This is a genomic window from Streptomyces sp. 5-10 (genome assembly GCF_014712245.1).
Classification (GTDB): Bacteria; Actinomycetota; Actinomycetes; order Streptomycetales; family Streptomycetaceae; genus Streptomyces; species Streptomyces violaceusniger.
In genome coordinates, this window is the sequence record NZ_JACVYG010000074.1 from 1 (window position 1) to 42,577 (window position 42,577).

Genomic DNA, 42,577 nt, shown 5'->3' on the forward strand with positions numbered 1-42,577 from the left:
CCACTGAGAACATCGGACTCATTCATCTAGTCGGCAGCACGGAAGGACGGCAGGTTGTAGGGGTTGTTTCGTTCGATCCAACCCTTTCCGTCCGCCGCGATTCCTTCCAGGAGGCGGAAGGTGTGGATGAAACCAGCCGAATCGAGGTCGATCTCGGCGATTTCCTGGGCGTTCTCGTCCGGCGCGATTTGATGGGTGTCGGCGTCTTTTACGCGAATGTTCCTGGCTGGCCCGTTGGTGAGGATGAGCTCCAGGTCGTAGCCGACCTCGCTGCGTTCCGTGACCTGTACGGAGGACAACGCGTCGAACCGGTAGTTGCTTCGCTGCTCCATCCCACGTTTTGCGTCGGCGAAATCGAATTCCTTGCTTATCTCGCGAACGCCATCCTGTGTGACCAAGAAGAGACGGAAGCTGTAGCGCGAGTATCGCCAAGGACCGCCCTTCACACGCGCTCGCTTGTAGGGGCGTGCCGGCGTCATCAGGATGGTGTGGGTGATCAGGTCGCGCCAAGTGAGCTGGTAGTGGCGAAGTGCTTCGTCGACGAGCAGCGTCTTGTCGCAGGTGAGCCAGGTCTCCATTTCCAGCTCGCTGGGTCGCATGGTGTCCAGGAACGACTTCCAGTTCTGGTACGCGACTTGTCGCGCGGTCAGCCGCTCTTGATATTCCTGGGTTTCCTTGGCCACCCGGTGCTCTTCACCCCGGGCTTCCAGCCACGAGGACGCCGCCGCGCGTCCGGACCAGACCGAACCGACTACGGCCAGAATGGCCAGCAGCACTTGCGACGCGCCGGCTCCTGAGGCCACTGTTCCGAGCAGGGCCAGAGTCGTGATGCTGAGAGTGATGAGGGCGACCACGCACAGCACCTGCGCCACCGCCGGCGTCTGGCCCTGGTGGCGGTGATCGAACAGAGTACCTTTGTTGTGACGGTCTCGGGCATCCTCAGCGAGATAGCGGATCAGCCAGTCGACCCGGTCCACGCTGATTCGGCTCTCGCGGTAGAGGAGCGCGATCTCGGCGACGAGGCTGTTGCGGATGTGGACGGTATGGTTGAGCCATATGTACGGGGCGAATCCGTGGGGCACGCGAGTACTGAAGTAGTGGTCGAACGAATGACGGACGCGGTTGGTGAACCCGTCCCCGGCAGTGGCGGGATCGCCCGTCTGCGGAATGTGGAGCAAGCGGTTCTTGGCCTTCAGCTGATGTGCGTGGTACCACCATTGGTGGCCGAAGTGAGCTGCGGTCAGGCCTGCACCGAGCGCCACCAGTAACTCGATGATCGCCTCAGCCGGATCCGCGACCAAAGCCAGGATCCAGAGGAATGCGGTGACGACGACGAACAGACCGGCGCGGACCGGGAGGGCTGCCCTTGCGGCAGCGGCGGTGCTCGGGCGGGGCGGCAGGGCCCGTGCCCCGATCGGGTCGGGTTCGAAATAGGCCCAGACCCGTTGGGCCCGGTCGTTGCCGAAGCGAGCTTTCTCGGCCCGCTCGCGGTTCTCGGCCCACAGGCTGTCCTTCAGCCCTCCGGTGAGTACGAGGTCGAAGTGGTGGAGGATCCCGTCACGCTGGCGAGGTGACAGGGCTAGCAACCGCTCCAGTACGCGTCCTGTTTGGTCATCCGCAGTGCTGAGCATCGCCAGCAGTTCGAAAGCGACGCGCAGAGCGTCTTTCCACTGTCCCTCGGCGTAGGCCCGTACGCGCCCGGAGGCATGGCGCAGCTGCTGGAGTTCTTCGGTGCTGAGGTCGTGGTAGGCGCGTGCGCTGAGCATGGCGAGTACCCAGTGGAAACGGACCTCCGCGTTGTCGTGTCCGTGAGCGATCGCGTCACTGATCATGTCGCGAGCACGGCTGGGGACGCCGTCCTCCAGGAACCGCACACCGACCTTGTACTTTTCCTGAGGTGAGGCATCCGGATGGAGGATGGAAACGTTGGCGTTGTGTACGACCCCGCCCTGGACTCCGACGATGGAGTCGTATGCGGAATTGTGCGTGACGCTGCTGCCGTTGTTCATGACAGGTCACCCGCCGCAACAACCAGTGGTGCCAGCCTGGCCACCAGCTCGGGAAGCTCTGCGAGCAGGCCGCGTAACCTCTTGAGTGCCATGGTCGCTCTCTTGGAGGATTCGGGAGTGTTTTCACTTGCCGCCCGGCGGGCAAAGTCCAGCTCGGCCAGTGCCTCTTGGTAGGTGTCGTCGTCGAGGACGCTCTCGGCGTGGTGACGCTTCAGGTGCTCACGGAAACCGTCCAGTTCCGCGACCAGGTCCGCCGGACTGGTCACCTTCGGGGCCGCGTTCAAGTAGACGCTGCTCTCCTTGACCGAGCTGGCCATGATGCCAACGGTGCTGTTATGGGCGGTGTTGCTGACGTGCTCTTTGAGTTTGTCGGCCGTATGGGCCTTGTCTGCCTGGGACATTGCTATCTGCGCCTGCTCTCCCACCAGTTCCACGGCCAGCCGTGTGGCGAATGCCGCCGCGTTCGCCGCGGCTCGTGGTTGCCAGTTACGGTCCTTCGCGCTGCTCTTCGTACCGTCCGCTCGGTCGCTGATTCCCCGGATGATGGCCACCGGTGCTCCGCTGAGATGACCGGCCTGCGCCACACCGGCGGCCTCCATCTCGATCGCGAGCGCGTCGTTGTAGTGCTGCCGGATCCAGCGCGCCTCGGCCGAGATCTTCGAGTTCTGTACGACCTCGCCGGCGGCGATCGCGCCGAAGCGCACCTGCGGCGGGCGCCCATGACCGGTCGTGTCGTCGGCCCAGTCGTTCACGCGAGCCAGATGCGAGCCGAGCTGGCTGATACCGTGCGCCGCCTCCCACACCCGGGGGCGGGCCTTGAGCCCGTCGTCCTCGCTGGTTCCGCCGTGGTAGGCGTACACGTGTGTCGCCATCACCACGTCGCCCAGCCGGGCGGTGCCCCACAGGGCACCGGCGACGCCGACGAACAACACGGCCACCGGCGAAAACTCCTGGATCGCACGCTCAGCGATCACCGCGGCGGAATGATTCCCTTTGTTCGTCAGACCCAGCGCTACACGGCATGAAGTGCCCTGCACGGTTCCCACCTCGAACCGCGTCCCACGCTCATGACGGTGCACCTGTGGACCGGCCAGTTTCCGGCGCACGGCCTGGTACTCGAGATTGAGGGCGGTGAGAATCACCACCAGGTCTTTCGACATCTATTCCCCTTCCTCTCCCGTGTCCTCTTCCCTCGTGGACGGCACAGGTCGGATCAGTGGCGGGAACAACACCGTCTTCGGCCCGGCCCGGTACAGCCGCGCGGGCCGTCCTCCCGTGGTCCTACGTCCCTGGTCGGCGGGGATGATGAATCCCTTTACGGCCTGGACTTTTCGGTAGAAATTACGGGTGTCGAGTTCGGTTCCCCAAACCGCCTCGTACACCTGCTGCAACTCGACGATGGTGAAGACTTCTCCGCAGAATGCCGTGGCCAGCGCCGAGAATTCGAGCTTGGTACGTGCGCGCTCGATTCCGTCCGTCACAATCCGGCGGTGATCGAAGGCCAGTTCCACCTCACCGGACAGGACGGCTTCCGCAGGAACCCACGCAGCATCCACGGCATCCGTTCCCGCGACCGGTTCGGGGAGTCCCGGCGCGATCGCCAAGTGGGCCACGGAGACTACTCGTCCCCGTGGATCACGGCCTGCGTCCCCGTAGATGGCCAACTGTTCAAGGTGCACCAACTCAGCGACCAGAGCGGTTTCCTCACGCAACTCACGGTGGGCCGCGTCCAGGATCTCCTCACCAGCGTGATTGAGGAATCCGCCAGGCAGAGCCAGCATGCCCTGAAAAGGATCTTCGCCCCGCTCCACGAGCAGGACACACAGTCGCCCCTCGCGCAGCGTCAGGATCACAAGATCGACCGTCAATAGCACAGGCGTGGGTGACCACACGTCAGCTTGCATGTGGCTCACGGTACTTCGGTTCCTGTCATTTTGACAAGAAGGGCGCGAGACCGCTGGTGCTGTGTAAAGGCGGCGGTCCGAGCGGTCAACTCGTCGTCCGCTCCGCAGCCAGGCGTGGGCCGATCGTGGCCTGCTGGTTCGGTGTTGCCTCGAAGCAGTTCTGGAACGGGTACTTGCGTTCCAGGACCAAACGTCGGGGCCGGTAGTCCCCTGTGTAGAGCCGGACGCACGAGGGGATGACCGACCGGTGACGAGATAGTTCGGGCCTCGGTCGTGGCGTGCGCGTTCGATGGCATCGAGGCGGGCGAAGGGCAGCTCGCCCATGAGCTGTCGCCACTGGGCGAGCTCATGGACGGCCTACAGGTCGTGTTCGGCCGGGTCGAGCCGGATGCGGCGCGGTGCGCGTTGCGTGCGGTTGGCCGATGGCGAGGGCGGTGGCGTGGTCTCGGCCGGGTGAGGGCCGCGCAGGAGTACGAAGGCCAGTCCTTCGGCGTCGTGGCGTTCGGTGGCGGACCAGCCGGCTCGCAGGTGGGCGAGTTCGTCCTCGTCGAGCGCGATGCCGCGCCGCTCGGCCGGGGTGTCGGCGGCGAGGGGCGTGATGACCACGATGGCCGCGCCAGGTCGCAGGCGGCTGCCGAGGGCCCGCATGGTTCGGTCGCGGTGTTTCAGGAAGGGATACACGAACCGGAGGGTGATCACGTCGTAGCCGTCGGCGTGCAGTGGTGCCCAGTCCTCGAGCTCGATGTCCAGGCACAGCCACCGGGCGGCATGCCCGTGCTGGGCGGTTGCCTCGGCGAGGGCGTTGTCGGACCAGTCGACGGCGTCGACGTGGTAGCCGAGCGAGGACAGATGGGCTGCGAGTTCTCCGACCCCGCACCCGACATCGAGGGCCTTGCCGTTGACCGGGGCGGGAAGGTGCGTGGCGAGCAGTGAGCGCTCGCGGTCGCTGAGTTGGCGATAGCGGCGGCCATCGGCGTAGCCGGTGTTCCATTCGTCCTGTGTGGTGAACACGAGGGGCACGTCCTTCCCGGAGGCGACGGGGCAACGGCAGTAGCGCAGTCGTGTGTGGCGGGACCGGGGTGTCCGGTGCCGTGGTGGACGGGATCCTCTCCGTGCGGTTCCCGGGACTTCCCGTGCGCGGGTCAGGTGGGCGTGCCGGCCGGTGGGCCGATGACGGTGGTGAGCTGGAGCTTGGTCTCGTCCTGGCTGCCGGGCACGGCGGTCATGATGACGATCTTGAGCTCGGAGTCGCCGTCGGTCAGCACGTCGCAGTCCACCGTGACCGGGCCCACCGACGGGTGGTCGATCGTCTTGTGGTCCTCGCGGTGTGCGGCCACCTCTCCGGCCGCCCATAGTTCGGCGAACCTCTTGTTGCCCGCGTTCAGTTCACGGATCAGCGTGGCCAAGCGGCTGTCCTGGGGGAAGCGGCCGGTGGCGCGGCGGAGGTCGGAGACGACGGCGGCGTCGGTGGCGGCGCGGTCCGCCTCGGTCACCGGCCACAGCGCGAGGCGGGCGGGGCCGGCGTCCACCGGGAACCTGTCGCGGGCGAAGTTGCGCAGCCGCGGCGGCGAGGCGGAGGGGTCGCCCAGCAGGGCGGCCCACCCGTGGTTCCACCACACCAGTTGCCAGTCCGCCGCGAACACGGCAACGGCCACGTCCCCGAGCCGGGCGAGCACCCGCCGCACGCCGGGTGGGAGGTGGTCGGAGATGGCGCCGTCCACCGGCGGTGCGAGCTGGGCCAGGCGGTACAGGTGGTCCCGCTCGGGGGTGGACAGCCGCAGGGCGCGTGCCAGGGACGCCACCACCGAGGCCGAGGGTGTCGTGGCCCGCCCCTGTTCCAGGCGCACGATGTAGTCGACCGACACCCCGGCCAGGTCGGCCAGTTCTTCGCGCCGCAGCCCGGCCGCCCGGCGCCCGCGGGCCACCGGCAGCCCGGCGGCCGACGGGGGCAGCCGGTCCCGCCAGGTGCGGATCATCGCGCCCAGTCCGGTTCCGGGTGTCGTCGGCATGCACCCATCCTCCCGCATCCCCGGTCGGGTGGGTGGGCGCGAAGGTGGTAGTGGTCTTCCTACCGTCGAAGCGTCCCTGGCCCGCCTCCGCCGTCGGGACCAGCATCGAACGCATGACGATCACCTTCATCACCGGAGCCAACAAGGGGCTCGGCCGCGAGACCGCCCGCCGCCTGATCGAGTGTGGCCACACCGTGCTCATCGGAGCCCGCGACCGTGAGCGGGGCGAGGAGGCCGCCGCCGCGCTCGGCGCCCGCTACGTCCCCATCGACGTGACCGACGACGCGTCCGTGGCCGACGCGGCCGCGAACGTCGCCGAACACGAGGGCAGGATCGACGTCCTGATCAACAACGCCGGTGTGCACGGCCCCGTCGGCGATCCCGGCGACCTCACCGCCGCCGACGCCCTCGCCGTCCTCGACGTCAACGTCATCGGCGTCGTCCGCACCACCACCGCGTTCTTGCCGCTGCTGCGCCGCTCGGACGACCCCGCGATCGTCAACGTCAGCAGCGGTATGGGCTCCCTCGCCCTCACCCACGACCCCGACCGGCCCGAGTCGCGCGTCGTCGTGCCGCTGTACACCTCCTCGAAGGCGGCGCTGACGATGTTGACCACGCAGTACGCCAAGGGACTCAAGGGCATCCGCGTCAACGCCGCCGACCCCGGCTACACCGCGACCGACCTCAACGGTCACAGCGGCCCCCAAACCGTCACCGAGGGCACGGACGCGATCGTCGCCCTCGCCACCGAGCGGCCCGGGGCCGGCACCGGGCGCTTCGTCTCCCGGCATGGCGAGATCGCCTGGTCCTGAGGCGGGCTGAAGCGTGGCGTGAGGTGTTTCACGGAGGGGCGTGATGTGCCGGGGGGCTGGGTAAGCGCGCCGCGATCATCGCTTGAGGTGCCGAGGCGATCGGTACACATAGGGCGAAAAGCAGTGCCGGACAAGGAGGCGACATGTCGTCGAAGCGACGTCGTAAGAAGAAGGCCCGCCGTAAGAACGGGGCCAATCACGGTAGCCGCCCCCAGTCCTGACCTGGGGCTTCTGCCGAGTGACGGCGATGGGCTCCCCGAGCGCGTGGCGCCACCGCGCCCGGGCACGGGGAGTCCCGTCAGCCGGCCTACGCGGGGTTCGAGGTGTCCGGGCGGCCTCCGGCGCGGTCCCACTGGGCCTCGTCCCACTCCACGTATTCGAGCTGGGCGCCGCCGGGCAGCCTGGCGGTCAGGTTTCTGCCGGTGGGGACCGCCTGCGGGCCGCGCACTATCTGGGCTCCTGACTGGGTGAGGCGTACCTGGCACTCGTCCAGATCGTCCACGATCAGCGTGGCCGACGTCGCCCTGTACGGCTCCAGTGTCCGCTCCTCTCCCGCCACCACCAGAACCCGGCCGACGGTGGCCAGCTCCAGGCCGTTCGGCATGGTGAAGCGGGTGGTGATCGGTTCGCCGGTGACGGCGGTGAGCGGTGCCAGCGCCGTGTCCAGGTCCGTGGCGTAGACGCGTGCGTAGGTGCGGAAGATGCGCATGCTCAGCAGCAAGGTGTGATCCGCCGCGGCTATTCCGCCCTGTGGCGGTGGCTCTCGCAGAGGGCTGTCTGGACGGCGGCCTTCATGTCGGCGTCCTGGGCGTCCGTGCCGCCCGGGTTGACGTTCACCATGACCGTCGCCTGCCTGCCGTCCACCGTGGCGCCGCCCACCGTTCCGTATCCGGGGATGTCGCCGCCGTGGCCCCAGTAGAGGCCGCCGCCGCAGGGCAGTGGCCTGCTCTCCAGGCCGAGGCCGTACGCCCGGCCGTCGGGGTTGCCGGTCGGGCGGGTCGTCATCATCTGCCGCAGTTGCGCCGGGCGCAGCAGCTCGCCGCGTACGAGCGCGTCCAGGAAGCGGTTGAGGTCGGTGCCGCTGGAGATCATGCCGCCGGCCGGGCCCGCGACCGTGGGGTTGATCGCGGTGATGTCCAGCAGCGGGGCGTTCTCGCCCGGCCGCGCGTACCCGCGCGGGTGCGGTCCGGGGATCGTCGGGTCGTCGCCCGGTACGTACGTCTCGCGCAGCCCGAGTGGCGCGATGACGCGCCGGCGGATCTCCTCGCCGTACGTGTGGCCGGTGACCCTTTCGATGAGCAGGCCGGCCAGCAGGTAGTTGGTGTTGGAGTAGCGCCAGCCGGTGCCGGGTTCGAAGGTCGGGGGATGGGCGAGCGCGAGGTTCACGAGGTCGCGGGTGTCGTGGTGGGCGAGCGGATCCTTGAGGACTTCCTGTGGGGTGAGGTAGTCGAGGATGTCGGGCACGCCGCTGGTGTGCTGGAGCAGCTGACGGACGGTGATCACCCGCCCGTCGTTCCCGTGGCCGCGGATGACGCCCGGCAGATAGCGCTCCACCGGCGCGTCGAGGGCGACGCGACGCTCTCCCACCAGCTGGAGCACGACCGTCGCCACGAACGGCTTGGTCATGCTGCCGATGCGGAACCGGCTGTCGCGGCGCATCGGCGCGTGGCTCTTCACGTTCGCGACGCCGCTGGTCAGCACCGCGCCGCCGCGCCGGTTCCGCACCTCCAGAAGGGCTCCGGGCGCGCCGTCGACCGTGGTCAGCCGGTGCAGGATGTCGCGCAGAGGAGTGTGGTCGGTGGCGGTGGTCGATTCCGTGGCGGTGTTCCGCCGTGGTGTGTCGTGGTGCGTCGGCGTCACCGCCGCGGCACCCTGTGGCGTCACCGCCGCGACACCCGCCGCCACCGCCAGTGTGAGTCCGCCACTCAGCACACGCCTGCGCTTGACCACGTTCATGCGATTCCCCCTCGAAGCCCCATTGCGTTCGAAGGGTCACGCTAGGGACCGCCGCGTTCGGGGGCGATCCGGCCAGCCACCCCCATCGCCCTGGGGACAGCCCCACCCCTCCCCGGTCAGAGCAGTTCGAGCAGCGCGTCGGTGAATTCCTCGGTGGTGGCCGTGCCGCCCAGGTCCGGGGTGCGGACGGGGGTCTTCGCCAGGACGGTCGCGATGGCGTCGGTGACGCGGGTGGCCGCCTCGGGGTGGCCGAGGTGGTCGAGCATCATGGCGGCGGACCAGATCGCGCCGAGCGGGTTGGCGATACCGCGTCCGGCGATGTCGGGGGCGGAGCCGTGGACGGGCTCGAACATGGACGGGAAGTCGCGCTCGGGGTTGAGGTTGGCCGCGGGGGCGATGCCGATGCTGCCTGCGACCGCGGCGGCGAGGTCGCTGAGGATGTCGCCGAAGAGGTTGGAGGCCACCACGACGTCGAAGCGCCGCGGGTCGAGGACGAACTTGGCCGCGAGGGCGTCGATGTGCTCCTGGTCCCAGGCCACCTCCGGGTGCGCGGCGGCGCGTTCGGCCACCAGCTCGTCCCAGAAGGGCATGGTGTGGATGATGCCGTTGGACTTGGTGGCCGAGGTGAGGTGGCCGCCGCGCCGCTCGGCGAGGGAGAAGGCGTAGTCCAGGACGCGGGTGACGCCCTTGCGGGTGAACACCGCTTCCTGGACGGCCATTTCCTCCGGCAGCCCCCGCCCGAGGCGGCCGCCGATCTCGCCGTACTCGCCCTCGACGTTCTCCCGGACGACGACGAGGTCGACATCGCCGGGGCCCGCGTCGCGCAGCGGGCTGGGCACGCCCTCGAAGACGCGGATGGGGCGCAGATTGACGTACTGCTGGAAGCCCCGGCGGATCGGGATGAGCAGCCCCCACAGCGAGACATGGTCCGGAACGCCGGGGTAGCCGACGGCGCCGAGCAGGATCGCGTCATGGCCGCGCAACTGGTCCAGACCGTCGTCGGGCATCATCGCGCCGAGGCTGGCATAGCGCTCGCAGGACCAGTCGTACGTCTCGTAGGTGAAGCCGAGGCCGTGCCGGGCGGCGACGGAGTCCAGGACCCGGCGGGCGGCCGGGATGACCTCGTTGCCGATGCCGTCGCCGGGGATCAGGGCGATGCGGTGGGTGGTGGTCGTGCGGCGGTTCGTCATGGAGGGGATTGCAGCAGGGGAGCGACTTCCGCGTCCAAGACGCAGATGGCATCGCTCTTATAGGCCGGCCCTATGAGATTCCACGGCGGTGCTGACGAACGCCTCCGCCGCCGGTGTCAGCGGGGCCCGCCTGCTGACCAGGGCGATCCGCAGACCGGTGCTCGGCTCCAGGTCCAGCACCAGGGCCCCGGCCCGCTCCGCGAGGCCGCGCCAGGCGTCGGCCACCACGGCCAGGCCGACGCCCCGCAGCACCAGCGGCAGGATCGACACCCGGTGCTCGGTCTCGACCACGACGGTCAGCGCGACGCCCTCGGCCACCAGGTCGTCGACGTAGCGGCGCATCCCGGTGCCCTTCTGGCCCACGATCAGCCGGTGTCCGGACAGCTGCTCATGGCGCACCGGCACCCCGGGGCGGAACGGCCCGTCCGGCGGGGTCAGCAGCACGAAGCGCTGCTCGGACAGCGGGTAGGTGCGCACATCGCCCCGCGGTACGGGGTCGGGGGAGGCCAGCAGCCCCAGCTCGCACACGCCGGTGCGCACCATCTCCGTCACATCGCGCGGGGTGAACGCGGCCTGCACGCGTACGGACACCGCGGGGTGGGCCCGGGCGAAGCGGTCGATCAGCCCGGTCAGCGGCTCGACGGCCTGGGAGGGCGGGGCCGCGATGTCCACCCGCCCGGTGCGCAGCCCGTGCACCGACTCCACACTGGCCCGCGCGAGCCGGAGGCTGCGCACCGCCTCCCGCGCCGGTCCGATCAGCGCCGTGCCCGCGTCGGTGAGGACCGCCCGGCGGCCGATGCGGTGGAAGAGGTCGCTGCCCAGGTCGCGCTCCAGGGCGCGGATGGCCTGGGACAGGGACGGCTGGGACAGGTACAGCGCGGAGGCGGCCCGGTTGAACCCGCCGTGGTCCACCACGGCCAGGAAGTACTCCAGCTGCCGCACATCCACCGGGCCGCCTCCCGCGCCTCGCCACTTTCGCCACCCTCGGCACCTTCAGCAAGCACCCTCGGCGCCCTCACCCTTCCATAGGTGTTGCTTATAAGGATTGTCGTCATCGGGTCTTGGACGCGCACCGCCGGCGGGTGCTGGGATCGGGCCATGAGCGATCAGCTGCTGGGCGACTTCGACCGCCGCACCATCCACGTCGAGGGTGTGGGAATCAACGTGCGCACCGCCGGGGACGGGCCGCCGGTCCTCCTCCTGCACGGCTATCCGCAGACCCATGTGATCTGGCACCACATCGCCCCGGCGCTCGCCGCCACCCACCGCGTGGTCCTGGCCGATCTGCGCGGCTACGGCGACAGCCACAAGCCGGTGTCCGACGCCGAGCACACCCCGTACTCCAAGCGGGCCATGGCGCGCGACCAGCTGCTGGTGATGCGGGAGCTGGGCTTCGACCGGTTCGCGGTGGTCGGCCACGACCGGGGCGGCCGGGTCGCCCACCGGATGGCCCTCGACCATCCGGGGGCGGTCTCCGCGCTCGCGGTCCTGGACATCGTGCCCACGCGGTACGTCTTCCAGCACGCCGACAAGGACTTCGGTCTCGGCTACTTCCACTGGTTCTTCCTGGCGGCGGACCACGGCATCCCGGAGCACCTCATCGGCCAGGACCCCGCGTTCTGGATCCGCACCCGGATGGGGGCGCGCCACCGGGGCGGAACCCCGTTCGACGAGGCGGCCCAGGCCGAGTACATCCGCTGCTTCTCGGATCCCGCGGCCATCCACGCCAGCTGCGAGGACTACCGCGCCGCCGCCTCGATCGACCTGGTCCACGACGACGCGGACGCCGCCGCGGGCCGCCGGGTCACCGCGCCGCTGCTGGCCCTGTGGGGCGCGCACGGTTTCGTCGGCCGCCACTACGACGTACCGGAGGTCTGGCGCGGCTACGCGGACGACGTGCGCGGGCAGGCGCTGCCGTGCGACCACTACCTCCCCGAGGAGGCGCCGGACGAGACGCTGCGCCATCTGCGGGCGTTCCTCGGGGAGCACGGGAGCGCCTGACCGGGGACTCCTGACCGGGGACTCCTGACCGGGGACTTACGGCGCCGCCTGGAGGTTCTCCCGCTGTGCGGCCGTCTCCTCGACCGGTTCGGCGGCCCCGCGCGTCTCCCGCGCCAGTGCCACCGTGACCACGGTGAGCGCGCTCATCAGGGCGATGAAGACGACCACACCCATGACGCTGTGGTCGAACCAGAGCAGCAGGGCGGACGCGAGCATGGGCGCGAGGCCGCCGGTGAGCACGGTGCCGATGTTGTTGGCGATGCCGACCGCGCTGAACCGGACCGTGGTGTCGAAGAGTTCGGCGAAGAACGCGGGCTGGGAGCCGAGGACGGCGGACTGGCCGATGCCCAGGGTGAGGAAGAGCGCGAGCCAGATGGCCCAGGTGTGGCCGCCGTCGATCACCGTGAAGAACGGCCACGCGGCGGCCAGCAGCACCAGGGCCCCGCCGATCGAGACCGGGCGCCGCCCGACGCGGTCGGAGAGCGCGCCGAAGGCCGGAACCGTCACCAGCTTCACGGCCGCGACCAGCGAGATGCCGCTGAGGAGCGCGGCGGTCGGCAGCCCGCGGTCCTCGGCGTAGGTGACCGAGAAGGTGCCGAAGACGTAGTAGCCCGCGTTCTCGGCGGCGCCCGCGCCGATCACGATGAACATCTCCTTGGGGTAGCGGCGCCAGGCGGCGACGCAGCGGCTCTCGGCGATCCGCTGCCGCAGCGGGCGGCCGGATTTCGCGGCGAGGCCGGACGTCGCGGCGACCGAACCCTCCCGCCGCACCTGCTGGAATTCGGCGGTCTCCGGCAGCGAGCGGCGCACCCAGAGGCCGAAGAAGGTCAGGCCGGCGCTGAGCAGGAAGGGAATCCGCCAGCCCCAGGAGAGGAAGGCGTCCTCGGACAGCAGCCCGGTGGTGAGCGCGAAGGCGCCGGTGGACAGGAGGGTGCCGGTGCCGGTGCCGATCGCGGGCAGCGAGGTGAGCAGTCCGCGCCACTTGGGCGGTGCGTTCTCGAAGAGGATGATCAGCGCTCCGGTCTTCTCGCCGCCCGCGGCGAAGCCCTGGACGAAGCGCAGCAGTGTCAGCAGCACCGGTGCGGCGACGCCGATCTGCGCATGCGTCGGCAGCAGTCCGATGGCCGTGGTGGCGAGCCCCATCATCAGCAGGGTGGCCACCAGCACGCCCTTACGGCCCTTGGTGTCGCCCCGCTCCCCGAAGTAGGCGCCGCCCAGGGGCCGGGCGAGGAAGCCGATGGCGAAGGTGCCGTAGGCGAGGACCGCGCCGACCAGCGGATCGCTGTCCGGAAAGTAGATCTTGTTGAAGACGAGGGCGGCCGCGGTTCCGTAGAGGGCGAAGTCGTACCACTCCACCGTGGTGCCGAAGACGGCGGCGAGGGCGACCTTGGGCTGGAAGACCGGCCTTCTGGTGGCGGAACTGCCGGTGTGCGTCATTTGGGGGACTCCCTTGTCACCGTGGTTCGAGTACCACTGTGCGGTTCGCTTGTGCCACTTGGTGGTTCGGTGATGTTATGGAGGCACACACCCCGTGGCAAGGGGTCACGCCCCGATTCGCGCTGGAGGTCATCCGTTGAGCACGCCCGCCCCCGCCGCCCCGCCACCCCTGCTCGACGGCATCCGGGTCCTGGATCTGACCAATGTCCTCGCCGGGCCCTTCGCCGGGTATCAGCTGGCCCTCCACGGCGCCGACGTCCTCAAGGTCGAGATGCCGGGGGCCGGGGACCTGGCCCGCCAGCTGGGCGCCGACCGGCAGCTGAGCGAGGAGCTGCTGGGCGCGTCGTTCCTGGCCCAGAACGCCGGGAAGCGCTCGCTGACCCTGAACCTCAAGGAGGAGGAGGGGCGTGCGGCCCTGCTGCGCGCGGTGCGGGAGTCCGACGTCCTCCTCGAGAACTTCCGCCCCGGGGTGATGGACCGGCTGGGCGTCGGCCGGGAGGTCCTGATGCGGGAGAACCCGCGGCTGATCTACTGCGCCGTCTCCGGCTTCGGCCAGACCGGACCGCTGCGCGCCCGGCCCGCCTACGACCAGATCGTGCAGGGCCTCTCCGGGATGATGAGCGTGACCGGCACCCCCGAGGTCAGCCCGCTGCGCGCCGGTTTCCCGGTCGCCGACACCCTGGGCGGCATGGCCGCCGCCTTCGCCGTGGCGGCGGCCCTGGTGCGCCGGGAGCGCACCGGAGGCGGCGCCTACCTGGACGTCTCCATGCTGGAGGCCGCGCTCACCGCGATGGGCTGGGTGACCTCCAACTACCTGATCACCGGGCGCCCGCCGCGGCCCATGGGCAATGAGAACTTCACCGCCGCGCCGTCGGGGACCTTCCGCACGGCGGACGGATACCTCAACATCGCGGCCAACCGCCAGCGGCAGTTCGCCACCCTGTGCCGGCTCATCGGCCGGGCGGAGCTGCTGGAGGACGAGCGGTTCACGCATCCCGCGGACCGCAAGGCCCACCGCGAGGAACTGCGCGCCGAGATCGAGAAGGGGCTCGCCGAGCGGACCGCCGCGGAGTGGGAGGAAGTCCTCGCCGACGCCGGGGTGCCGGCGGCACGCGTGCTGTCCGTACCCGACGCGCTGGGCCTGGAGCAGCTCGCGGAGCGGGACTTCGTCCGCACGCTGCCCTTCCCGGACGGGCGGACGCGCGAACTGCGCGTCCTGGGCAGCCCGTTCCGGGTCGACGGCGCCCCGGCGGCCGCCACCGCCCCGCCACCGCTGCTGGGCCAGCACACCGACCAGGTCCTGGTCGAACTCGGCTACACCCCGAAGGAGATCGACGCGATGAAGGAGCGTGGCGCGATATGACCCGCCGGACCGGAGAGCCACAGGCCACGACGGTTCCACAGGACGTGATGACTCCACAGGACGTCACCGACTGGTGGGCCACCGCCGTCAGCCGCATCCGCCCCGGCGAGATCCTGCTGCGCGGCTACCCGGTCGAGCAGCTGATCGGCCAGGTGTCCTTCGCCGAGACCATCTGGCTGCTGTTGCGCGGCGATCTGCCCACCCGGACCCAGGGGCGGCTGCTGGAGGCCGCGCTCGTCGCCGCCGTCGACCACGGGCCCCAGGCCCCGTCGATCGCCGCCGCCCGGATGGCGGCCACCTGCGGAGTGGGGCTGAACAACGCGGTGGCCACCGGGGTGAACCTGCTGGGGGACGTCCACGGCGGGGCCGGTCAGCAGTGCATGGGCGTCCTGGCCGAGCTGGAGGAGGCCGTGGCCGAGGGGGCGGACGTCGACGACGCCGCGAAGAACCTGGTGGCGGAGTACCGCGCCGCGGGCGCCCATGTGCCCGGATTCGGCCACCGCTTCCATCCGTACGACCCGCGCCGCACCCCGCTGCTCGACCTGGTGGGCGCGGCGGTGGCGGACGGTGCGGCGCCGGGCTGGGCGCTGCGCGCCGGGACGGCGCTGGAGCGGGCGCTGGCGGAGGGCCGCGGCCGTCCCGTGCCGATGAACATCGACGGCGCCACCGCCATCGTCTACAGCGAACTCGGCTTTCCGCCCGAGCTCGGGCGCGGGCTGTTCGTGCTCTCCCGCAGCGTGGGCATCCTCTCCCACGCCTGGGAGGAGAAGTCCGGCGGGGCCAGGATCAAGGGTCCGCTTCCCCGGCGGCTGCTGCCCTCGTACGAGGGCCCGGCGCCCCGGGACCTCAACCGGCCGGAGAGCGGCGGGAACGGCGCCGGGAGCGCCTGAACGTCGGCGACGTCGGCGACGTCAGCCGCTCCCGCCGAGGAACCCCAGCTCCGACAGCCGCTTCGCGGCCTCGGCCAGCGCCGGGCGGAAGGACTCGACGCGCTCCTCGGTGAAGCGGCTGGTGGGCCCGCCGAGCCCCACCGCGGCGACGACCTGCCCGGCCGCGTCGGTGACGGGGGCGGCCACGGCGGACACCCCGTCCGCGCGCTCACCGTGGCTGACCGCGAAGCCCCGCTCCGCGGCGAGGCGCGCCCGTTCCGCCAGGACGGAGGCGAAGTCGGGGCCGCGCCCGGCCGCCGCGGCCACCCGGCTCAGCGTCCGGGCCGAGCCGCCGATGAGCAGGACGTGCCCGGAGGCACCGGCCCACAGGGGCATCTCCTCGCCGATGCGCACCACATGGCGCAGCTGCTGGGTGCCCTCGTGCTGGGCCACACACACCCGGGAGCCGCCCTGACGGATGTAGATCCGGGCGGATTCGCCACCCGACCGGACCGAGAGGACGCGCAGACACTCCACCGCCTCCGGGGGCAGCCGCCAGGCGTCCTGGGCGAGCGCCGCCCAGCGCAGCAGACCCGCCCCGGGGGTGAGCCGGCCGTCCCCACGGCTCCACAGCAGCCCGCGCTGCTCCAGCGTGGCCACCAGCCGGACCACGGTGGACTTGGCCAGTCCGGTGGCGTCCGTCAACTCCCGTACGCTGCGGGAGCGGTGGGACTCGTCGAACAGGGCGAGCAGATCCAGCGCGCGCAGGACGCTGCGTACTCCCTCGCCGCCCTCTCCGGCCGCCGTCCCCATTGCCCGTCCTCCTCGCCGCACCCCGCACAAGCCGCCTATCGGTGCGACCGTACCACCAGGCGGTCCAGCGGGCCGGAGTGGCCGCGCGGGTACGCGGGTACGCGGCTACGCCGGTATGACGGTGACCAGGTCGGCGGGCATCCGGCCCCGGAGATCATCCCACTCGCCCTCGCTGATGTGGCGCTGCAGGGCCGCCAGGACGGTGTGCACCAGCTGTTCGGTGTCGCCCTGGATCGCGTACGGGAAGTCGTGCCGGATCCGCTGGAAGAACTCCTCGCTGTGCATCTTCACGGGCGTCTCCGCCGGTCGCCACCCCTCGTAGTAGATGCCGCGCACCAGCATCGGCAGCTGTGCGCCGAACTGGACGGCCTCGTCCACCGTCAGCCGGTCCCGCAGCTGGTGCAGCACCGCGCGCAGGGCGGCGTAGGACTGTTTACGGCGCTCCTTGGGCCAGCCGTACGCGTCCTCGATCTCCTTGAGGAGCCGGTTGGTCTTGTCGACGGTCGTGTCGAACGCGGGAAAGCCTGTCGCAACCATCGTGTTCGTCCTTTCGGTGCCCGCGGCGGCCGCCCGGCGGGGCACGGGCCGCCGCGGGAGTGGAAGAGCCTCAGAAACCTCCTGGTTGTTGCGGCTGTTGCGGCTGTTGCGGCTGTTGCTGCTGGGGCTGCTGCTGCCGCTGGCTCTCGCCCTGGATGGACTCGGTGATCTCTATGTGGCGGGGCTTGGCGGTCTCCGCCTTGGGCACGGTGATCGTGAGGATGCCCTCGGACATGGCCGCCGTGACGCCCTCGGTGTTCACCTCGCTCGGGAGCAGCAGCCGGTACTCGAAACGGCCGGTGCGGCGCCCGCCGCGGCGCAGGACGCCCCTGCGCTCCCGTTCCTTGATCTCCCCGGTGACGGTCAGCTCCTGGCCGTTGACCTCGATGTCGATCTCCTCGCGCCGGACGCCGGGGAGTTCGAGCTCGACGTGGTACGCCTCGTCCGCCTCGGTCACATCGGCGGCGGGCGTCCACGTCGCGACGCCGGGCATCGCCGCCCCGCCGACCGTGGATTCGAGCAGACCGCCCATCTGGTTGAGCAGGTCGTCGAACTCCGCCAGCGGATTGCGCGCCCAGACCCGGGGGCGTTCCAGCGCGCTTTGGCGCTGCTGTTGGTGTCGTCGTGCGGGTGTGCTCATCACCCTTCACCTCCTGTCATGGGGAGCGGATGCGCTTGGGTGCCCGATCGCCGCCGGCGCGGCGGACCGGCCGGACGCCGCCGTGCCGGGAGGGGGGCCGGTCCTCGCCCGACATCAGGCCATGGCCTCGTGGGCGTAGCACCACCGCCAGGTCTCGCCCGGTTCCATGGGCTCGACGATGGGGTGTTCCTCGGCGTACGCGTGGGCACGGGCGTGCTTGAGCGGCGAGGAGTCGCAGCACCCCACGTGTCCGCAGGTCAGGCAGAGCCGCAGATGGACCCAGGGGGACCCCAGGCGCAGGCACTCCTCGCACCCCTCGGGGCTGCGCGGGGTGACCGGGCGCACCATCGACAGGTGCGGATCGGGCTCGATGGCCATGGCGTTCACCCTTTCTCGTTTCCAGGATGAGCAGGGACGGGACGGCCCGCACCTCGAACCGCGGGGCGGTCCGCGGGGTGCGGCCGATGGCCGGGCGGGACGGTCCGGAGCCGCATCGCGCTCACGCGGCCTTCCCGAGTCCGGCGTTCTCCGGCCGGCGTTCGTAGCTGACCGCCAACTCGCCGTGCCGGCCGTCCACCTTGACGGTGGCGCCCTCCTCGACGTCGCCGCGCAGCAGGGCGCGCCCGATGAGGGTCTCCACCTCATGGGAGATGTAGCGGCGCAGCGGGCGGGCCCCGTACACCGGGTCATAGCCCTCGTGGGCGATCACCTCGCGTCCGGCCGGGGTCAGCTCGACGGCGATCAGGCGCTCGGCCAGCCGCTTGCGCAACTCGTCGAACTGGAGCTCCACGATCCGTTCGATCTGCGGCTCGCCGAGCGGCTTGAACAGCACGATGTCATCGACCCGGTTGAGGAACTCGGGGCGGAAGTGGCCGCGCAGCTCGCTCAGCACCAGGCCCCGGGCGTCCGGCTTGAGCTCGCCCGCGGAGGTCACGCCGTCGAGCAGGTGCACCGAGCCGATGTTGGAGGTCATGATGATCACGGTGTTGCGGAAGTCCACCAGCCGCCCCTGGGCGTCGGTGATCCGGCCGTCGTCCAGGACCTGGAGCAGGGTGTTGAAGACATCGGTGTGCGCCTTCTCGATCTCGTCGAAGAGCACGACCGAGTACGGCTTGCGCCGCACCGCCTCGGTGAGCTGACCGCCCTCCTCGTAGCCGACGTACCCCGGCGGGGCGCCGACCAGCCGGCTGACCGTGTGCCGCTCCTGGTACTCGCTCATGTCCAGGCGGACCATGTTCTCCTCGGTGTCGAAGAGCGCGGCGGCCAGCGCCTTGGCCAGCTCGGTCTTCCCGACGCCGGTGGGGCCGAGGAAGATGAACGAGCCGATCGGGCGGCGCGGGTCCCGGATGCCCGAGCGGGCCCGGATGATGGCGTCGGAGACCAGCTTGACCGCCTCGTCCTGGCCGATGACCCGCTCCTGGAGGATCTGGTCCAGGCGCAGCAGCTTCTCCCGCTCGCCCTCCTTCAGGCGGGAGACCGGGATCCCGGTCCAGGCCGAGACGATGTCGGCGATCTCCTCCTCGGTGACCACCTCGCGCAGCAGCCGGTGCGTGCCCTGCCTGGCGGCCAGCTGCTCCTCCTCGGCGGCCAGCTTGCGCTGAAGCTCCCGGAGCCTGCCGTAGCGCAGTTCGGCGGCGCGGTTCAGGTCGTAGGCGCGCTCGGCCTCCTCGGCCTCGCGGCGCACCTCCTCCAGCTCCCTGCGCAGGTCCTGCACCCGGCGGATGGACTGCCGCTCGGCCTCCCACTGGGCGTGCTTGGCGTCGGCCTCGGCGCGCAGATCGGCCAGCTCCCGGCGCAGCTCCTCCAGCCGCTGGCGGCTGGCCGGGTCGGTCTCCTTGGAGAGCGCGGCCTCCTCGATCTCCAGCCGGGTGACCCGGCGGGTGATCTCGTCCAGTTCGGCGGGCATGGAGTCGATCTCGGTACGCAGCCGGGCGCATGCCTCGTCCACCAGGTCGATGGCCTTGTCCGGCAGGAACCGGTCGCTGATGTAGCGGTGGCTGAGGGTGGCGGCGGAGACCAGCGCGGTGTCCTGGATCTTGACGCCGTGGAAGACCTCAAGACGCTCCCGCAGGCCGCGCAGGATCGAGACGGTGTCCTCCACGCTCGGCTCGTCCACCAGCACCATCTGGAAGCGGCGCTCCAGCGCGGCGTCCTTCTCGATCTGCTTGCGGTACTCGTCCAGGGTGGTCGCGCCGATCATGTGCAGCTCGCCGCGGGCCAGCATCGGCTTGAGCATGTTCCCGGCGTCCATGGCGCCCTCCGCGGCCCCCGCCCCGACGACGGTGTGCAGCTCGTCGACGAACAGCAGGATCCGCCCCTGGGCGGAGGTGACCTCGTTGAGTACGGCCTTGAGCCGCTCCTCGAACTCCCCGCGGTACTTCGCCCCGGCCACCAGCGAGCCCATGTCCAGGGCGAAGACGGTCTTCTCGCGCAGCCCCTCGGGGACGTCGCCGCGGACGATGCGCTGGGCCAGGCCCTCCACGATGGCGGTCTTGCCGACGCCGGGGTCGCCGATGAGCACGGGGTTGTTCTTCGTCCTGCGGCTGAGGATCTGCGTCACCCGGCGGATCTCGGCGTCCCGGCCGATCACCGGGTCCAGCTTGCCCGAGCGGGCCTGAAGGACCAGGTCCCGGCCGTACTTCTCCAGCGCCTCGTACGCCACCTCGGGGTTGGCGGAGGTGACCCGCTGGCTGCCGCGCACCTGGGTGAGGGCGCCCAGGAACGCCTCCTTGGTGACGCCGTGCTCCTTGAGCACCCGCCCCGCCGCGGTGGCGGACCCCTCCTCGGCGAGCGCGAGCACCAGGTGCTCCACCGATACGTACTCGTCCTTCAGGCGCTTCGCCTCCCGCTCGGCGGTGTCCAGCACCTGGGCCAGCCGCTGGGTGGCGAAGACCTGCCCCGGTGCGGCCCCGGGGCCGGTGACCCTGGGCTTGCGGGCCACCTGCGCCTCCAGCAGGGTGCGCACCGCTTCGGGGTCGGCGCCCAGCCGGCCGATCAGCCGGGGCGCCAGCCCGTCGGGCTGCTCGAGGAGGGCCAGCAGCAGATGCTCGCCGTCCACCTCGGTGTGGCCGTAACGCTGGGCCTTGGTCTGGGCGTCCTGGAGGGCTTCCCTCGACTTTTCGGTGAGGCGGTTCATGTCCATGGCGGTTCTTCACTCCTCGCGCCGCCGCGGCGCAGCGCGGCTTCGAGCCGGTTGATGCGGTCGAGCAGGTCGAGCACCAGACCGATGGAGGCGTAGTTGAGGCAGAGGCCGGTGTGCAGCCGCTCGACGCGGGCCAGCGCCGCCGGGGCGTCGAGGGCGAACACCAGCCGCCCGGCGGCGTCGCGCTCGGCGTCGATCAGGCCGAGGGCGACGAAGCGCCGGATCAGGTCGGGGTGGAGCCCGGTGCGGTCGGCCACGGTCTCCAGGGAGAGCCTGCGCGCGGGCACCAGCTCGTAGTGGTGGGACGTCACGGGCGGGTGGCGGGTGGCCGTGACGGTCCCGGGTGTGTGCGTGCTCATCGCTCCCTCCGGGGGTCGAAGGAGGAGGTACGGCCCAGCTCCTCGAACAGCTCCCGCTCCCGGGGGCCGAGGTGGGGCGGCACCATGACGCGGATCTCGGCGTACAGATCGCCGTCGGGGCCGCGCGGGTTCGGCATGCCCTCGCCGCGCAGCCGCAGCCGGCGGCCGCCGGAGGAGCCGGGCGGGACGGTCACCTTGGCTGTACCGCCGGGTGTGGGTACGGGGACCGTCGCGCCGAGCGCGGCCTCCCAGGGGGACACCGGGAGCGTCACATGGATGTCCCGGCCGTCCAGCCGGAACCGCGGATGGGGCTGGATCCGCACCCGTAGGTACAGATCCCCGGCCGGTGCGTCACCGGTGCCCCGGCCGCCCTGGCCGGGCAGCCGGATGCGCTGCCCGTCGATGACGCCCGGCGGGACGTTCACCTCGAAGGTGCGCTGCCCCGTGGGCCCGGCCAGGGTGACGCCGCGGCGCCCGCCGTGGAAGGCGTCCTCGACGGTGAGCGGCAGCTCCGCCTCCTGGTCGGCCCCGGGGATGGTGACGCGGCCCGCGCCGCCGGGGCCCGGCCCCGCGCCGCCGCCGAAGAACGCGCCGAACAGGTCCTCGAAGTCCACCCCGCCGCCCGCGACGTCGTCGCCGAAGCCACGGGTGAACCGCACCCGGCCGCCGTCGCCGGCCGTCGTCCAGCCGCGGAAGCCACCGCCGCCGCCTCCGGCACCGGCGCCGACGCGCTCCTCCCAGTCCTCGGGGATCTTGCGGAAGTCCTCGCCGAACCGGTCGTAGCGGGCCCGGGTCCTCGGGTCGGAGAGCACGCTGTAGGCGTCGTTGAGCTCCTTGAACCGCTCCTCGGCGGTCGGGTCCTTGTTCACATCGGGGTGATGGCGGCGGGCCTGGGTGCGGAACGCCTGCTGGATCTCGTCCTGGCTCGCGCCCCGTGACACCCCCAGCACCTCGTAGTAGTCGCGTGCCATGGCCTTCTCACTCCCGCTTCGCCACGGCCACGGCCACCGGCCGGAGTTGGCGGCCGGGCTCCCCGTAGCCGGGGCGCAGCACCTGGACCACGGTGCCCGGTTCGGCCTCCGGGTCCTCGACCACGCCGACCACCTCGTGCCGGGCCGGGTCGAACGGCACCCCCGTCTCGCCCTGCCGGTCGTAGCCGAGCCGGGCCAGGGCGGCCACGGCCTGGTCGTGGATGGCCTTGACGCCCTCCACGATCGAGCCGGGGTCGGCCTCGGCGTGGGAGAGGGCCAGTTCGAGGTTGTCGACGACGGGAAGCAGGGCCACCGCCGTACGGGCCCGCTCGGCGGCCCGCTCCCGCTCCAGCTCCCTGGCGTGGCGCTTGCGCAGGTTCTCCAGGTCGGCCAGGGCGCGGCGCCAGCGGTCGTCGAGCTCGGCCAGGGCGGCGGACTGCTCGGCGGCCCGCTCGTCTGCCTTCTCGTCGGCCTCGCCGACGGCGGGGCCGCCGGCCGCGTCCGGGCCGGGGCCGCCGGCCGCGTCCGGGCCGGGGCCCTCCTCGCCCGTGCCGCGCGCCTCCGCGGCGCCCGGGGCGGGCAGGCCCTGCTCCGGCTCCTGCTCCGGCTCCGTCACGGCGCCTTCCGGCACCGGGTCGGGCTGCTGCGGTTGAGTGGACATGGCGGCCTCTCAGTGAGCCTTGGTCGGATCGGCCCGTGTGGTCTGCGTGGGATCGGTCTGTGGGGGATCGGTCTTCGTGGTCCCTTGTCGTGTCGGTCAGCCCTTGTCGAACTCGGCGTCGATGACGTCCTCGTCGCCTCCGCCGCCCCCGGCCCCGGCCCCGGTGCCCTGGGCGCCGCCCGCCCCGGGCCCACCGGCCGCCCCACCCGGGCCCGCACCCGCGCCCGCGGGCTCGTGGGCCTGCAGCCCCGCGTAGACCTGCTGGAGCTCGGAGGTCAGCGGCCTGGTCCGGTCGGTCCCGGCCTCGTTCCTGACCGCCTGGCGGGCGTCGTGCACCAGCATCTCGGCGCGCGATCTCTCGTGGGAGGGCACCGCGTCGCCCAGTTCGGCGAGGCGCTTCTCGACCTGGTAGGCGGCGGCGTCCAGTTCGTTGCGCGCGTCCACGGCCTCGCGCAGCGCCTGGTCCTCGCCGCGGTTGCGCTCGGCCTCCTGGACCATCCGCTCGACCTCGCCGCGTTCGAGGTTGCCGGTCTCGCTGATCTGGATGGACTGCTCCTTGCCGGTGTCCCGGTCGCGGGCGGTGACGTTGAGGATGCCGTTGGCGTCGATGTCGCAGACGACCTCGATCTGCGGTTCGCCGCGCGGCGCCGGGCGGATGCCGGTCAGCTGGAAGCGGCCGAGCACCCGGTTGTCGGCGGCCCGCTCGCGCTCGCCCTGGAGGATCACGATGTCCACGGCCTGCTGGTTGTCCTCGGCTGTGGAGAAGGTCTCCGTGCGGCGCACCGGGATGGTGGTGTTCCGCTCGATGATCTTCGTCATGACGCCGCCACGGGTCTCGACGCCCAGCGACAGCGGGGTGACATCGAGCAGCAGGACGTCCTTGACCTCGCCCTTGAGCACCCCGGCCTGGATCGCGGCGCCCAGGGCCACGACCTCGTCGGGGTTGACGCTCATATTGGGCTCCTTGCCGCCGGTCAGCCGGCGGACCAGGGCCTGTACGGCGGGGGTCCGGGTCGAGCCGCCGACCAGGATCACCTCGTCGATGTCGCTCTCGCCGACCTTGGCGTCGGCCATGGCCTGCCGCACCGGCCCCAGACAGCGCTCCACCAGATCGGCGGTGATCTGCTCGAAGGTGGACCGCATCACGGTCTCGGTCAGATGCTTGGGACCGGAGGCGTCCGCGGTGATGAACGGCAGGTTGAGCTGGGTCTGGGTCACCGAGCTCAGCTCGGTCTTGGCCTTCTCCGCGGCCTCGAAGAGCCGCTGCAGCGCCTGCGGGTCCCGGCGCAGATCGATGCCGTTCTCCCGCTGGAACGCGTCGGCGAGGTGGTCCACCAGCCGCCGGTCGAAGTCGTCGCCGCCCAGGTGGCTGTCGCCCGCGGTGGAGCGGACCTCCACCACTCCGTCCCCGACGTCCAGGATGGACACGTCGAAGGTGCCGCCGCCGAGGTCGAAGACGAGGACGGTCTCATGGCCCTTCTTGTCCAGGCCGTAGGCGAGGGCGGCCGCGGTCGGCTCGTTGATGATCCGCAGCACCTTCAGACCGGCGATCTCACCGGCGTCCTTGGTGGCGCTGCGCTGGGCGTCGTTGAAGTACGCGGGCACCGTGATGACCGCCTCGGTCACCCGCTCGCCCAGCTGCTTCGCGGCGTCGTCGGCCAGCTTGCGCAGCACCTGCGCGCTGATCTCCTCCGGCGAGTACAGCTTGTCGCGCACCGTAAACCGGGCGAGGCCGCCCTCGTCCGGGACGACGTCGTAGGCCACCGCCCTGGCCTCGGCGGAGACCTCGTCGTAGTGGCGGCCGATGAACCGCTTGGCCGAGTAGATGGTGCCCTTGGGGTTGAGGATCGCCTGGCGCCGGGCCAGCTGCCCCACCAGCCGTTCACCGGTGTCGGTGAAGGCCACCACCGACGGTGTGGTGCGGCTTCCCTCGGAGTTCGGAACGACCGAGGACTCACCGCCTTCCCACGCGGCGATCACCGAGTTGGTGGTGCCCAGGTCGATGCCGACTGCCTTGGCCATGGCAACTCCTTCCGGGGGGCGGCCGTGGGCCGCGTGAATCGCCCGGTCGGCCGCGGGAGCGGATTGGTGAACGGGGCCTCTCCTTCAAGGGTGACAAATCGGACAGGAATCGTGCCCCTGCGGTCGGGGTCGAATAGTCGAATATCGGTGGCCCGAGTGTGCCCACGGGACGGGGGAGCCGGGGACGGTCCCTTCAGCCCGTGGGGCCGGTCCCGTCAGCCCGTGGGGACGGTCCCCTCAGCCCGTGGGGACGGTCCCGTCATGGACCCGGCGGATGCCACTCGATCATCAAAATCGTGGCGTCGTCGCTGAGTTCGCCGTGCCGGTGGTCGAGGATCGCGTGGATGAGCAGGCGCAGCGCCTCGGGGGCGTTCTGCCCGGCGGCCGTCGAGCGGATGATGTGGTCGGCGAAGCGCTCCAGGCCGAACTGCTCGCCTCCCCCGTCGCGCGACTCCACGACCCCGTCGGTGTAGAGCAGGACGCGGTCACCGGGCTCCAGCGTCGTCTCGTAGATCTGGCGGGGCGTGTCCGACAGCCGCGCGGGCAGCCCCAGCGGCGGTTCGGCGGGCCGCTCCAGCTCCTTGTCCAGCAGCCGCCGGCGGCGGATGACCAGCGGTGGGGGGTGGCCGCAGTTGGACCAGCGCAGCGCCCCGCTGGGCATGTGCAGCTGGAGGAAGACGCCCGTGCAGAACTGGTCCGGAAGCCATTTGGCCAGCGCCTCGTCCACGGTGGTGACGAGCGCCGCCAGGTCGGCGCCGGTGCGCCGGGCGTTGCGGCTGCCCGCCATCGCCACGGAGGTGGTCAGCCCGGACGCCAGGTCGTGGCCCATGGCGTCGAGGATCGCGGCGTGCAGGACGTCCTCGGTGAACGAGTGGTCGAAGGCATCGCCCCCCAGCTCGTACGCGGGCTCCAGGACGGCCGTCGAGACCACTCGGCCGGTGCCGATGGAGCGGGGCGGGAGGAAGGCCCGCAGCATCTCCGTGGGCAGCTTCATGGCCCGGGTGCGGGTGAGCTGCGCGATGGTGTCGATGTAGGTCCGCTTGGACGTGATGAGCAGGGCGAGGAGCGAGGCCAGCATCCGGCAGCGCGCGAGCATGCGCCCGTCCAGGGAGGCCGGCCGGAGGCGCAGCACCCCCAGCCGCTCCGCGCCGTTCATCAGCGGCAGCCATACGGTCAGCCCGCCCGTGGACGCCTCCTCGATCCGCACCGAGCCGGTGCGGTAGGCGAATCCGGCCAGGGTGTCGTCGAGCTCCAGGCGCGGCTCGCCCTCGTCGAGCGGCATCAGCAGCCGTTGCCGGAGGTCGACCAGGTAGACGACCGTGCGGCCCATGCCCATGGCCTCGGTATAGCGGTCCAGGGCCGGCGGGAGCTCGGTCGGGGATGCCTCGTGGGCGGCCCCGAGCAGTTCCTCCAGCAGCTGCTCAGCGGTCTCGGCCGGGGTCGACACGTTCGCGTCCACCATGCGGTCAACCATACGGCGGAGGGCCCCGCGACGCCCGGGTGATCACGGGTGATCACGGGTGATCACGGAGGCGTGGGCACCGGCTCCCGGGGGACGGCGGCGGGCTCGCGCGGGGGCTCGCCGGGGGCGAGGGCTTCACGTGCGGCGGCCTGGCGTACGACGGTCTCCAGGGCGGCCTGGCGTACGACGGTCTCGCGCACGGCGGGCTCCGCCACGGCTACGGCGACACCGCGTACGGCGGTCTCTCGTACGGCTACCGCGGCCTCGCGCACGGCGGACTCCCGTACCACCACGGTGTCCCCGCGCACCCCCGCGCCCGCCTGGGGAGCCCGGGAGAGCAGGACCACCCCGCGGGCGGCCGCCGCCGCGCCGGCGGCGGCCAGGGCCCAGCCGCCCGGGCCGCCCCGGAACCGCTCGTCCAGCAGGACGATCCCGATGGCGGCCGCCGCCACCGGGTTGGCCAGGGTCAGGGTGGCCAGGGGCGCGCCGAGCCCGCTGCCGTAGGCGCTCTGGGACAGCAGCAGGCCGCTCACCGCGAAGGCCGCGACGAGCACGGCCACGACCGCGGTCCGCCAGGACACCAGGGCCGCCCCGGGGGCGCGGGAGTCGGCGAGCGCCACCGTGAGGGTCTGGGTGAGCGCCGAGGCGACGCCGGAGGCGACCCCGGAGGCGGTGGCGAACCGCAGCCCCCGGCCCGGCGTTCCGCGCCCCCTGCGCCCCGGCGTTCCGCGCCCTCCGCGCCCCGGCCGGACGCACAGCCCGATGAACGCCAGCACGACGGCCGCGAGCCCGACCGCCTCCGGCAGGCTCAGCGTCTCGCGCGGGGTCTCCCCGGCGGTGACCGGCAGCAGGGCGCCGAGGCCGAGCAGCGCGAGGACCACGCCCCGCCACTCGTCCCGGACCACCCGCCGCCCCGCGAGCCGCGCGCCCAGCGGGACGGCCGCCACCAGGGTCAGCGCGCCGAGCGGCTGGACCAGGGTGAGCGGTCCGTACCGCAGCGCGGCCACATGCAGCAGGGCACCGGTGGAGTTGAGGCCGACCGCTCCCCACCAGGCGCCGCGCAGCAGCAGCCGCGGCATGCGGTCCGGCCGGCCGCCCGCGGCCAGCCGCTCCTGGGCCACGGCCGCGGTCGCGTAGGCGACGGCCGAGGCGAGCGCGAGCGCGACGGCTATGACGGTCGGGTTCATCCACCGTGCCTTCCTCTGGGCACTGTCTGCCTGCCACCGGTGGAGCTATCGGCACACAGACGTATCGATACGAGAGTGTACCGGGGCGGGGCCGTATCGGTACAAGGGCGTATCGGTACGCGGATGTGTCGGTAGACTGCGTGGTCGGGGAGGGGAACCGGAGTCCGGTGGACCGAGGAGGAGGACCCGATGGCGACGCAGAGCCCGGAGACGGCCGCGCCGCAGCGCCGTTCCAAGATCACCCCCGAGCGGGAGCAGGAGTTCTACCAGGCGGTCCTCGATCTGCTCCAGGAGGGCGGCTATGAGGCGCTCACCATCGAGGCGGTCGCCGCCCGCACCCGCGCCAGCCGCTCCACCCTCTACCGGCAGTGGTGCACCAAGCCCCAGCTCGTCGTCGCCGCGCTGCGCTCGTGCAAGCGCCCCTTCGCGCTGGAGGGCATCGACACCGGCTCGCTCGCGGGCGATCTGCGCGCCGTCGCGGAGGCCGTGGGCGAGGCGGGGGAGGTGTGCGGCCGTGACACCGCGCTGGTGTACGCGCTCGGTCACGCCGCGCTGCAGAACCCCGATCTGCTCCAGGCGCTGCGCGCCGCGCTGATCGAGCACGAGGTGAAGACGATCCAGGCGATGATCCGCCGGGGGGTGGAGCGCGGCGAGGTGGACGCGGACAACCCCGCCCTCGAGTTCGTCCCCGCCCAGCTGATCGGCGCGATGCGGGTGCGCCCGCTGCTCGAGGGTCGGCTTGCCGACCGCGCGTATCTGACGCGCTTCCTCGAGGCGTCGGTCTTCCCCGCGCTCGGGCTGGCCCCGTAGGGAGTGGCCGAGGGGTGGTGACGCCTGCGGCGGGCTACTCCCCTCCCCGCCCCTTCCCGAAACCGGGGCTCCGCCCCGGGCCCCACAACCGGGGCTCCGCCCCGGGCCCCACAACCGGGGCTCCGCCCTAAGCGCTCCGCGGGAAGTGCCCTGACCTGTCGTCGATCCTCCGCGGCGCCGTCGTGGCTGGTCGCGCAGTTCCCCGCGCCCCTTCGGGGTGCACCCGAACCGCACCGGACTTCAATGCGGCGGCTCAGACCCCGAAACCGGGGCTCCGCCCCACGCCCGGGGTCCAGGGGCGGAGCCCCTGGTAGCGGGAAGGGGCGGGGAGGGGAAAGAACCACCCGGCACCCCTTAGCGCTGCCGCGCCGCCGTCAGATGATGGGTGGGCGGCCCAGCTTGGTCATGTGCCACACCGTGCGCCAGCGCATCGGGCGGCGCCGGCCGCAGCTGGTGCGCAGGCCCTCCAGGAAGCCGCCCGCCCAGGCCCGCAGCCCGGTCAGGGAGCGGGTGCGGGCGAGCGTGAGGAGCGTCCAGGTGGCCAGGTAGAGCGGCACCAGCGGCAGCGGCAGGTGGCGGCGGGCCAGCCAGACCCGGTTGCGGGCGGTCATCCGGTGGTAGACGGCGTGCCGGGCGGGGGAGGTCCGGGGGTGCTGGAGCAGCAGCTCGGGGGCGTAGACGACCTTCCAGCGCGCGTCGAGCGCCCGCCAGGCGAGGTCGGTCTCCTCATGGGTGAAGAAGAACGCGTCCGGCCAGCCGCCGATCTGCTCCAGCATCGCCATCGACAGGGCGTGGCCGCCGCCGAGGAAGGTGGTCACCTCGCCGCCGCGCATCGGGTCGGACGCGCGCAGCCGGGGCACGTGGCGGCGCTGGGTCTCGCCCGTCTCGTCGGCGATGCGGAAGCTCACGATGCCCAGGCGCGGGTCCTCGGCGTACAGATCGCGCACCCGGCGGAAGACGTCGGCGTCCACCAGCAGCCCGTCGTCGTCGAGGTCGACGACCACGTCCACGTCGCCGAACTCGCGCAGCCGCCGCCAGGCGACGTTACGGCCGCCCGAGACCCCGAGGTTCTCCGCCAGCTCGACCGCGGTCACCTCGGCGGGGAGCTCCGGGAGCGGGGAGCCGTTGCCGACGACCACGACGCGGGCCGGGGGCACGTCCTGCTTCGCGACCGACTCCAGCAGGGCGGCCACCTCTCTGGGCCGGTTGCCCATGGTCAGGACGGCGATACCCAGGCGTGGTTCGGGGGCGGCGGGCACGGTGGGACTCCAGAGTTCGGTTGCGATGCCCGCGATCGTAACCGTTCACTCAGAAGGGCACTTCAGTACGGCTGATGTTCATCAAGGACTGAGCAACGAGCTCCAAGGCTGAGCGCGACCATCAGCCGTCGAGCGCGGCGAGCGCCTTCTTGGCCGCGCTGATGGCGCCCTTACGGATCTCATCGGAGTCGGCGGCCTTGTGGCTCTCGAAGTCGCCGCCGTTGTAGGTCACGGTGACCGTGGCGTTGTCCTGGTGGACCGTCACCACGGCCTCGCGTATGCCCTGGTCGTCGTCCTCGGTGGTCTTCTCGGTCACCGACGCGTTGTCGCCGAGGCCGGGGACCGCGCTGCCGCCCTCGCTCTTCTGCTTCCCCGCGACGCTCTTGACGTCGTAGGCGATGTCCAGCCAGCGGTAGTCGAAGTCGTCCAGCGCGTGCCAGGAGCAGCCCGTGCGGCGATTGAGGTCGCTGGACTTCAGCTCGTTCCCGGCCGGTTTGGCGCCCGGCACCAGGTCCTTGATCATCGACTCCGGGAGGACGGTGCACGCCTCCTCGGGCGGCTTGGCGTAGCGCGGCGCGGCGGCACCGGTGGCCGGGGCCGAGGTCTGCGGGGAGGGGCCCGCCGGGGTGGCGCTCGCGTCCGAGTCGTCCGAGGTCGTCATGGCCACCCCGGCGGCGGCGAGGACGGCGACGGGCAGCAGACGGGCGACCAAGGTGAGCGGCAGAGAACGCACGGCGGTCTCTCTTCGTTCGGATGCCGGTGGTGGGGCGGTGGTGGGGCGGTGATGGAGCAGTGGTGGGGCGGTGGTGGGGCGGTGGTGAAGGATGTGGCGCGGTGGGAAACGACCCTGCCATATCGAGCGGTCCTCGAACAGTCCGGGGGGTGGCGAGGGGGGCGTCCGGGAGCCGCTGTGCCGATGGGGTGAATTGACCGCATCCTCACACTATCTCCACAATCGGAGGGTTATCTACGACGGGTGACGTTCCCTCATCCGTCAGCCGCGGCCGATGTACGGCATCGCCGTCGCCATGACCGTCGCGAACTGCACGTTCGCCTCCAGGGGCAGCGACGCCATGTGCCGCACCGTACGCGCCACGTCCGCGACGTCCATCACGGGCTCGGCCACCACCTCCCCGCTCGCCTGCGGCACACCGGCGGACATCCGCTCGGTCATCTCGGTCGCCGCGTTGCCGATGTCGATCTGCCCGCAGGCGATGCCGTACCGGCGCCCGTCCAGCGACAGCGACTTGGTGAGCCCGGTGATGGCGTGCTTGGTGGCCGTGTACGCCACGCTGTCCGGCCTGGGCACATGCGCCGAGAGCGAGCCGTTGTTGATGATCCGCCCGCCCCGGGGATCCTGGTCCCGCATCAGCCGGAAGGCCGCCCGCGCGCACAGGAACGCCCCCGTGAGGTTGGTGTCCACGACCGACCGCCAGTCCTCGTAGGCCAGATCCTCCAGCGGCACGCCGCGCGGGCCGAAGCTCCCCGCGTTGTTGAACAGCAGATCCAGCCGCCCGAACCGCTCCCGCACCGCCGCGAAGAGCGCGTCCACCCGCTCCGGGTCGGCCACGTCCGTCGGCACCACCGGGGCCGGGGGACCGCCTCCGGCCAGCCGCGCCGTCTCGGCCAGGGCCTCCTCCCGGCGCCCCGCCAGCGCCACCGACCAGCCCGCCTCGAGGAGTTCGAGCGCCACGGCCCGGCCGACCCCGGAGCCCGCGCCCGTCACCACCGCCACCTTCGACACCACCGACACCCGACCATCGCTCATGGCGCCGCAGCGTACGCCACGTCAGTTCCCCGTGACAGCGGGTGGATTCGCCGTAAAGGTCCCTTCCCGCAACGGACCTCACCGAGCGGTCATATCTATGTCGTGTGCACGCAAACACCCGGCCGTCCCCCGACACTCCAATTCCTCTGACGCCACGAGCCAGGGGAGAGCACATGGCACATGACTCGCACCAGCGCGCCATACGAGCCGCGGCCGCACGTCTGGGACGCCGCCGCTTCCTCACCGTGACGGGGGCGGCCGCCGCGCTCGCCTTCACCACCAACCTGCCCAGCGCCCAGGCCGCGCAGGTGACGCCGCACGCGCTCGCCGACAACCCCTTCACGCTCGGCGTGGCCTCCGGCGACCCGCTGCCGGACGCCGTCGTGCTGTGGACCAGGCTGGCGCCCCGCCCCTACGAGCCGGGCAACGGGCTGCCCGAAGAGGGCACCGTCAAGGTCGAGTGGGAGATCGCCCGCGACGAGAAGTTCCAGCGCGTCGCCCGCCGGGGGACCACCACCGCGCACGCCGAGTTCAACTACACGGTGCACGTGGACGCCAAGGGGCTCGAGCCGGGCCGCGTCTACTGGTACCGCTTCAAGGCCGGGAACTGGACCAGCCCGGTGGGCCGCACCCGCACCACCCCCGCCCGGGGCGCCAAGGTCCAGGAGGTCCGCTTCGGCCTGGTGTCCTGCCAGGCGTACCACGACGGCTACTTCACCGCCTACCGCCATCTGGCGGGGGAGGACCTGGACGCCGTCTTCCACGTGGGCGACTACCAGTACGAGTACGCGGTCAACGCCGCGGGCGGCGCCCGCAACTACACCGACCGCACCCTCCCCGCGCACTTCAACACCGAGACCATGACGCTCGGGGACTACCGGCTGCGCTACGCGCTCTACAAGTCCGACGAGGACCTCCAGGCCGCCCACGCCGCCTTCCCCTGGTACGTCACCTGGGACGACCACGAGACCGAGAACAACTACGCGGGCGACATCGACGAGAACGGCGGCCCGTCGGACGAGTTCCTGATCCGCCGGGCGGCCGCCTACCGGGCGTACTGGGAGAACATGCCGCTGCGGATGCCGCAGCAGCCCAGCGGCGCCGACATGCGGCTCTACCGCCGCTTCCACTACGGCAAGCTGGCCCAGTTCGACATCCTCGACACCCGCCAGTACCGCTCCAACCAGGCGTACGGCGACGGCTGGCAGTACCCGGGGCCGGAGTCCGAGGACCCCTCGCGCACCCTCACCGGCACCGCCCAGGAGCGCTGGCTGCTCGACGGCTTCCAGAGCTCCACCGCCACCTGGAACGTGCTGCCGCAGCAGGTCACCTTCTCCCAGCGGAAGAACACCACGGCCGCGCGCTCCAAGCTCTCCATGGACTCCTGGGACGGCTACCCCGCCTCCCGGGAGCGGATCCTGGCCGGTGTGGAGAAGGCGGGCCTGGCCAACTTCGTCGTCCTGACCGGCGACGTCCATGTGCACTACGCCTTCGACATCAAGAAGGACTTCGACGACCCGGGCTCCCGGACCCTGGGCGTGGAGTTCGTCGGCACCTCCATCAGCAGCGGCAAGGACGGCGCCGACAAGCCCGCCAACTGGGCCACGTACATGGCCGCCAACCCGCACATGAAGTTCTACAACGGCCGGCGCGGCTATGTGACGGTCTCGCTGGACGAGGAGCGGGCACGAGCCGACTACAAGACGGTCTCCGCGGTCACGACCCAGGGCGCGCCGCTCACCACGGCGGCGTCGTTCGTCAGCGAGGCCGGGAACCCCGGCCTGAAGCAGGTCTGACGGGCGGGCGGGCCCGGCGCGCACCCCATGCGCCGGGCCCGCCCCGCTCACGCCCCGCCCTCGTCTCCGACCCGTCTCCGACCTCTCCCGTACCCCTCGTCACCGGCCCGCCGCGCTCACCCCTCGCCCTCGTACCCGTCCTCGCCCGGATACCGCACCCCCAGCCGCTCCCGCGCCGCGTCCAGGGTCCGCATCACCGCCAGCGTGCCGTCCAGCGGCACCAGCGGGGACTCCGTCTCGCCCGCGCGCAGCGCGCGCATCACCTCCGCCGCCTCCCGCTGGTAGGAGCGCAGCCCGTCCACCGCCGTGACCTCCTCCGGGTCCCGGCCGGGCCGGTGCAGCACGAACCGCTCGGGGTGGAAGAAGCCGCGCGGGAACTCGATCCGCCCCGCCGTGCCCGTCACCGCCGCCGTCATCGGCGTGTCGGCGGTGATCGAGCAGGACAGCAGCGCCACCGCCCCGCCGTCCCAGCCCAGCGCCAGGCCCGTGTTCACATCCACGCCCTCGGGGGAGAGCTGCCCCACCGCCCGCACCTCGTCCGGCTCGCCGAGCAGCAGCTGGGCGAAGGACACCGGATAGACGCCGAGGTCCAGCAGGGCGCCGCCGCCCAGCGCCGGATCGCGCAGCCGGTGGTCCGGCGGATACGGGCCGGGCAGCCCGAAGTCCGCGTGGACCGCCCGGACCTCGCCGATCGCGCCGTCGTGGATCAGCTCGGTCATCCGGCGGACGACCGGATCGCAGTACGTCCACATCGCCTCCATCAGGAAGCGGCCCCGGGCCCGGGCGAGGTCCACCAGCTCCTCGGCCTCGCGGACATTGAGCGTGAACGGCTTCTCGCACAGCACCGCACGCCCCGCCTCCAGGCACAGCCCGGCCGCCGCCCGGTGGGCCGAGTGCGGGGTGGCGACATAGATCACATCGATGTCGTCATCGGCGGCCAGCTCCTCCCAGCGGCCGTGGGCGCGGGGTATCCCGAACCGCTCCGCGAACCGCTTCGCCGACTCCGGCCGGCGCGAGCCGACCGCGATGACCTGCGCGTTCGCCATCTCCAGCAGATCCGTGGTGAACGACGCGGCGATGCCACCGGTCCCCAGAACCCCCCACCGCACGGTGCCCGACCCGCTCGTCCCGGCCATCCCCACCCCGTTCCCCCCTGTCCCCAGAGGTTCGAGTCCCTTCGAATCGCTGAGAGCATAGAAACGCATCAACGACTCATGGAAGGTACGCATGCAGCAGCCCGGCCAACCGGCCGCCGCTCCCACCCGGGCCGACCTGCCCGGAACCCCGTCCCCCGACGCCTCCCTCACCTCCGCTGCCGCCACTCCCGGGCTCACCGCGCAGCGTCGTACGAGCCTTCTCGTCACCCTGATCCTCGGCGGGCTCACCGCCCTCCCGGCGCTGTCCATGGACATGTACCTCCCGGCCCTGCCGGAGGTCACCGACGCGCTCCACAGCTCGGCCGCCACCGCCCAGCTCACCCTCACCGCCTGCCTGATGGGCATGGCGCTCGGCCAGCTCGTCGTCGGCCCGATGAGCGACCGGTGGGGGCGCCGCCGTCCGCTGCTCATCGGCATGGTGGTCTACGTCGTCGCCACCGCCGTCTGCGCCTTCGCCCCCACCGCCGGGCTGCTCATCGGCTTCCGGCTGCTCCAGGGGCTCGCGGGCGCGGCCGGGATCGTGATCGCCCGCGCCGTCGTCCGGGACCTCTACGACGGCATCGCGATGGCCCGCTTCTTCTCCACCCTGATGCTCATCTCGGGCGTGGCGCCCATCGTGGCCCCGCTCATCGGCGGCCAGATCCTCCGCTTCACCGACTGGCGCGGCGTGTTCGTGGTGCTCACCGTGATCGGGGCCCTGCTCACCCTCGTGGTCTGGCGCCGGCTGGGCGAGACGCTGCCGCCCGAGCGGCGCCATGACGGCGGGCTCGGCCAGACCCTGCGCACCATGCGCGGGCTGCTCGCCGACCGCGTCTTCACCGGCTATGTGCTCGCGGGCGGCTTCGCCTTCGCGGCGCTCTTCGCCTATGTCTCCGGCTCGTCCTTCGTCGTCCAGGAGATCTACGGCGCCTCGCCGCAGACCTTCAGCCTGCTCTTCGGGCTGAACTCGATCGGTCTCGTGGCCACCGGCCAGCTCAACGGCCGGGTGCTGGTGGGCCGGGTCAGCATGGACAAGGTGCTGGCCGTGGGGCTGGTGGTGATCACCGTCGCGGCGGCCGCGCTGCTCGTGCTGGCCTCCGGGGTGTTCGGGAAGGCCGGTCTGGTCCCGGTGGCGGGGTGCCTGTTCCTGCTGATGTCCGCGATGGGCCTGGCCATGCCGAACACCAACGCCCAGGCCCTGAACCGCACCCCGCACGCCGCCGGTTCCGCCTCCGCGCTGCTGGGCACCTCCACCTTCCTGCTGGGCGCGGTCGCCTCCCCGCTGGTGGGGATCGCGGGCGAGACCACGGCGGTGCCGATGGCCGTCGTCCAGCTGTGCTGCGCGCTCGCGGCCATGGCCTGCTTCATGGGACTCTGCCGTCCGTGGCAGCGACGTACGAAGCACAGCGTGACCGTGGTCTGACCCGGCTGCTGGAGACCGTCCACGCGCTTCCCGAGGGGGAGCGCCCGTGGTGTTCCGGGGTCGCGCTGGCCGCCGGGACCGGCTCCGGCCCGCTGGCCGAGGAGGGCGTCGGCTGGGCGGTGCGCCACGCGGCGTACGACGAGCGGGCCGACCGGGGCGTGGAGCTGCCGCGCGAGCGGTGGGAGCCGGTGCGCCGCGACACCGTGTTCGACCTCGCCTCGCTCACCAAGCTGTTCACCACGATCGTGGCGCTGCGGGCCGTCGAGCGCGGGCTGATCGCGCTGGACGGGCGGGTGGCCGCGTACGCCCCGGAGTGCACGGCCGCCGCCGAGCACGGCATCACGGTGCGGCAGCTGCTCACCCACACCTCCGGGCTGATCCCCGAACTGCCGCTGTACGAGGAGGACGGGCGGGAGCGGGCGCTGGCCCGGCTCGCGGCCGAGCCGCCGGCCACCCCGCCCGGTACCGCCCGCCGCTACTCCGACCTCAACTTCCTGCTGCTCCAGCGGGTGCTGGAGCGGTCGGCGGGACAGCCGCTCGACCGGCTCGTGCGGGAGACCGTCACCGGCCCGCTGGGCATGGCCGGCACCCGCTTCAACCCGCCCGCCTCCTGGCTGCCCCGGATCGCGGCCACCGAGGACCAGCGGCGGCCCTGGGGCAAGCTGGACCGGGGGATGCTGCGGGGTGTGGTGCACGACGAGAACGCCTGGGCGCTGGGCGGCGTCGCGGGGCACGCCGGGCTCTTCTCGACGGCCGGGGACCTGGCCGTGCTGTGCCGGGCGCTGCTGGCCGGGGGCGGGCCCGTGCTGTCGGCGGAGTCCACCGAGCTGATGCTGACCGCGCCGGGGCTGGGCTTCGAGGTCGACCAGCCGTGGTTCATGGGGGAGTTGGCGGGCCGGGGCGCGGCGGGGCACACCGGGTTCACCGGGACCAGCCTGGTGGTGGACCGGGCCCGCGGGGCCTATCTGGTGCTGCTCGCCACCACCGTGCATCCGCGCCGCCGCCCCGGCGACAGCGCGCCCCGCGCGGCGGCGGCCACGGCGCTGGCCCGCGCCCTGGGGTGACCTGCCCCCAGCAGCCGGGGGCGCGCCAGGGCAGGGCGGTGGCCCGCGCGGCTGGGTTTGACCTGCCCCCAGCGACCGGGGGCCATGGGCCGGCCAGGACAGGGCGGCGGCCACGGCGCTGGCCCGCGCGGCCGGGTTGACCTGCCCTCACCAGCCGCTGAGGGCAGGACAGTTGGCCTGACCCGTTCGCTTGGCTAGCCTGTGCCCCTGCCGTGTATCCCCCGGACGGCCGCGCTGCTCCACCGCCATGAGGAAGACCGCTGTGACGAACCTCCAGGACCCGCAGGACTCCCCGGCCCCTCAGGGCCCACCGGGCGCGGAGGGCGCGCCCGGCGGCCCGGGCCCGGCGGCGCCGCCCCCCGGCTGCCCCGCCCACGCCGACCCCTCCTCCGCCGGACCCGCGCTGCTGTACGGGGAGCGGTACCTGCGGAACCCGGCCGAGAGCTATGAACGGATGCGGCGCGACCACGGGCAGGTGGCCCCGGTCCTGCTGGAGTCCGACGTCCCCGCCTGGCTCGTCCTCGGCTATCGCGAGATACGCCAGGTCGTCAGCGACGTCGAGACCTACGGCCGCGACTCGCGCCGCTGGAACCGCTGGGACGAGGTGCCGTCCGACTGGCCCCTGATGCCCTGGGTGGCCCACAGCCCCATGATCCACTTCACGGAGGGGGACGAGCACCGGCGGCGTTCGGCGGCCGTCAGCGACGCCCTCGCCTCCGTCGATCCCTTCGAACTGCGCCGCCACTGCGAGCGCTTCGCCGACTCGCTGATCGACAAGTTCATCGGCACCGGCAAGGCGGACCTGGTCTTCGACTACGTCTACTCGGTGCCCGCCCTCGCCATGGGCACGATGTACGGCCTGCCCGAGGACCAGCTGGAGTACATGGCGGAGGCGGTGACCGTCTCGCTGCTCTCCAACGACGAATCCATGGCCGCTCAGCAGCGGGCCGCCGAGGTGGTACAGCGGCTGGTGGCGGCCAAGCGCGAGACGCCGGGCCCGGACGTCACCTCCCGGTACATCGCCAACTCCCCGGACCTCACCGACGAGCAACTCGTCGGGGACCTGATGGTGATGATCGCCGCGGGCATGCCCGCCACGTCCTACTGGATCGGCAACACGGTCCGGCTGATGCTCACCGACGACCGGTTCACCATGACCCTCGCGGGCAACCGCCGCAGCATCGGCGAGGCCATGAACGAGGTGCTGTGGGCGGACTCCCCGCTCCAGAACGTCATCGGGCGCTTCGCCACCCGGGACACCACGCTCGGCGGCCAGCGCATCCGCGCCGGCGACCTCCTCGTCCTCGGCTTCGCCGCCGCCAACGCGGACCCGCTGCTGTGGCCCGACTCCACGGTGGGCTACGCCGGGAACAACGCGTACGTGTCCTTCTCCGGTGGCGACTACGGATGCCCGGCGCACGCACCCGACCTCGGCAAGATCATCTCGGAGACGGCGATCGAGGTGCTGCTGGACCGGGTGCCGGACCTGGAGCTGGCGGTCGAGCCCGATGAGCTGCAGTGGATGGACTCCCTGTGGTACCGCTGCCTGGTCTCCCTCCCGGTCACCTTCACCCCGGCTCCGGCCGCGGGTTAGGAGTGTCCCCCGAGTCGCGACGCCTGCGGCGGGCTGAGCCCCAGTTTCGGGCAAGCCCGGACGCTCGTCAGTACGCTGAGCGGGGCTGTCCACCGCCCACAGTCCCATGACAGTTCCCGGCTTCTTCGCACAGTGCGCGGGGTCGGTGACTGTCGAGGAGGCCCCGGAGTCCTAGCTCAGACACCAGCCGCAAAGTAGGTCGGCAGCTCACCGCCGAGTTGAAGAAGGTGTGCGGCAAGGAGGGCATCCTCTTCAAGCTGGCGACGGCCGCCGTCGACAAGCCCGACGAGGTCGTACGCCGGGCCCTGTTCCCTGTGGTCGGGGAGAAGACACTCCGTGAGCTGGTGGCGGAGGCGAAGACGAACGAGAAGGTCTTCAGGGCCAAGGTCCGCACCACGCTCCGGTCGTCGTACAGTTCGTACTACCGGCAGATGCTTCCGCCGCTGCTGAACACGCTCGGCTTCAAGTGCAACAACACCGCCTATCGGCCCGTGATGGATGACGAACTTCCGGCAACCCGCCGTCCGGCAGGCAGGGTGGTGTGTCCGAGCAACGGCTGATCGGCCCCGTCACGTCAGACGGCGGTGAAGCCGCCGTCTGCGGGTACCACGGCTCCGGTGATGAAGCTGGAGCGTGGTGAGGCGAGGAAGCAGAGAACCTCGGCGATCTCTTCGGGCTGTGCGACTCGTCCCAGGGGCTGGGCGTCGGCGAACGATGCCAGGTAGGCGCGGCTGTCGGGGCGGATCGTGTCGAGGAAGTCGGTCTCGATGACGCCTGCGGCGACAAGGTTGGCGCGGATGCCCCATGGTCCGCCTTCGACGGCGAGCACCTTGGTCAGTTGGGCCAGGGCGCCCTTGGACGCGCTGTAGGCGGCGCCTTCGGGCAGGGCGACCGTGCTGGCGTAGGACCCGGTGCTGACGATGCTCCCGCCGCCCCGGCTCCGCATGGCCCGGAAGGCTTCTCGGGCGCAGAGGAAGGATCCGCGGGCGTTGACGGCCATCACGGTGTCCCAGTCTTCGGCGGTGGTTTCGGTGACGGGTTTGTTCAGGGTGCGTCCGGCGTTGTTCACCAGGATGTCCAGTCCTCCGAAGGTGTCCAGCGCCGAGCGGACCGCGTGGACGGCGGTCTCCTCCCGCGTGATGTCGCCCCGCATCGCGAGTACGCCGGGGAATGCGTCCTGCAGGGTCGTGACGTCGGGACGCAGGTCGACGGCGACGACGCGGGCGCCGCGGGCATGGAGCAGTGCCACGGTCTCCTTGCCGACGCCGCGCGCGGCCCCGGTGACCAGGGCGGTCTTCCCGGCGAACTCGGATGCTTCGGCAGACGCGGCGGTGGGCGTCATGATGAGGTCCTCTCGTAAAGATCGGGGTCGCGCGCAGTTTTCCCACGCGGCTGTCTGGGTTGCTGTACGGTCACGCACTCACGAGGCAGACGGCACAGGAGATGAGCGCGCTTGCCGGGCGTGCGCACGGGTGGCGCCGTGGACGCCCGGCGGGCGGGTTGTTCAGTGTGCGGTGAGGCCGCCGTCGACGACGAGTTCCGAGCCGGTGACGAAGGAGGAGTCGTCGCCGGCGAGGAAGAGGATCGCGGGGGCGACCTCATCGGCGCGGCCGGCTCGGCGCATGGGGGTGCGCTGGATGTCCGGTTGCTGGTCGCCCTGCTCCTCCAGGAGGTCCTGGATCATCGGTGTGGCGACCACTCCGGGATGTATCGAGTTGACCCGTACGCCCTGCCGGGCGTACTCGACCGCGGCCGTCTTGCTCAGCAGGCGCACCGCGCCCTTCGACGCCTGGTAGGCCGCGGCCGCGCCGCTGCCCACCAGGCCGAGCACGGACGAGGTGTTGATCACCGACGCGTTGCCGCTCGCTCGCAGCAGCGGCATCGCCGCCTTCATACCGAGCCAGGTGCCTTTCTGGTTGGTCCGGTCATGAATACGGTCCTTCCCTTGCGTTTGATACGTCTGTCAGCGACTGCTGCCTGCCTCGGCAGTCGGTCCGCTCCCACGAGGAGTCGTTCTCCCCGACCGGAGCAGCTGCTGCCCGAACCCCGTTGTCCCGCTACGCTCGCCGCCCCGCTACGACGGGCTCGACTCTCGGTACAGCACGAGGTGTTCGTGGTAGAGCACTCCGTCGCGGATGTCCCCTGTGGCGGTGAACCCGGTGTCGTCGACGTAGTCCAGGTGACTACCGGTGACCGTGTAACGGCCGGTGTACGCACTGGCCCGCTCGCCGCGAGCCTCGTCGTAACGGCCGTCCGGCAGCAGCTCCTGCCGAATGTGCCCGTCCTCGGTCACCCACATACCGACCACATCCACGTGGCCGTCCTCGATCGCGGCCATGGCGGCCCCCTCTCCTCGAACGGTGCGGTCCCTCCCGCTCCACCGAGTCTGCGCAGGTCAGCGGCGACCAACCAGGACGCATGCTCCCTGGGTGCACCACACCCAGGCAGCACGGCGGCGCGCCGCCTAGCCTGAGGACATGGACGACAACCGCATGGGGGACTTTCTGCGCGCACGCCGCGCCGCCCTGCGCCCGCACGATGTCGGGATGCCGAGCCACGGGACCCGCAGAGTCGCCGGGCTGCGCCGCGAGGAGGTCGCCGTCCTGGCCGGAGTGAACGCCGACTACTACACCGCCTAGAACAGGGCCGCGAACGCAACCCCTCGCCCCAGGTGATCGACGCTCTCAGTCATGCGCTGCACCTCGACGAGGACGCCAGGGCGCACCTGTACCGGCTGGCCGGGGCCACGCCCGGCGACCGGCTCTCGTCTCACTCCACCGGGCGCGTCAGCCCCGCCCTGCGACAGCTGATGGGCGGCTACCCCAACACCCCGGCGTTCGTCATGAACCGAACCCTCGACCTCCTCGCGGTCAACGCGCTGGCCCAGGCCCTCTACTCGGCGTTCACCCCGGCGGACAACCTCGCCCGCATGACCTTCCTCGACCCCGCCGGCCCCACCTTCTACACGGACTGGAACCGGGCGGCACAAGCCACCGTCGCCAACCTCCGCGAGGCGACCGGCTTCGAACCCCAACGCCTCTGCCGATCTGTCGCGGCTTCGGTCACTTCCGCTTCTCCGGGTCCTCCAGAGCCCCAACCGACTTGAGAGCGTCGCCGACAGCCATTGAGCTAGCGGGTCGGCTCCTCCTCCGGCGGCCACACGTCGCCCCAGGCGACATCGCGGGCCGCCCGGTACAGCGGCCCCTGACGCTTGGTCACCGTGGTGCGCCCCAGCCCCTCCTCGGGCGCGCACAGGTCCAGCAGCACCTGGCCCTTGCGGATCTGCGGGCGGCGCACCACCCGCGCCCCGGCGGGCGAGGCGTCGAACCGTACGGCCGCGACATAGCTGAACTTCTCGTCCTCGTACGGCAGCGAACCGCCCTTGACCCGCCGGTGGAGGGAGGAGCGGCGGACCCGGGCGGCGAAGTGGCACCAGTCGGCGCCGGGCTCGATCGGGCAGGACGCGCCGTGCGGACAGGGGGCGACGATCCGCAGCCCGGCCGCCAGCAGCCGGTCCCGCGCCTCGCGGATCCGCAGATAGCCGTCCGGGGTGCCCGGTTCGACCAGCACCACGGCCCGCGCCGCGCGCGCCGCCTCGGCCACGACGGCCTGCCGGTCGGCCTCGGTCAGCTCGCCCAGCACATAGCTGACGGTGACCAGGTCGGTCCCGTCCGGCAGCGCGAGGCCGTCGCCGATGGCCAGGCGCTGCCAGCGGGCGGTGCGCAGCGCCTCGGAGGGCGCCTGCCGGGCCAGTTCGCGGCCGAGGGCCAGCGCGGGCTCGGCCCAGTCCAGGACCGTGGTGGTGTGCCCGCCCCGCGGCCAGGCGGCGGCCACCGCCCAGCTGGCCGCGCCCGTACCGCCGCCGATGTCGATGTGCGTGGCCGGGGCCCAGTCGGGCGTACGGGCGCGGAAGGCGTCGAGCGCGGCGCGCACGGCCTCGAAGGTCGCGGGCATCCGGTACGCGGCGTACGCGGCGACGTCGGAGCGGTCGCGCAGCACGGGCGCGTCGGTCGGGGTGCGCCCCCGGTAGTGGCCGATCAGCCGGTCGACCGCCTGGGCCGCCTGGCGGGGCGGCAGACCGTCGAGGAGTCCGGCGAGCGCGGTGTGGGGCGTCTCGTCGGTGGGGGCGGCGTCGGGGGCGTGCATTCGGGCGATTCTACCGGCGGGAGGGGGCGCCTCCGGCGCCTGGGCCGGGGCCTCTCGCGAGGCCCGCGCGCCCCTGGGCGGCGCCCTCGCCGCCTGGGCCGGGAACCTCCCGCGCGGTCGGTCCGCTGCCCCAGGGCCGCCCCCCGCCGCGCGGACCGGAGGCGGTCCGCCACCCCGGGCCGGGGTCATCACGGGGGCCCGCTGCCCTCAGGGCCGGGGCCGCCGCCTGAGCCGGGG

The 42,577-nt window shown here is 71.9% G+C and carries 39 protein-coding genes and 2 pseudogenes; 12 read left to right on the plus strand and 29 right to left on the minus strand.

The genetic code is table 11. From position 1 onward, the window contains the following. Positions 1–26: 26 nt before the first annotated feature. The 5 genes from IEJ02_RS43600 to IEJ02_RS43620 form a co-directional block, all read right to left on the minus strand. Positions 27–2,009 carry a hypothetical protein gene (locus tag IEJ02_RS43600; protein ID WP_191069856.1) on the minus strand — a complete coding sequence of 661 codons (1,983 nt, stop codon included), beginning with the start codon at positions 2,007–2,009 and terminating at the stop codon, positions 27–29. Then, positions 2,006–3,169, minus strand: coding sequence for a 5'-methylthioadenosine/S-adenosylhomocysteine nucleosidase family protein (locus tag IEJ02_RS43605; protein WP_191069857.1), 1,164 nt, complete (start codon positions 3,167–3,169; stop codon positions 2,006–2,008). Before IEJ02_RS43605 ends, IEJ02_RS43600 begins: the two co-directional genes overlap by 4 nt. Further along, the gene (locus IEJ02_RS43610; RefSeq protein WP_191069858.1) at positions 3,170–3,913 is read right to left on the minus strand and encodes an NUDIX hydrolase; all 744 of its coding nucleotides are present in this window, start codon (positions 3,911–3,913) and stop codon (positions 3,170–3,172) included. It abuts the gene before it with no gap. Between the two features lie 357 nt (positions 3,914–4,270). Next, positions 4,271–4,924 (minus strand): class I SAM-dependent methyltransferase, encoded by a 654-nt coding sequence (locus IEJ02_RS43615; protein WP_191069859.1) that lies wholly within the window; start codon positions 4,922–4,924, stop codon positions 4,271–4,273. 131 nt (positions 4,925–5,055) lie between these two features. After that, positions 5,056–5,922, minus strand: a complete 867-nt coding sequence (locus IEJ02_RS43620; RefSeq protein ID WP_191069860.1) for a helix-turn-helix transcriptional regulator — start codon at positions 5,920–5,922, stop codon at positions 5,056–5,058. A 113-nt stretch (positions 5,923–6,035) separates the two neighbouring features. Here IEJ02_RS43620 and IEJ02_RS43625 point away from each other — a divergent pair, with 113 nt between their 5' ends. Then, positions 6,036–6,734 (plus strand): SDR family NAD(P)-dependent oxidoreductase, encoded by a 699-nt coding sequence (locus IEJ02_RS43625; protein WP_191069861.1) that lies wholly within the window; start codon positions 6,036–6,038, stop codon positions 6,732–6,734. A gap of 143 nt (positions 6,735–6,877) precedes the next feature. Then, positions 6,878–6,955, plus strand: a complete 78-nt coding sequence (locus IEJ02_RS51235; protein WP_370443954.1) for a 50S ribosomal protein bL37 — start codon at positions 6,878–6,880, stop codon at positions 6,953–6,955. 86 nt (positions 6,956–7,041) lie between these two features. Here the strand turns inward: IEJ02_RS51235 and IEJ02_RS43630 are convergent, their stop codons facing one another. The 4 genes from IEJ02_RS43630 to IEJ02_RS43645 all read right to left on the minus strand — a co-directional run bounded on the left by IEJ02_RS43630 (position 7,042) and on the right by IEJ02_RS43645 (position 10,828). Continuing rightward, positions 7,042–7,443 (minus strand): VOC family protein, encoded by a 402-nt coding sequence (locus IEJ02_RS43630; RefSeq protein ID WP_191069862.1) that lies wholly within the window; start codon positions 7,441–7,443, stop codon positions 7,042–7,044. Between the two features lie 29 nt (positions 7,444–7,472). Next, entirely contained in the window at positions 7,473–8,690 is a 1,218-nt protein-coding gene (locus IEJ02_RS43635) for a serine hydrolase domain-containing protein (RefSeq protein ID WP_223865414.1), read from the minus strand. 116 nt (positions 8,691–8,806) lie between these two features. Beyond that, positions 8,807–9,880 (minus strand): tartrate dehydrogenase, encoded by a 1,074-nt coding sequence (locus tag IEJ02_RS43640; protein WP_191069863.1) that lies wholly within the window; start codon positions 9,878–9,880, stop codon positions 8,807–8,809. Between the two features lie 57 nt (positions 9,881–9,937). Beyond that, entirely contained in the window at positions 9,938–10,828 is an 891-nt protein-coding gene (locus tag IEJ02_RS43645) for a LysR family transcriptional regulator (protein WP_191069864.1), read from the minus strand. Positions 10,829–10,978: 150 nt separating this feature from the next. Here IEJ02_RS43645 and IEJ02_RS43650 point away from each other — a divergent pair, with 150 nt between their 5' ends. After that, positions 10,979–11,881, plus strand: a complete 903-nt coding sequence (locus IEJ02_RS43650) for an alpha/beta fold hydrolase (RefSeq protein WP_137977702.1) — start codon at positions 10,979–10,981, stop codon at positions 11,879–11,881. Between the two features lie 36 nt (positions 11,882–11,917). Here IEJ02_RS43650 and IEJ02_RS43655 read toward each other — a convergent pair whose 3' ends face one another. After that, positions 11,918–13,318, minus strand: coding sequence for an MFS transporter (locus IEJ02_RS43655; RefSeq protein WP_191069865.1), 1,401 nt, complete (start codon positions 13,316–13,318; stop codon positions 11,918–11,920). A gap of 136 nt (positions 13,319–13,454) precedes the next feature. On the opposite strand from IEJ02_RS43655, the gene IEJ02_RS43660 reads away from it, so the two are divergent. Together IEJ02_RS43660 and IEJ02_RS43665 are read left to right on the plus strand one after the other, a co-directional pair. Then, positions 13,455–14,681, plus strand: coding sequence for a CaiB/BaiF CoA transferase family protein (locus IEJ02_RS43660; protein WP_191069866.1), 1,227 nt, complete (start codon positions 13,455–13,457; stop codon positions 14,679–14,681). Further along, the gene (locus IEJ02_RS43665) at positions 14,678–15,571 is read left to right on the plus strand and encodes a citryl-CoA lyase (protein ID WP_223865415.1); all 894 of its coding nucleotides are present in this window, start codon (positions 14,678–14,680) and stop codon (positions 15,569–15,571) included. The genes IEJ02_RS43660 and IEJ02_RS43665 overlap by 4 nt, the downstream gene beginning before the upstream one ends. Before the next feature lie 21 nt (positions 15,572–15,592). Here IEJ02_RS43665 and IEJ02_RS43670 read toward each other — a convergent pair whose 3' ends face one another. The 11 genes from IEJ02_RS43670 to IEJ02_RS43720 form a co-directional block, all read right to left on the minus strand. Then, positions 15,593–16,363 carry an IclR family transcriptional regulator gene (locus IEJ02_RS43670; protein ID WP_191069867.1) on the minus strand — a complete coding sequence of 257 codons (771 nt, stop codon included), beginning with the start codon at positions 16,361–16,363 and terminating at the stop codon, positions 15,593–15,595. Between the two features lie 105 nt (positions 16,364–16,468). After that, positions 16,469–16,900, minus strand: a complete 432-nt coding sequence (locus IEJ02_RS43675) for a DUF2267 domain-containing protein (RefSeq protein WP_137977699.1) — start codon at positions 16,898–16,900, stop codon at positions 16,469–16,471. 70 nt (positions 16,901–16,970) lie between these two features. Next, on the minus strand, positions 16,971–17,540 hold the full coding sequence (locus tag IEJ02_RS43680) for an Hsp20/alpha crystallin family protein (protein WP_191069868.1): 570 nt from the start codon (positions 17,538–17,540) through the stop codon (positions 16,971–16,973). A 114-nt stretch (positions 17,541–17,654) separates the two neighbouring features. Further along, the gene (locus IEJ02_RS43685; protein WP_137977698.1) at positions 17,655–17,918 is read right to left on the minus strand and encodes a UBP-type zinc finger domain-containing protein; all 264 of its coding nucleotides are present in this window, start codon (positions 17,916–17,918) and stop codon (positions 17,655–17,657) included. 121 nt (positions 17,919–18,039) lie between these two features. Then, a complete protein-coding gene (gene clpB, locus IEJ02_RS43690) occupies positions 18,040–20,682 on the minus strand; it encodes an ATP-dependent chaperone ClpB (RefSeq protein WP_191069869.1) in 2,643 nt (880 codons plus the stop codon). Next, on the minus strand, positions 20,673–21,041 hold the full coding sequence (locus IEJ02_RS43695; RefSeq protein ID WP_191069870.1) for a chaperone modulator CbpM: 369 nt from the start codon (positions 21,039–21,041) through the stop codon (positions 20,673–20,675). Before IEJ02_RS43695 ends, clpB begins: the two co-directional genes overlap by 10 nt. After that, positions 21,038–22,012: a DnaJ C-terminal domain-containing protein gene (locus tag IEJ02_RS43700; protein WP_191069871.1), complete on the minus strand. Its 975-nt coding sequence runs from the start codon at positions 22,010–22,012 to the stop codon at positions 21,038–21,040. Before IEJ02_RS43700 ends, IEJ02_RS43695 begins: the two co-directional genes overlap by 4 nt. Before the next feature lie 7 nt (positions 22,013–22,019). After that, on the minus strand, positions 22,020–22,673 hold the full coding sequence (locus IEJ02_RS43705) for a nucleotide exchange factor GrpE (RefSeq protein WP_191069872.1): 654 nt from the start codon (positions 22,671–22,673) through the stop codon (positions 22,020–22,022). Positions 22,674–22,769: 96 nt separating this feature from the next. Beyond that, positions 22,770–24,695: a molecular chaperone DnaK gene (dnaK, locus tag IEJ02_RS43710; RefSeq protein WP_191069873.1), complete on the minus strand. Its 1,926-nt coding sequence runs from the start codon at positions 24,693–24,695 to the stop codon at positions 22,770–22,772. Positions 24,696–24,954: 259 nt separating this feature from the next. Further along, the gene (locus IEJ02_RS43715; RefSeq protein WP_191069874.1) at positions 24,955–26,157 is read right to left on the minus strand and encodes a PP2C family protein-serine/threonine phosphatase; all 1,203 of its coding nucleotides are present in this window, start codon (positions 26,155–26,157) and stop codon (positions 24,955–24,957) included. A 62-nt stretch (positions 26,158–26,219) separates the two neighbouring features. After that, complete coding sequence (locus IEJ02_RS43720) at positions 26,220–27,344, minus strand: DMT family transporter (RefSeq protein ID WP_191069875.1); 1,125 nt, start codon at positions 27,342–27,344, stop codon at positions 26,220–26,222. A gap of 189 nt (positions 27,345–27,533) precedes the next feature. On the opposite strand from IEJ02_RS43720, the gene IEJ02_RS43725 reads away from it, so the two are divergent. Then, the gene (locus tag IEJ02_RS43725) at positions 27,534–28,154 is read left to right on the plus strand and encodes a TetR/AcrR family transcriptional regulator (protein ID WP_191069876.1); all 621 of its coding nucleotides are present in this window, start codon (positions 27,534–27,536) and stop codon (positions 28,152–28,154) included. A gap of 374 nt (positions 28,155–28,528) precedes the next feature. Here the strand turns inward: IEJ02_RS43725 and IEJ02_RS43730 are convergent, their stop codons facing one another. From IEJ02_RS43730 to IEJ02_RS43740, 3 genes are all read right to left on the minus strand, one after another. Then, on the minus strand, positions 28,529–29,368 hold the full coding sequence (locus IEJ02_RS43730; protein WP_425587165.1) for a glycosyltransferase family 2 protein: 840 nt from the start codon (positions 29,366–29,368) through the stop codon (positions 28,529–28,531). Positions 29,369–29,534: 166 nt separating this feature from the next. Continuing rightward, positions 29,535–30,146: a hypothetical protein gene (locus tag IEJ02_RS43735; RefSeq protein ID WP_191069877.1), complete on the minus strand. Its 612-nt coding sequence runs from the start codon at positions 30,144–30,146 to the stop codon at positions 29,535–29,537. 261 nt (positions 30,147–30,407) lie between these two features. Further along, on the minus strand, positions 30,408–31,181 hold the full coding sequence (locus IEJ02_RS43740; RefSeq protein ID WP_191069878.1) for an SDR family oxidoreductase: 774 nt from the start codon (positions 31,179–31,181) through the stop codon (positions 30,408–30,410). A gap of 173 nt (positions 31,182–31,354) precedes the next feature. On the opposite strand from IEJ02_RS43740, the gene IEJ02_RS43745 reads away from it, so the two are divergent. Further along, a complete protein-coding gene (locus tag IEJ02_RS43745; RefSeq protein ID WP_191069879.1) occupies positions 31,355–32,977 on the plus strand; it encodes an alkaline phosphatase D family protein in 1,623 nt (540 codons plus the stop codon). A gap of 116 nt (positions 32,978–33,093) precedes the next feature. Here the strand turns inward: IEJ02_RS43745 and IEJ02_RS43750 are convergent, their stop codons facing one another. Next, on the minus strand, positions 33,094–34,113 hold the full coding sequence (locus tag IEJ02_RS43750) for a Gfo/Idh/MocA family protein (RefSeq protein ID WP_191069880.1): 1,020 nt from the start codon (positions 34,111–34,113) through the stop codon (positions 33,094–33,096). 91 nt (positions 34,114–34,204) lie between these two features. On the opposite strand from IEJ02_RS43750, the gene IEJ02_RS43755 reads away from it, so the two are divergent. The 4 genes from IEJ02_RS43755 to IEJ02_RS43770 all read left to right on the plus strand — a co-directional run bounded on the left by IEJ02_RS43755 (position 34,205) and on the right by IEJ02_RS43770 (position 38,754). After that, entirely contained in the window at positions 34,205–35,536 is a 1,332-nt protein-coding gene (locus IEJ02_RS43755; protein WP_191069881.1) for a multidrug effflux MFS transporter, read from the plus strand. Next, entirely contained in the window at positions 35,497–36,600 is a 1,104-nt protein-coding gene (locus IEJ02_RS43760; protein ID WP_317986072.1) for a serine hydrolase domain-containing protein, read from the plus strand. Before IEJ02_RS43755 ends, IEJ02_RS43760 begins: the two co-directional genes overlap by 40 nt. A 262-nt stretch (positions 36,601–36,862) precedes the next feature. Continuing rightward, a complete protein-coding gene (locus tag IEJ02_RS43765) occupies positions 36,863–38,194 on the plus strand; it encodes a cytochrome P450 (RefSeq protein WP_191069882.1) in 1,332 nt (443 codons plus the stop codon). A gap of 218 nt (positions 38,195–38,412) precedes the next feature. Beyond that, on the plus strand, positions 38,413–38,754 hold the full coding sequence (locus tag IEJ02_RS43770) for a hypothetical protein (RefSeq protein WP_223865416.1): 342 nt from the start codon (positions 38,413–38,415) through the stop codon (positions 38,752–38,754). Positions 38,755–38,768: 14 nt separating this feature from the next. Here IEJ02_RS43770 and IEJ02_RS43775 read toward each other — a convergent pair whose 3' ends face one another. From IEJ02_RS43775 to IEJ02_RS43785, 3 genes and pseudogenes are all read right to left on the minus strand, one after another. Beyond that, positions 38,769–39,536: an SDR family NAD(P)-dependent oxidoreductase gene (locus tag IEJ02_RS43775; RefSeq protein ID WP_191069883.1), complete on the minus strand. Its 768-nt coding sequence runs from the start codon at positions 39,534–39,536 to the stop codon at positions 38,769–38,771. A 162-nt stretch (positions 39,537–39,698) separates the two neighbouring features. Then, positions 39,699–40,133: pseudogene (locus tag IEJ02_RS43780) on the minus strand (SDR family NAD(P)-dependent oxidoreductase); the annotation flags it as partial. A gap of 135 nt (positions 40,134–40,268) precedes the next feature. Continuing rightward, positions 40,269–40,532, minus strand: a complete 264-nt coding sequence (locus IEJ02_RS43785) for an Atu4866 domain-containing protein (protein WP_076972001.1) — start codon at positions 40,530–40,532, stop codon at positions 40,269–40,271. A gap of 139 nt (positions 40,533–40,671) precedes the next feature. On the opposite strand from IEJ02_RS43785, the pseudogene IEJ02_RS43790 reads away from it, so the two are divergent. Further along, positions 40,672–41,228: pseudogene (locus IEJ02_RS43790) on the plus strand (helix-turn-helix transcriptional regulator); the annotation flags it as partial. 95 nt (positions 41,229–41,323) lie between these two features. On the opposite strand, the gene IEJ02_RS43795 reads toward IEJ02_RS43790, so the two are convergent. After that, a complete protein-coding gene (locus IEJ02_RS43795; protein WP_191069884.1) occupies positions 41,324–42,340 on the minus strand; it encodes a small ribosomal subunit Rsm22 family protein in 1,017 nt (338 codons plus the stop codon). Positions 42,341–42,577 lie beyond the last annotated feature (237 nt).

What these genes read in the sequence shown, in the direction of transcription:
- IEJ02_RS43600 (WP_191069856.1), bottom strand. Translation starts at nt 2,009, where the DNA reads ATGAACAACGGCAGCAGCGTCACGCACAATTCCGCATACGACTCCATC.
- IEJ02_RS43605 (WP_191069857.1), bottom strand. Translation starts at nt 3,169, where the DNA reads ATGTCGAAAGACCTGGTGGTGATTCTCACCGCCCTCAATCTCGAGTAC.
- IEJ02_RS43610 (WP_191069858.1), bottom strand. Translation starts at nt 3,913, where the DNA reads ATGCAAGCTGACGTGTGGTCACCCACGCCTGTGCTATTGACGGTCGAT.
- IEJ02_RS43620 (WP_191069860.1), bottom strand. Translation starts at nt 5,922, where the DNA reads ATGCCGACGACACCCGGAACCGGACTGGGCGCGATGATCCGCACCTGG.
- IEJ02_RS43625 (WP_191069861.1), top strand. Translation starts at nt 6,036, where the DNA reads ATGACGATCACCTTCATCACCGGAGCCAACAAGGGGCTCGGCCGCGAG.
- IEJ02_RS51235 (WP_370443954.1), top strand. Translation starts at nt 6,878, where the DNA reads ATGTCGTCGAAGCGACGTCGTAAGAAGAAGGCCCGCCGTAAGAACGGG.
- IEJ02_RS43630 (WP_191069862.1), bottom strand. Translation starts at nt 7,443, where the DNA reads ATGCGCATCTTCCGCACCTACGCACGCGTCTACGCCACGGACCTGGAC.
- IEJ02_RS43635 (WP_223865414.1), bottom strand. Translation starts at nt 8,690, where the DNA reads ATGAACGTGGTCAAGCGCAGGCGTGTGCTGAGTGGCGGACTCACACTG.
- IEJ02_RS43640 (WP_191069863.1), bottom strand. Translation starts at nt 9,880, where the DNA reads ATGACGAACCGCCGCACGACCACCACCCACCGCATCGCCCTGATCCCC.
- IEJ02_RS43650 (WP_137977702.1), top strand. Translation starts at nt 10,979, where the DNA reads ATGAGCGATCAGCTGCTGGGCGACTTCGACCGCCGCACCATCCACGTC.
- IEJ02_RS43655 (WP_191069865.1), bottom strand. Translation starts at nt 13,318, where the DNA reads ATGACGCACACCGGCAGTTCCGCCACCAGAAGGCCGGTCTTCCAGCCC.
- IEJ02_RS43665 (WP_223865415.1), top strand. Translation starts at nt 14,678, where the DNA reads ATGACCCGCCGGACCGGAGAGCCACAGGCCACGACGGTTCCACAGGAC.
- IEJ02_RS43670 (WP_191069867.1), bottom strand. Translation starts at nt 16,363, where the DNA reads ATGGGGACGGCGGCCGGAGAGGGCGGCGAGGGAGTACGCAGCGTCCTG.
- IEJ02_RS43675 (WP_137977699.1), bottom strand. Translation starts at nt 16,900, where the DNA reads ATGGTTGCGACAGGCTTTCCCGCGTTCGACACGACCGTCGACAAGACC.
- IEJ02_RS43680 (WP_191069868.1), bottom strand. Translation starts at nt 17,540, where the DNA reads ATGAGCACACCCGCACGACGACACCAACAGCAGCGCCAAAGCGCGCTG.
- IEJ02_RS43685 (WP_137977698.1), bottom strand. Translation starts at nt 17,918, where the DNA reads ATGGCCATCGAGCCCGATCCGCACCTGTCGATGGTGCGCCCGGTCACC.
- clpB (WP_191069869.1), bottom strand. Translation starts at nt 20,682, where the DNA reads ATGGACATGAACCGCCTCACCGAAAAGTCGAGGGAAGCCCTCCAGGAC.
- IEJ02_RS43695 (WP_191069870.1), bottom strand. Translation starts at nt 21,041, where the DNA reads ATGAGCACGCACACACCCGGGACCGTCACGGCCACCCGCCACCCGCCC.
- IEJ02_RS43700 (WP_191069871.1), bottom strand. Translation starts at nt 22,012, where the DNA reads ATGGCACGCGACTACTACGAGGTGCTGGGGGTGTCACGGGGCGCGAGC.
- IEJ02_RS43705 (WP_191069872.1), bottom strand. Translation starts at nt 22,673, where the DNA reads ATGTCCACTCAACCGCAGCAGCCCGACCCGGTGCCGGAAGGCGCCGTG.
- dnaK (WP_191069873.1), bottom strand. Translation starts at nt 24,695, where the DNA reads ATGGCCAAGGCAGTCGGCATCGACCTGGGCACCACCAACTCGGTGATC.
- IEJ02_RS43715 (WP_191069874.1), bottom strand. Translation starts at nt 26,157, where the DNA reads ATGGTGGACGCGAACGTGTCGACCCCGGCCGAGACCGCTGAGCAGCTG.
- IEJ02_RS43720 (WP_191069875.1), bottom strand. Translation starts at nt 27,344, where the DNA reads ATGAACCCGACCGTCATAGCCGTCGCGCTCGCGCTCGCCTCGGCCGTC.
- IEJ02_RS43725 (WP_191069876.1), top strand. Translation starts at nt 27,534, where the DNA reads ATGGCGACGCAGAGCCCGGAGACGGCCGCGCCGCAGCGCCGTTCCAAG.
- IEJ02_RS43730 (WP_425587165.1), bottom strand. Translation starts at nt 29,368, where the DNA reads ATGGGCAACCGGCCCAGAGAGGTGGCCGCCCTGCTGGAGTCGGTCGCG.
- IEJ02_RS43740 (WP_191069878.1), bottom strand. Translation starts at nt 31,181, where the DNA reads ATGAGCGATGGTCGGGTGTCGGTGGTGTCGAAGGTGGCGGTGGTGACG.
- IEJ02_RS43745 (WP_191069879.1), top strand. Translation starts at nt 31,355, where the DNA reads ATGGCACATGACTCGCACCAGCGCGCCATACGAGCCGCGGCCGCACGT.
- IEJ02_RS43750 (WP_191069880.1), bottom strand. Translation starts at nt 34,113, where the DNA reads ATGGCCGGGACGAGCGGGTCGGGCACCGTGCGGTGGGGGGTTCTGGGG.
- IEJ02_RS43755 (WP_191069881.1), top strand. Translation starts at nt 34,205, where the DNA reads ATGCAGCAGCCCGGCCAACCGGCCGCCGCTCCCACCCGGGCCGACCTG.
- IEJ02_RS43775 (WP_191069883.1), bottom strand. Translation starts at nt 39,536, where the DNA reads ATGACGCCCACCGCCGCGTCTGCCGAAGCATCCGAGTTCGCCGGGAAG.
- IEJ02_RS43785 (WP_076972001.1), bottom strand. Translation starts at nt 40,532, where the DNA reads ATGGCCGCGATCGAGGACGGCCACGTGGATGTGGTCGGTATGTGGGTG.
- IEJ02_RS43795 (WP_191069884.1), bottom strand. Translation starts at nt 42,340, where the DNA reads ATGCACGCCCCCGACGCCGCCCCCACCGACGAGACGCCCCACACCGCG.